This is a genomic window from Bradyrhizobium sp. UFLA05-108, from assembly GCF_059803455.1.
Genome location: NZ_JBANAZ010000030.1, coordinates 1 through 57,671, shown reverse-complemented (window position 1 = coordinate 57,671; position 57,671 = coordinate 1). Strand labels below are relative to the sequence as shown.

Here is a 57,671-nt window from a genome sequence, read left to right as displayed (position 1 = left end):
CGACTGGCGCGATTTGTGTTGGCCCAATGCTGGCGACGACCTGTTGATCCCCGACGGTGACCGTCGCTCCCGTGACGTGACGGCACAGCCAAGTCAATAGACAGCGGCCTACCTGCGGCTCTCGCTCAGTCGAAAAGAAGAGCCGGAGCCGGTTTTTCCGAAGACATGACAGGTTTTGCCGCCCGATTGCCTTGATAGCCAGAGTAAGGCGAGCCGAACTCGTCCGGTTCTCAAGCTCGACGTCATTGATCTTCAGCGGGAGCACGTCAATTGGATAGCAGGTGACAAACGCGCAACTGGTTCCCTCAATCGGACGCGAGCGAATGCTTGTGCCGGCAGGAACGTTCACGCTAACGGCGCTCGCTGATGGCTTCACGGCAAACGCCAGCGTCGTGATGGGCGGAAGGGATTGGAGATATTGTGGCCATACCATCCGCAACAGGTCATGGACGAGTTCTGGGAACTCGTCGTCGAGCTTCTGTCGTAGCCGCGCCACGAGGAAGGCGAAGCCTTCCAAGAGCCGCTCTACGTCCGGATCGGTCGCATTCCGCCCGAGAAAGGGAGCGAGCTCCGGATTGGCCTCCGCGAAGTCGCGGCCAAGCTCGCGCAAATAGGACAGTTCATCTTCGTAATACGGATTGAGGGCCACCGCTTCAGCGCCTCAAAAGGACGCGCCTGTCGTCGTTCAGGATTGTATCGAACGAGACATGCTCGACCTGGTCGTTATAGTGCACCATTCCGGTTACGTGGAACGTCAGCTGTAACGGCTTGTCGGGATCGGCATCAAAGCGGATCGAAACATTCCCCAATCGGGGTTCAAACTTCTCGATCTCCTGCTTGAGCATACGAGCGACCGCGCGAACCGCATCGACGCCCTGCCCGATCGCTTCGTTTAGATCGGGCATGCCGTAGTCGGGCCGCGTCTCACAACAGCCCTGGCGCGAGTTCAAGATCCGGCGCAGGTTTTCCAGGATACTCGCTTGGAGGCGGTCGAACGAAAAATGATTCTGCGGCGGGACCATAGTCACGGCTGCTTCTTCCAAGCGCTCAACAAGACTGCGGTCGAACATCCCCTGCCCACGCCTTTATTGCTTGTCGAGCCTGCCCTTCAGCGTCAAAGCAAAATCCGCGCCCATGTACTTCAAGTGTGGGACGACGGATATGCCGACGCGATACCAGCCCGGTTCACCTTCCACATCTTCAACGGTGATCTCCGCCTTGCGCAACGGACGGCGCGAGCGTACGTCTGCCGACGGATTCTGCTGATCGGAAACATACTGGCGCATCCAGTTGTTGAGCTCGCTCTGCAGCTCTTCCCTGCTCTTCCACGAGCCGATGTTTTCACGCTGCAGCACCTTGATATAGTGTGCAAAGCGATTGATTATGAACATATAGGGCAACTGGGTACCAAGCTTGTAGTTGAGCTCGGCTTCCTTCCCTTCTTGGGAGTTGCCGAAATACTTGGGCTTCTGCACGGAATTGGCCGAGAAGAAAGCAGCGTTGTCCGAGCCCTTGCGCATGGTCAATGCAATGAAGCCCTGTTCAGCGAGCTCGAACTCGCGCCGATCCGAGATGAGGACTTCCGTAGGTACTTTACTTTGCAACTGCCCCATCGACTCATAGGTGTGCAGATTGAGGTCTTCCACCGCCCCACCTGACTGTGGGCCGATGATGTTTGGGCACCAGCGATACTTGGCGAAGCTTTCGGTCAGGCGGGTTGCGAAAGCAAAGGCGCCGTTACCCCACAGATAATTGTCAGTTTCGCCATACGAAGCTTCCTGATAATTGAAACTCTTTACTGGAATCGTCTCGGGTCCATAAGGCAAGCGCAGCAGGAAACGCGGTAGCGTCAAGCCGAAATAGCGAGCGTCCTCGCTTTCGCGGAATGAGTTCCACTTGGCATATTTCGGCCCCTCGAAAATCGATTGCAGGTCCTTAAGATTGGCGATCTCCTCATGTCTTTCGACGCCGAACATCTCAGCCCCTGCTGAGGCGATGACAGGCGAATGCGACATAGCGCCCACCGCGCTCATATACCGCATGAGCTTAACGTCTTGGCTCGAACTGCCAAATTCATAGGCCGATATCATGGCTGCGACGGGCTGGCCGCCAAACTGGCCAAACTCGGCTGAGTAGACGAGCTTATACAGACCGGACTTGACGATCTCCGGGCTGTCTTCGAAATCGGTGAGCAGTTCATCCTTGCTGACGCTGAGAAGTTCTACCTTGATGTTCTGACGGAAATCGGTTCGGTCGACCAAGAACTTGAGGCCGCGCCAAGCTGACTCGAGCCTTTGGAACTCATCGGTATGCAGCACGGCGTCGAGCTGAGCCGAGATCTTGCGATCGATCTCCGCGATCATCTGATCGATGAGCGCGTTGTTGACCATCCCATCGGCCCGCCCCGGTTTGACGAGCTCGGCAAGGAAAGCCGCGACACCCCGGCGGGCGAGGTCGTACCCGTCGTCGCGGGGTGTGATTTTGGTTTCGACGAGAACCTGATCAAGCAGCGAAAGCTCAGTAGTCGTGGTGGCAACTTCGGGTGGTTGCTGTGCGCTTGCATCGGCCATAACACCGCCACTCATACCGCTCACTCCGGCTTACTGGTGAGCTCGCTGACGAGCTGCGGCCGCGCACCGTCGTCTTCGAGCAAGTTCTGGATGGCTTTGCGGAAGTTAGGTAGGTTGCCAAGCGGGCTTTTCAAAGCGATCAGGGCCGCCCGCAATTCGGTCAACGCTCGAACTTCTGAAATTTGCTGCGCGACATGCTCTGGCTCGAAATCCTTCAGGCTCTCAAACTTTAGCGTTACAGACAGCTTGCCGGCCTCAGGCGATTCGTCGAGCTTGTTCTCAGCCAAGATATCAAGGCCCAGTTGCTTACCTTTGACGATCTCGTTAAAGTTTTCCTTGTTGATATCGACGAGTTCTCGGTCCTCAATGGGACAGTTATCGACCCGTCCGGTGAAGTCGCCCAAGACCATTACCTTGAGCGGCAACTCGACATCCTCCTTGAGGTTGCCGGTTGCCGGCTTGAAGCGGATATTAACGCGCTCCTTCGGAGCGACCGAGCTTTCCTGTGCCATACCAGCTCCCGTTAGCCCTTGGCTTCGACGAACTCAGCCGCGACCGAGGCGGCTCGCCCGTGCGATGTCGATCCGTGCTGCTCGAGTTCGGATCTGCTCCAGCGCGAGGCGACGGCGAGGCTCGTCGATCATCTGTTGCGACTCGGAATGGGTCATTGCGCGGAAGCGCAGTTCAGCAGCCTCAAGCGCAAGCGCAGGCTCCCAGCTTTCCAGGTCGCGCTTAGCGACAACCCCTTCGATGTGCTCTAGCAGCGGGACGGCAGTCGTGACGAATCCGGTCTCGATGCAGAAGCGTGCTTGCGCAAGCTGGCCGACGAAACGCGCACGTTCGCCGGTCGCGCCATCCAGCGCTCGCGACAGCCTCTCCAGCGCCGCCTGCGGCTGCCCGCCGTCGATGAGCTTGTATGCGTCAGCGACTGCTTCCTCCGCGAGATCAGGGCTCGTCGTCGCGTCTATCACCGCGGCGGCCCAGGCACGCGTTTCGTCATCTGCAAACGGCCTGCCGTTGTTGAAATGAAACTGCAAGATCCGCGGATAGCGTGTAACCAGCATGGTCACCGCTCCGCGTACCACCGTGGCGGCCGTTTCAAATGACGGCCCCATTTGCTCCAGCGCCTCGGCAGCATGCCGGTGAGCGTCGAGCCAGAACGGTCCCGTCCAGGCGATCTCTTCGGCCAAATTCACGACATCGGCCTGCTGACCGGCCATCACTTTTGCTTTTAACGCGACGATGCTATCGGCGGGCGGAAATACTCCGGTGCGGCCACTCGTATCTGCCGGGAGCTCGTCAAAACGCATCCACGAGCCGACGCGATTGAGCAGATAGGCCCTCGGGTTTGCCGGCGAGGCGAGGCGCATAGCGGCAGCTGCCCGCCGGAGCATATCCGGCAAACGCTCAGCAAAGTCGGCCCAGTCATCAACACCGGCCTGTACCGCCAGATCGTGCGCCGCCTGTTGAGCGCCGCCAGCCGGCGGTGAGACCACCGCTGGCGCGGCCGAAGTCTCTTCGACAGCACAGTCCCCGTCAGCCACACGATCCGCCGCCTCGGCGGCCGCGCGTCTGGCCTTCTCGTACTGCGGCTTCAGCGTCCGGAAAAGCTCGCCCAACGCAACGTGCTCGTTGACCAATTTCTCGCCGAACTGGCGATCGAGATCATCAAGCGCTTCATAGGCGACAAGCATCGCAGGATAATCGGCTTCAGTCGCCGCATTTTCAGCCACCGCCGGCCCAAGGCGACCGACGAGCCAATCGACCGCTCCAACCCGTGCACGTTCTCGCTTGATCGGGGGATAGAGTCCGTTCCAATGTGCGTCCACCATGCCGCGCAAGATTGCTAATCCGACGGCAAGCCCCTGATATCCCTCGATGCGAAACAGACCATAGACAGCCCAACAAGGCAATCAGAATGTCTTTTGACTGGTTCGCCAGGATATGAAGCGACAGCTTACTGACCTTTCGCCAATCAACCGCGGCTGGTCCGTCGGCATCCATACGCCGTACCTCGGCACCGAGCTGCTCAAAGTCGGCCGCATCACGGACGTCAGCACCGGCAGGCACGGCGCCCGGCACAGCCGCGGCGCCGTAGAGCGCGCGCGCATCGGCTACTCCACGAGCCGCTGTGCCCGTGTGTCCGGTCACGTTGAAACACTCGTGCGCGGACAGGCATCGAAGCGCGTAGCGGCGTTAGAGCGGTCGAATTCATATCCGCCGCTTCCAGTGAACTGAGAAGCGTGAATGTTGTATGCCATCACTCCGACTCGTTATGGAGGCGATGCTGGATGACATCCACCCTTCAAGGCTCGTGCCAATTGTGGGTGCTTGATTTGTAAGAATATCTGCTCGTGTCGGCCCAACAGCCTGTCGCAACTTCGACAGTCGGCATCGGAGACGCTTGAGCTCGACCTCGCAGGTGCTTGCTCAGAGGAGTTATTGAGCTCCGTAGAGAAATCCCTAGCTCCAGGTTTGCGCCTGAAACACTGATTCGCTGCAACTATTGTGCAAGTTGAGGTGGCACCGTGATCCGAGTCAACGGCGAGAGCCCCATGCGTTAATTCGACCACTCGAACGGCTCGACCAAGCCGAAGGGTCCTACAATGCGAGGAACCTAAGAGCTTAGCGCCCCGCCCGAGGCTCCAACAAGGAAGACTGTCACGATCGGACATTGAAGCAGCGATGACAGAATCGGCGGGCAAATGGACATCGATCGAACGTATGTTTTTCAATTCTGCCCCAACGATCGCACGCTTCATGATTGTCAGGACGGCACTCGCGACGCCATGCATCAATTCGACCGCGACATAACATTTTTGCGCCTCAGTCAACTACCAACGCTAGCAATTGATCTACATGACAGAAGCGTGTCACCTGTCGTTTGATGAACGTCGGTAGGTCCAACGTGACCTGCAAGGAATTCGGCATGCAACATAAACCACAATATGTATTCGATAGCGGACCACGCCGGTCGGCTGTTTCATCGTCCGTAGAAAGGCTGCGCGCTCTAGTCTGCTCCAATAGCGAGCTTTCGTTCCTCATGGAAGCGCATGACGGACTTTCCGGCGCGATCGCCAAGCGTGCAGGATTCAAAGGTCTCTGGGCGTCGGGCCTGTCCATTGCCACCTCTCTCGGCTACCGCGATGCCAACGAAGTTTCATGGAGTCAGCTCGTCGACGTGGTCGAGCGCATCGTGGACTCGACCGAGCTTCCTGTGCTCGTTGACGGCGATGGCGGCTTTGGGAACTTCAATAATGCACGCCTCTTGGCGCGCAAGCTCCGTCAGCGTGGCGCAGCCGGCGTCGCGCTCGAGGACAGCTGTTTTCCTAAAATGAACTCATTTGTTGGCGAGCGGCATCCCCTCGCCGATGTCAACGAATTCTCCGGCCGTTTGCGGGCCGTGAAGGATACGGTCGCGGACGACCTGGTCCTCGTTGCTCGGATCGAAGCCCTGATCGGCGACCATGGAATGGACGAAGCACTTTTGCGCGCTCACGCTTACGCTAACGCCGGAGCTGATGCGATTCTTATCCACTCACGAAAGAGCAGTGCGGACGAGATCCTTTCGTTTGTGAGTGCCTGGCAGAATCGGCTGCCGGTCGTCATCGTTCCTACGAAATATTTCCGAACCCCGGTCTCAGCATATCGCGACGCCGATATCTCGACAGTGATCTGGGCGAACCACTCCATGCGAGCCGCAACGACAGCAATGCGGCAAGTCTGCGATGACATCATGGCCGAGGAAGGTATCGCCGGCGTTGAGCCACGTATCGCGACACTCGACGAGGTCTTCGCGCTGTTGGGGTACGACGAACTCGCCCGTGCGGAAGCCCGATATCTGCCCGCCCGATGATTTCTTGTGCACAAACAACATACTCGTTAGGGATGCTGCCATGCAACCGACTGCCCGATCGCCATGCTTCACCGTCGTACGACCCGTTTCTTTGCTCTCCCAATATTGGAGATATGACAGCTCTTAGGTGGCCGCTCTGTGCATTTCCCACCCGTTGGCTCGATCTCTGAGAACAACCCACGCGGAGCATAATCTGCTTCGTTTGAGGTCACTTTTCGACAGACCTCCCGGCAGACTCTACGCCACCTCAGCAACCTTAAGCGGTATTTTGGAGCGAAGGAAACGCCATGTTGGCGCAACGGACAGCCATGCTCAAATCATCGGCCACCGCCGCGGCGAGGGCCACTGCCAATGCAGCTGCCACGAAGGGCAAGGAAATTATCGATTTAACTGCCGGAGAGATTTGGGCCGATATAGCACCACGGGTGCGCGAGGGCGCAATCGCCGCGATCAGCCGCAACCTCAACCGCTACACCGACACGATCGGTCTGATGGAGTTGCGCCATGCGCTAGCTTGCAAGGTTTCCGCCGAAACCACTCAATCTTGGTCGGCAGACGAGATCGCGGTGACGAGCGGCGCCAAACAGGCACTCTTCAATGCGGCCATGGCCCTTCTGAATCCCGGGGACGAAGTGCTGATTCCTGCTCCCTACTGGACTACGTTCCCGGCCCAGATCGTCATTGCCGGCGGCAAGCCGGTCTTTATCGAGACGCGACATAATAACTTTGTCCCGAAGCTTACGAACCTCGCAGCGGCCATTACATCAAAGACTAAGGCGATCGTAGTCAACACGCCCAGCAATCCGACCGGCGCGATCTACGACCCCGACATTCTTGCTGGCATTGCGGATCTCGCCATCGACCGGAATCTCTGGATCATTTTCGACGAATGCTACGGAGCTTTCGCCCATGCCCCACATACGCATCATTCGATCGTTTCTGTCGCCCCCCAGGCACGCGGTCGCACTTTGATTGTCAATTCGTTTTCCAAGTCGTTGGCCCTTACCGGCTGGCGGATTGGTTATCTCGCTGGCCCCAAGGCGGTCATCGGTGCGGCTAAGGCGCTACAAAGCCATACAACGTCCAATCCCAATGTCATCGCACAGCATGCGCTACTCCATTTCCTGGAGCGCGGTGATCCCGCATTCCAACTGCAGCTGCAGAACCACGTCGCCAGCGCGCGAGCGCGCGGACTGGCAATTCTTTCAACGCTGACATCGGTGCCATCGCCCGCTGCGCAAGGTGGATTTTACTTCTATCTTGACCTTAGCGAATTGCTGCGACGCGGCAAACGCACCGGTCGCGAATTCAATGCCGATGATGTTGCTAACTCCTTGCTGATGGATGCTGGTGTCGCAACTGTTTCCGGCTCCGCCTTTGGCGACCCCGCCGGCATTCGAGTCTCCTACGGCGTCGATCTCGAATTACTCGACAAAGGTTTGCGACGGCTGACCGCAAACTTGAACATGTGTAGCTGACGTTTTTGTTCCGCAAACCGCTGCTAACTTGGGAGGAACACCGTCGTGCCAACAATTCCAAGCCATGCCATCATCCTCGCGGCGGGCATCGGCTCGCGCCTTCGGCCCCTCACCGAGAGCCGGCCAAAGCCGCTAATCGAAGTTCATGGCACACCTATTTTGCACAACGCACTCAACAACCTTGCAGCTCTTGGCGTTTCAGAAACGACCATTGTCGTCGGATATCGCAAGGATGACATCATGGCGTCGTGCGGCGACAGTGTCGACAGCATGAACATCGCCTACGTCGAGTCTTCGCAGTTCGATTGCACCGGTAGCGCCTATTCGCTTTGGCTCGCGCGCGAATCCCTGATGAGGGGCGACGTATTATTATTGGAAGGTGACGTTTTTTTTGAAAGGACTGCACTTGCTCGACTACTCGAGCATGACGACGATGTCGCAGCGATCGACGTCTTCAATGAAACGATGACGGGATCGGCCGTGATACTCTCTGACGGCGACTACGTGCACGAATTCCGTATGCACCAAAGTTGCACCGATCTATCGACGCAGCCGCTCTACAAAACCCTCAACCTCTTCCGCTTCGGCAGGGACACGCTAAGGGAGCGTCTAATCCCGCGACTAGACGCACTTTTTGCCTCCGGCGGCACCAAGACCTATGTTGAAGAGGTCCTTGCCTGTTTGATCGCGGACGGTGGGCTGAGGATTAAGGGCGCGCTCTGCGATGACCTCAAATGGTTCGAGATCGATAGCGTGGCGGACCTCCGCATAGCCGAACAGATTTTCCGGAGCGAGCTGCCGCGCGTCACTGACACGGCGAGCCGCGCAGCAATCACGTCAAACGGGTCGAGATCATGATCGATCAATTCAAACGCGTTGTGACAATCTCCGATGTCATGGGATCGGCGGCACGAATGATTTACGCCGCGCCGATTGCATCTTCACAATCGCCTTGCCGCAGCTCGTCGGTCGGACCGTTTGATCATCGGATCGCTTGATGTGGGAGCCTCCAATGTTCAGGCAGCTTCTCGATCCGGCCAACGCCGTGACTGCAACGGGACTTATATTCTCGGTTATAGGCATCAACTTTGCAATCGCCGGTTTTCCGGAGATCGGAGTAGCCGCTGCGCTTTGGGCGTTGCTGGCGGATCATCTCGACGGTGTTGTCGCTCAAGGGACGCAGGGGCGCCGACCGGAGACAGGACAGATCGGCAAGAACTTGGATTCGCTTGCCGATCTGGTGAGCGCCGGTATCTTGCCGGCCGTAATATCGATGATCATTGGACATAGCTCGAGGATTTCCGTTGCAGTAGGAACCATTCTCGTCGTGGCTAGTGCCTTACGGCTGAGTTACTTCAACGTATTCGGATCTCCGGGTAACCGGTTCATCGGAGTGCCTACGACTTACGCTGTACCAATCACGGCGATCATATTCTTGCTCCGTCCGGTTATCCCAGACGCGATCTTCCCGAACGTGTTTGCGTTCGCCCTTGTCGTACTTTCGGTCCTACACGTTGCGCCCCTACGAGTGCCGAAGACGGCCGGCTTCATGTACATTGTCGTCACGATATTTTGCGTTGGGGCATCCATCGTACTCGCAACGAGGGCGCTTACATGAACACGCGGCGCGATTTTGTTCAAACAAACGATTTGGCTGACCGCACCCGCGGCTGGATCTATCGACAAATCGGCGTCGAGCCGTTCATCCAATGCGCCGGTGTCCGTACAATCTATGGGGCAAGTAATCCGAGCGACGGGGTTATCGCCGCAATGAGCGCGGCTGCCGAGGCTTTCGTCGATATGGACGAGCTCGCCGAAGCTGCAGGCCAAAGGATGGCTGAACTCACCGGCGCAGCGTGGGGTGTGATCACCGCCGGCACGGCCGCGACGCTAGCGTTAGCCACAGCAGCGTGCATCGCCGGAAACAATCCTGAGCTGATGTTGCGCCTGCCGGACACCTCGGGGCTGCCCAATAAGGTGTTGATCCCGTCCGATCAACGCTTTGCCTATGAGCAGGCAATCCGCCTCGCGGGCGCGAAGATTTCCAGCATTGCCACCATGGAGGAGTTGGCTCAGTCGTTGGACGGAAGCGTCGCGATGATCTGTCTGCTCGGTCGCATGGACACTGCGTCGCCATTGCCGCTAAGCTCCCTCCTGCCCTTGGCGCGTGCGCACGGTGTACCCATCCTCGTCGATGCAGCGGGCCTTTCCCCAGGAAAGCCGGATCGGTGGATCGAGAACGGAGCCGATCTCGTGGTCTACGCAGGTGGCAAATATATCCGCGCGCCACAATCCACCGCAATTGTGCTTGGTAACGAGCGACTCTGCAAGGCAATCTGGTGGAATGGCGCGCCCCACCAGGCCTTTGGTCGATCTATGAAGGTCGGCAAGGAGGAGGTGGTCGGCGCCGTGCACGCGCTCGATCGCTGGATTAATTTTCAGTCTGCGAGAGACGAGCGCGACCAGTGGCTCCCACGATTGAAGCGGATTGAGGCTCACCTCAGTTTGCTACCGGGCGTTACGACCGAAGTGCTATCGTGGGTAGGTTCTGTGACAGCTATTCGGCTGAAGCTCACCTGGGATACGCGCGTTATTCCGTTTGACGCGGAAACCTTAAGGCTGGCGCTCTTACAGCAACGACCGCGGATTCTGATCCACGATTTTTGGTCCACCCCCTCCTCGATCATACTGGATCCAGTCAATCTCTCCGACGACGAGGCGGAGATCGTCGGCCGCGCTTTGGCAACTGCATTTCGTCAACCCCAGTCCATCGCTCAACCTGGCTCAAACGTTCGTGCAGAAATCGATCTCTCCGGGAGTTGGCGCGTCGAAATGCAATTCCTTCATGGATCAGCGATACATCATCTCGATCTTCAGCAGAAAGGGGAGATCATATCTGGCGCCCATCGCACGGGATCATCCTCCGGCACCATCGTTGGTGAAGTTCGAGGCCGCCAAGTCAGTTTCGAGGCTGCGCACGAACGGGTACCGATCTGGCTTTTTTACGGGTTCAAGGGGGAAGTCGCAGAGGATTACTCCATCAGCGGCGCGGTCAGACTTGGGGGCACGGCAAAGGAGCACCTCGGACCTGTCTTTAAGGGCCAATACGGTACTGCGGAATGGAATGCAACACGCGTTTGCACCGAAGGCCGGCGGGCTGTCGCGCCGACCCAGGAGAGTCAGAAATGACCATTCCGAACGTGGGCATTCAGCCTCAGCATTCGATGAGCCTGCATGGCAAGGTGGCACTAGTTGTCGGTGGTTACGGAGCGATCGGCACCGCGATCTCAGAAACGTTGGCCATAGCCGGGGCGATCAGCATTATTGCCGGTCGAAGCGGCGACCAGGCCCGAGTTCTAGCTGGCGAATTGAGCGGTAAAGGGCACATTGCCGAAGGCCTTGAGCTCGACGCATCCAATGCCGGAGCAATCCGAGAGCTTTCGGCCTCCCTGGCACAGCATTATGGCTCGATCGACATCCTAGTGAATTGCGTCGGCTTCAACAAGGAGCAGAAGCTGCTCGAAGTCACCGAAGACGCCTTCGATGAAGTCTACACCAAGACACTGCGTACCGGAATGTTTCTGTCTCAGACAGTAGCTGCGCATCAGGTTGCAGCAACGAGGGGCGGCAGCCAGATCCATCTGCTTTCCGTGCGGTCATTGCTCGGCTTCCGAAACCGCGGCTACAGCGCTTTTTGCGCGGCGAAGGGCGGGCTTGCCATTCTATTGAAGCAATTGGCAACGGAATTGGCGCCGTACGGCATCACCGTAAATGGTGTCGCGCCGGGTACGGTGCGCACTCACAAAAACGCGAAGGCTCTCGACGACGCAGCCGCGTTTCGGCGAGCTACTTCGGACATCCCCCTTGGGCGGCTGGCCACGCCTTGGGATGTCGCGGGGGCCGTGCATTTCTTCGCCTCACCCTTGTCGCGGTTCGTGACCGGTCAGATCCTCTACGTCGATGGCGGGCTCACCGCCAGCGCATAAGAACCCCCTTTAACAAGGAGTAGGCAATGAAAGTTGGAGTGATTGGAGCAGGCATCATTGGCACCTCCATTGCCTATCATCTTGGAAAGGCTGGCGCGAGGGTCACAGTCTTCGATATTGGTAAACCTGGCAATGGTGTCTCTTCCAAATCATTTGCTTGCCTCAATGCGTTCGGCCAACCTTCTGCCGACCTACCATTCCGGCTGAAAGCTATCCGTTATCACAGCGCGATTGCTCGCGAGATCGGAAGCGAGCGACACTTGCATATCAGCGGCGCGCTTCGCACCGCTTCCGTCGATAGCGAGGCCGCAAAGATCACAGCAAACGCAAAGGCGATGCGCGAATGTGGCAGTGATGCGACACATTTAACTGCCTCGACCGCCAATGAGCTAGAACCGCTTTTCCAGGCACATACGATGATTGAGTGCGTCAACGTGCTGGATGAAGGCTGGGTCGATGCAAAAGGCCTGTCTCGATGCCTAGCACGTGTAGCGACGGAGGAGTTCGATGTACAATTTCAACGGCTGCGTGTATTGCGCATTGGGAACGATGGGTTGAAACCCTGGATCAACTATGATCTTGGCACCGATTTTTTTGATTGCGTCGTCCTGGCGGCTGGAAACGACTCCAATTCAATCCTCGAGGCGTCGGAAATTACTCCTCTCCCTATAACAGAAAAGCCCGGGGCACTGCAGGAACTGGCCTATCCAACACACTCAAGACGACTGAGGCACGTAGTCTATGCGGACAACTTTCATGTCAGGCCCGGTGACAGGGGCGGCATCATGGCTGGCATATCTCCACTAGCGGGACATTGGTCATCAAGCGACCGGTTCGAAAAAGAGAATAAGGCTATTTCGGACTCCGGAGCAAAGTGGATTGATCGGTTTGCAGAAATGCGCGGAAAATCAGTGCTCAGTATCAGGTCTCTGCCGGCGGATGAGCTTCCAATTCTCGGCAGGCTCAACGATGCCAGCCAAGTTTACATCGCGGTTATGCATGGCGGAATTACGCTTGGCCCATTAGTCGGGCAAATTGTCGCCAGCGAAATTGTCGAGGAACAAGTCTGCGGCTTGTTAGCGCGGTATCGCCCCTCGCGTTTTTGTAAAACCGCGCCTTGCGCATCGATCGCACAAACACGGTAGATTGGGAACATGAAGTTGAAAACGACGAGAGAATCAGAGGGAGAGAATCGGCAGGTGGCCGGTGAGATTAGCCTCATCCGCAGTACTCCGCCTGCTCCCCTTTGGCTAAGCGATACAGTACGCCAAACGCTTGCCGGTGTGGCAACTGAGGTGGACATTGATCGGCTCTTCAGGACGCATCGCTTTCGGGGAACGGAAGCGGACAGAGAAGCTGGAGCAGGCTGGTTGGCTGAACGCCTCGGAGTTGGACCCTCAATCGACAGAATGATCACCACGAATGGCACGCAGAACGCTCTTTTTCTTGCGACGCTTGCAACCACGCGCGAGAAGAAAATTATCGCGGTCGAAGAAATTGGCTACTATGGCTTTCGAAACATTGCTGCACTATTGGGCATCGAACCGCGCGCCATTGCGATGGACCAGAATGGCATGCTCCCGGACGCACTAAATGAAGCGTGCCATGACGGGAAAGTAGCGGCTGTTTATTTTCAGCCTACTGTGCATAATCCGACGGCTTATGTAATGTCCCTAGAGCGTCGACAAGAGTTGGCTGCGGTGGCGCGACGCAACAATCTTCCGATCCTAGAAGATGACGTCTACGGATTTCTTCCGGAGAGCTCCCCACTTGCAATTTCTACTTTTGCTCCTGAACTGGCGTGGTATGCGACCGGACCCGCAAAGTGCATCGCACCTGGGCTAAGAATTGGCTACTTGGTGGCACCTACCGCGGAAGCCGCATCGGCTGCATTCGGTGCCGTGTCAACGGTCACCACTTGGCATGTATCTCCGCTCGTTGCAGAAATCGCACGGCAGTGGATCGCAAACGGCACCATGCAAGCTGTCCGAAATGCCGTCAGATCGGAGGTGCGAATGCGCCAGGCAATTGCCGCGGAGGTGCTAGAACGTGCGGACTATCTTAGCCATGAGGATTCGATATTCCTTTGGCTAAGGCTACCAAGCGACAAAAGTGAGGAGAGATTCCTGGCCGCTGCTCGATCTTTGGATGTGATCCTTCGACCGGGCTCAATGTTTTGGGTCTCCCCGCCCAACCAAGTCGATCGAATTAGAATTGTCTTAGGTAGTCCCGATTCCGCTCGAGAGGTGAGAATTGCACTTGAGGCCATCGCCTCGCTTCTTTGTTGAACTGATGCGGCAGGTGGCTGCGCTCTTCACGAACTACTTGCAAAGTAGGAGACATCAATGTCAGAGGCCCAGATTGGATTTGCTCTTAGCGCGGGACAATCATTTGTACGCGCCGACGATGAATTCCGCCTGGATGTGTTGAACGGGACCCATATTGACCTGTATCAGGACATCCCTCCCGCATCGACTGACCGGGCCTCAATTATCCAACAGATGCTAAGCCACTTAGACCAGACTCGTGGCATCGATCAAGCATTCCGGTATCACCGATACCAAGGAACCGACGCCGATCGAAAGGCGGCGGCCTCATGGATGGCCACTCGCGTCGGCTCCATGCCCGATCCTAGCAGAGTGGTTGTGACACACGGATCACAGAACGCATTGGTCATGGTGTTGTCGACCATAGTCGGCCAGCGAGGCCTCCTTTTATTGGAAGAACTCACTTATCCGTCCGTAAAAGTGATCTCCGAGCTTCTCGGAATCCAAACGGCGGCAGTCGCGCTGGACGATGAAGGCGTGAGGCCCGATGCATTGCTTGAAATTTGCAAAGCTAATCCTCGCCAAATGGCCCTCTACTGTATGCCAACTGTCCACAATCCAACGACGAGGACAATGTCACTCGAACGACGATTGGCGATCATCGAGGTATGCCGAAGCTATAATGTAAGCCTGATTGAGGATGACGCTTATGGTCTCTTTTCGACCGATGCAATTCCTACCCTCTCCCAACTAGCGCCTGACATCACTTGGTATATGTTTACGGTAGCAAAGGCACTCTCATTGCAGCTTCGGCTATGCTTGCTGATCGCCCCCACAGAGTCCGCGGTAAACAGGGTGTTTAGCTCGACAAGGCGGATGACTTTCTGGATGGCAGCTCCGCTATCGGCCATCTTGCTAACGAGACTTATTGAGAATGGTGATATCCAGCGTCTCGTTGCAGGAGTGAAGGAAGAAACCGCCAAGCGACAAGCGCTGGTAGGGGAGATCCTTGATGGGTTGGACTATAGGTCCCGACCGTTCTCGCCACATTTATGGTTGACGCTTCCGGCGCCATGGGACCGGCGAACATTTGCAAAAACGGCGCGAGAGAACGGCGTTCTTGTTAACACGAGCGACGCCTATCACGTTGGTCCGGCGACGCCCCCGGAGGCAGTTCGCGTCTGCATCGGAGCGCCCAAGCGGGAGGAAGTTCGGACCGCCCTTAATCGAATATCTGACCTGGTTCGAGACAACGTCGGCACCCGAGCGGTTCCCGCAGCATATGGCTGACCTCGCACCCAGACCATAACGATCAACGACGGCACAATGGGATGCGATTGAGGCTCTCCCGCTCGATCGCGCGCTTGAACTCAAATATCACCGAGATAACAGCTGGCGGCTGTATGGCCTCGCAGTTGATCCGAGAGTACGTAAATAGGAGGCCGCTACTGCTCTGCTGAGCAAAATTTCAGATGTGGCTGAGAATTCTGACGTGAGGCAGGCTTGGCACTGTCCTAGGCAGCAAGCCTTGAGTCTCGAGTCGGCTTTCAACGTAGGTGAGGCGGTCGAAATAAAGGGGGACCGGCCTCGCCATTCTAGCTCGCAAAGTGGTGTGCCCTTACTATTTGGAGCGTAACATGGATGAAGAAACCCGGATTCAGCGTGTTGCAGGCGTGGCTGACGGCAGGAGTTCTGGTTCTGCTTTTGGCAATCTCGCGTGGGCGGTGGCCACGTCAGACGATAAAGGCCTGGGTCTAAGAGGACAGACTCTTGCGACCTTCGCAAAAATCGAGCGTACTTTGGCCGCTTTTGGTAGTGATAAGCGACACCTACTGTCGGTCACGGTTATTCTTGCCAATCTCAATGACAAGAAGGTGTTTAGATGTGTATAAGAGACAGTTCTGAGGGTGTCCGATGTAAGGAGGTTTGTGTGAGTTACCTTTTGGAGGAGACTCACATGACGACCGATACGACGATCACCCCTGAACTGCTGGACCAGCCTCTTGCGAACTACAGCAAGCCCGAAGACTCGACCGACGAGAACAGGCTGTTCAAGCAGCTCAAGAGGACTTTATCGAGCGCGCGCTTGAGGCCGAGCTGACCGAGCATTTGGGCTCCCGCCGACCAGGGCTGAGGAACAGCCGGGACGAGCTCGAAGGCAATCCTGAGAGGATGGCGAGATCGGGATTACCATGCCTCGCGATCGGGCCGACGGCTTCGAACCGCAGACGTTCGCCAAGGGACAGACCCAGTTCGATGGATTCAACGACAAGATCCTGCGCCTTTATGCCCGCGGCATTCCCGCCGAGGCGATCACATGCGCACTCTCACTTTGATCGCCGCGCTTCAGTGGGCGAAATCATCTCGGAACGGTGGGCGACATCAAATCGGAATAGTGGGCGAGATCATTCCAGAATGGTGGGCGACATCGAGTGGATTCTGCACGCAAGCTTCGAATTCTGCCGCCGATCGGCAAGCAGAAGAAATCTCCCACACTCCCTCTGACCGTGATCCATGCTCAAGAGCGGGAAGGCCGAAGCGGCGAAAGATGATCGAGTGGAAGCTCCTCACCGACCTCCCGCTCCAATCGCGCAAGGACGCTATCGAAAGGATAGAATGGTGCGCGTTGAGGTGGAAGATCGAAATCTTCCATAAAATCCTAACATCGAGCTGCAAGGCGAAGGAGTCGAAATTGCGAACCGGTGAGCGTCTGGTCAATCTGATCGCAGTTTTCTGCATTGAGAGTTGGCGCGTCTTTTGGATGACGATGCTCAATCGTTCCTCGCCGAATGCCCTACCGCAGACGGCGCTGACAGATCCCGAAATCAGGCTTCTTGATCATTTGATGAAAGACAGAGGTGACGATCGCTCTCAACGAAGTACGTTCTTGACCCAAAATTGCGCGTAATGGAAAGAGCAAAGGACCGCTTACGACGAGGCGGCGCTCAAGCTGTTGTATCTCGCCATCCGGAACGCTGGCAGTCCATCGGCGGCGGCCGGTCGAATGGACTGCTGCGATGGGGCAGTTCGCGATCCACCTCGGGCGCGGTTTCCCGGAACGGCGCGCTGATGATCACAACCGACATCACGGCGCCGATGATGATTGGTGAGACCGAACCTTCGCCGTCCAGCCCCGCGCGTGCGGGTTTCAGAGCTTGACCGCTCGGTCCAGCCAAGCAGAATTGTCCGCCACGCCGTCGACGCCAGCCTTCAATGTCTCGAACACCAACCCACCTTCACAGAAATCGCTTACATAAAACTTCGTACATTCCTGGTGCTCTCACCCTGCAGCTTTTTCAACTGCTCGGTTTCGGAGACGCCATACTCTCCTAGCATTTTTCAAAAGAGGCTAGAGCGAACAGCAAAGAAAAAACCATAAGACGCTCATAAATCGCGACTACTCGCGAGCGCATTGACTTATCTAACCCGCGCTCCTTTTTTCGCCAACAACGATCGAAAGCTGCGCGGGCTAGGGCGATGGTTGTTTTTCAATACTGTCGCCAGCTACCACATTTCGTTCCAGTCAACTACCAGGGTTACCAATTGATCTACATGTGAGGAACATGCGAAGCACTGGTCGACTAGCGCGGTCTCCAATGCGCACGCAACATGATGTACGATTCGTCAGCGGGCGCTGATCGATGCGCTTACTAGCGCTTGCAGTTCTGCGTAAAGCACGACCGCCCTTTCATAACTCGAGCCGGCGCGATTGCCGTGCGGACCGCCTCCTGGGGGTTCACTGAACATGACAACACAATCAGCATCTTCGGCGTCGTGTCGGAGAGCAGCCGTGGATAGATAAGACAAGATGTACGGAGGGACGCATGATCGTAGCAAGTGAAGTGTATCGCGGTGCGGCCGTCTACTATGCACGGTATATGATACCATATTCGGAAGACATCTTCCGGTCATTAGTTCGCGTTTGCGGCCTCGCCAACAACAGTCGCGCGCTCGATCTTGGTGCCGGCACGGGACAGATCGCCATCCCCTTGGCACGCTCGGTTGCTGACGTGCTTGCCGTCGATCCAAGCGACGAAATGGTGCGGGAAGGCAGGCGAATGGCGGATACCTTAGGGGTCAAGAACATAGAGTTTCTACTGTCGAGATCTGAAGATCTAAACGACTCAAGCTCGTCGTTTGACATCGCAACAATTGGGGGCTCCTTTCTTTGGATGGATCGATCGACGGTGTTGGCAAAGCTAGGCCAAATACTTAAACTGAATGGCTGTGTTGCGATCATCAACCGCGAGCGGGATGGCTCGGAACCTGGAGAATGGCGCAATGGGATGTGGAGCGACATCGAGAAATTCTGGGGAGGACGCTTGCCGGCTGGTCCCGGAGCCGTTCGGCCCGAACTGACAGAGTCCGATCGAGAAGTTCTTCTAGCCTCCGATTTCAACGAAATTACAGAGCTTCGTCACTATTACGAGCATCACTGGAACATTGATGACCTACTTTGCTACCTCTCCTCAACGTCAGTAGGTGCGCCAGGTGTTCTCGGAAGTCGTCGTGACGAGTTTACGACGCGTATTCGTCGGTTGTTGCTGTCATATTCGCCATCTGGTCACTTTGTGGAACTAGGTCACGTCACGACGTTACTCGGATATAGACCGTAAGCGGGTGTTCTACCGTTTCGGTTGGACAGCCCCTCAACGGGTGTGGTGACATTGATTAATTACATGTAGTTGCGAGTAGCAGTGACGAGCCAAAGGAACGGCGCCCCGGGGAGCAATTGGCGACGACGACAATCCCGCGACCGAGGTGATCTTCATCTTCCGTAGGAATGCTGTAGAAAAGCCCATGCGCCTGCCAACGCCGAGTGCCGGCACCGGCTCGGCGTTGGAACTCTTCGATATCGATACATTATACATTCCTGATGCTCGCCGAAGGACGTCCTGTGATGACCGGGCGGACGAAATGGGTCTGATTGCAACTGCGCACGGGCATATGTAACAAAGCCTCCTTGCCAGCACCGCTGTGGCCAACAACGAGAACCAAGTGGCCGCACGCAGAGGTCATCGGCTCATACCGCCTCCTTGAGGAGGGTACAGCTCCTCAAGGCGAACTGCGACCGCACGATAAAATCCGCGCGGGAATTCTCCTGAACGAAGAGGGAAAGAGCATCGATGGTATAGTCTTCGAAGAGCAACGGCGCGAAGATCGCATCCAGCTCTTTCCGCACGCGGGGCCGACTTTCGGCCGACACGCGGTCAGTTAGGGTAATGTGGAAGCGGAAGCGATCGAAGACGTAAGGATAGCCCCATCGCACAAGATGTGTGGTCTCTGTCTCATCTAGTGGGCTGCACAAATGCCATTGAAACTCGTCCTGACTTAGGGGTGCACGGAAGCGATCGAAGTCCTCGACGATGTGCGAGGCAAAGCCAAGCAGAGTGGGGATCGAACTCACGGGAATTAGGGCGAAGAATCCGCCGAGCCGATCAATCTTCAGGGGCCCGATTGGGCATGGCCGCCAAGTCGCCACGAACTTACGGAGCGCGCGCTCCAGTTCCTCGACCGAACATCCCTTCCTCAGCCGGAACGGCGCCTTGAGCGCCGCGTGGAAACCATAGCGGCGGGCCGCGCTGGTCAGCGTGTTGCGACCCAGACTCGTAGTAGCAGCAGCGAGTTCAACGTGAGCTCTCGGCGAGCCTCCAGCAAACGCGTCGCGCCCAAGCCAAGCTCTCGCTGCGACCGTCAGCGGGTGTTCCGGTGCCGGCGTGTAGTAGATCGCGTAGCGCGGCCAGGAGGATTCGGACATTATGCGGCTGCCTCCGCGGTTGTGGTACGGCGCCGAGAATTATGAACGGGCGACCGGCCCACCTCGAACAGGCGGTCGGCCAAAACTTCGCGCACCCCCTCATCATGGAAGATGCCGACTATGGCGGCTCCGCGCCTCTTGGCCTCGTTGATCAACTCGACCACAGTCTGGCGGTTGGCGGCATCGAGCGAGGCTGTCGGCTCGTCGAGAAGCAGCACCGGGTAATCCAAGATGAAGCCGCGCGCGATATTGACGCGTTGCTGCTCACCACCCGAGAAGGTGGCTGGCGCCAGAGACCAGAGCCGCTCGGCGATGCGCAGCCGGGAAAGAAGAGTGCGGGCGGAGGCATACGCCGTCTCTGAAGGAACCCCGTTTATGATCGCCGGCTCGGCCACGATGTCTAGTGTCGAAACCCTTGGAATGACACGCAGAAACTGGCTGACATAGCCAATGGTGCGGCGACGGATCTCGATCACCTGCCATGGCTCGACGGCCAGCAGATCGACGACGGTACGCTCGTGTTGGACGAGGATCTTGCCAGCGTCGGGCTTGTAGTTCGCATAAAGCGAGCGCAATAACGTGGATTTGCCGGCGCCAGATGGTCCGTGCAAGCATACGCATTCACCCGAGGCGACCTTGAGCTCGATGCTGCTAAAAACAGGAATCTCCGCACCACCCTGCGTATGAAGGATAAAGTTCTTGGTTAGGTCGTGAGCGTGAAGAGAGATATTACCGGTGTTCATTTTAGCTTACACTCCTTTACGCCTCAGACCTGCAGGACCGACGAGACGAGCAACTGAGTGTAGGGGTGGTGCGGATCATCGAGCACTTGGTCAGTCAGCCCCTCCTCGATCACTCGTCCGCGCTGCATCACCATTAAGCGGTCAGCAAGCAAGCGCACGACGGCTAGATCGTGAGTGACGATCACCGCCGCAATACCGAGTTCGCGGACCAGGCCGCGCAATACATCGAGAAGCCTTGCCTGTACGGAAACGTCCAATCCCCCGGTCGGCTCGTCCATGAACACCAATCGTGGTCGCGTCACGAGGTTGCGAGCGATCTGCACCCGCTGCTGCATTCCACCTGAAAACGTTTTCGGTTTGTCATCGGTGCGAGCAAGGTCGATTTCGACCTTCTTCAGCCAGTCCTCAGCCTCGGCGCGGATGTTGCCGTAGTGACGGGCGCCGATTGCCATCGGCCGTTCGCCGATATTGCCGCCGGCAGTGACATCCATCCTGAGCCCATCGCGCGGATTCTGGTGGACGATGCCCCAATCAGTTCGCGCCAGCCTCCGGCGCTCGGGCTCCGATAACGTCAGGATGTCAACCGGACCGCGCTGTTTCGTGTCATAGACGATCGAGCCTGCATCGGGAACTAGGCGTCCAGCTAGGCACGCCAGCAGCGTCGACTTGCCGGATCCGCTCTCGCCGACGACGCCAAGAACCTCGCCAGGATAAAGTCTAAACGACACATCCACACAGCCCACCTGGTCGTCATAGGATTTGGAGACGCGGGAGACATCCAGAAGTGTTCGCCGGGCCGCAAAGTTGCCGAGTAAGGTCACGACCGGTTCCCCTCGCTCGTTGGGACTGGACCGCTACCCGGCTCGAGTTTTTGTACTGCTCGGCGTGTGCTGCAGTAGTCAGTATCGGAGCACACGAACATGCGTCCGCCGCGGTCGTCGGTAATTACTTCGTCGAGGTAGGAAGTGCCAGACCTACAAAGCGCACAGGCTTGCTTCCACTGCTGGACCTCGAAGGGGTGGTCGTCGAAATCTAGGCTCCGCACGCTCGTGTAGGGCGGCACCGCATAAATGCGCTTCTCCGTGCCGGAGCCAAAAAGCTGAATTGCAGGGTTGTTCTGCAACTTCGGATTATCGAACTTCGGTATCGGAGTCGGCGCCATCAGATACCGGTCATTAACTATCACCGGATACTCCCACGTGCGCGCTATGTGTCCAAAACGAGCAATATCCTCGTACAGGGTCAGCTGCATCGCGCCATACTCCCCGTAAGCATGCATTTTGCGCGCCTCGGTCTCACGAATTGCGATCCGTCGCAGCGGTTCGGGTTGTGGCACTTGGTACACAAGTATTTGCTCTTCCATGAGAGCCGTTTCAGGTACTCGATGCCGAGTCTGGATAATTGTGGCCTCGTCGGTTTTTTCCGTTGTAGTTACCTGAGCGACTGTCTTGAAGAAGCGTCTAATCGATATCGCATTGGTCGTGTCATCTGCACCCTGGTCGATGACCTTCAAACGGTCATCCGGTCCAATGACGCTTGCTGTGACCTGAATCCCACCCGTGCCCCAGCCATAGGGCAGCGGCATCTCGCGGCCGCCGAATGGCACTTGATAACCGGGGATCGACAGAGCTTTGAGCAGCGCACGGCGGATCATGCGTTTCGTCTGCTCGTCTAGGTAGGCGAAGTTGTAGCCTCTACCGGGCCCGCTATTTGGTCTCATAACCTGATTCATTTTCTGCTTTTGGAGCTTCGGCGGCAAGCCGCTCGGCGCGCATTTTGCGGATTAGCTGCAGGTCGGCCTGAAAATCGACGTAGTGCGGCAGCTTATAGTGAGAAATCATTCCTGTAGCCTCGACGCTGTCGCTGTGGGAGAGAACAAACTCCTCGTCCTGCGCCGGATACCGCACATCTTCGTCGAACTCACGTGCTCGAAGCGCTCGATCGACGAGCGCAATGGACATAGCTTTCCGCTCACAATAACCGAAGGTGAGTCCATAGCCCCGCGCGAAATGAGGCAGAGTTCTCTGAGATCCATAAAAATGGCTGATCATTTGACACTCGGTAACCGTGATTTCCGCAACAACGATTGGGAAGCCAAGCTCTTCCGGAACGAGCTCGACCTCTACTTCGCCGAGACGTATTTCGGCTACGTAAGGATGCGTTCCGCCGTAACCTCTGGCAATGGAGTATCCAAGGCCGGCGATGAATCCCTCGTCAGCTCGGACTAAATTTTGGAGGCGCTGGTCGCGTCCAGCAGGTAGTTGCTTGGGTGAGCGGGTAAGATCGAATGGCTCGTTACCGCCGCGCCGTATGGCTGGCTCGACAAGGCCTTCGTCATCAATGAAATCCAGAACCCTAGGGAAGTCGGGATCGATTGAAACGTCGGGACCCGGCACTTCAGGATAGTCCCCATCTACTGTTTCCGCGAGGCGGAAGTCGAGAAGCCGATGAGTGTAGTCGTAGGTTGGTCCTAACAACTGACCGCCGGGAACATCTTTGAACGTTGCAGAGACGCGGCGGCGAACAGTCATTTGCGCTGTTTCGATCGGCTCTGAAGCCGCAATCCTGGGCAAGGTCGTGCGATACGCTCGCAAAAGAAAAATCGCCTCGGCAAGATCTCCTTGGGCCTGCTTCAATGCCAGTGCTGCAAGCCGCCGGTCGTAGATGGATCCCTCGTTCATCACCCGGTCAATCGCGAGCCCGAACTGCTCACTGATCTGCTCGAGCGTGAGTTCAGGCACTGTTGGATCGCCTCGGCGCTCCTCAGCAACCAGCTTGTGCGAGTTAAGGATTGCCTGCTCGCCACCTTTGACCGCAACGTAAGCCATCTAGAACTCCACACGGACAGTGCGCGGCAGTCCCACGATGGAGGACTCGCAGGTGAAAAACACATCTATCCCCTTTGGATAGATTTCACGGGTCATCTCTCGATCCGACCAAAATTGCGTAGGAAGGCCTGCGATCCCGGAGTACAAGCTCTCCCGGATTCCTGGTCCAGACCATTTGGTTGTGGGACCATCCACGAGTGAGGGCACCTGCACGATCAAGGTTGAACCTAAATCGGGAGCCTCGATCTCGCCAGACGGAAATTCCAAGAAGCTGGGCATAGATTGTGCATCGATAACGATCGCAAACCGCCCTTTTCGGTGGCTCTGCGTTAGAGGCACGCCGCAATGAAAACCAAGCCAGTCGACGATGCAGTCCACTGTCCCGCCCCGATCGAGCCAAAGCGATGTCTCGAAATCTAGAAGAGTGAGGCAAAGAGCAGCTGTTGAGACGCAGAACGGTTCAGGAGCGCCGACGTTACGGGCGAGAGTAAACACCCGGCCAGGATAGGCATTGCAGGACAGAAGCGTGCGAAAGACCGCTTGACTGTCGAACACAGGGTCTGTGAATCCCGGATGGATACGGGACATTGTTGTAGCTGTGGTCATCCCCGGTTTTCGCCTCTGATCATCGTGAAGAACTCCACCTTCGTCGAAGCGGCCTTCGCTCGGCGCTCTCTACGATGCCGCGACTGGATCTCACGCAAGGCTTCAACGACTCCCAACAAGAGGAGCTTATTGTTCTCGTCACATTGCAGAGCAGCATCTACTAAGGCGGCAAGCGTTGCATGTTGCCCATCGCCGCCTTGCACGTAGCCATGTCCGATGGTTCCGTCCGCGAGGCGCAATGCGCAGCGAGTGACGGTCACCTCGCCGACATTGAACGCATCGCCCTTGCCGCCAACCCGCCCTCGGACCATGACGAGTCCCGTTTCGGGAGATCTTAGCCAAGTCCAGGAGAGGCCCCGAACGAGGTTAGACGCAAGCCGGCTGAGGTCAGCCGAAGTTGATCGAGCGAGAATTCCTATCCAATCGGCTCGGCCAAGCTCCTCCGGCGGCGATACCGAGCCCTCACAATTTGCCATTTCTTGCATCTTGTCCACTAGAGGTTGTGCTTCACTGGAGTCGATCGCGGGTCATGCACCCAGCTCAACGAGCAAGGGCTGGTGATCCGACCCGTCAGCGGCCTTGTCGACAACCGCCGATTTGATCTTTCCCGTCAGGCTCTCGCTGACGAAGCAATAGTCGACGCGACAATTGTAGGGTGACAGGACCGTCCAACCTGCCTCGCGGGAGGCGTCCGAAAAACCATGGCAAACGGTCCAAGCATCAACGAACCCACCACGTCTGGTGAGATGACCGACTCGTTTTGAGCGCTCGCCCACCACAGCAGTATACGAGTCTGTCGCGTCCTCGAAATTGAAGTCACCCAGCAGGATGGCGCTGGAGGGCATCGAAGGAAGCGCAGGCTCCGAAGTCCAAGTGGCATCTACGGGATGCTCACCCGCGAGGACAGGACCTTCATCTGATGCCTTCTTGTGGTGGTCGAGGAGCCATTCGAGTTGACGATGACGCTGCTCGACCGACGTGCTGCAGAGGTGGGTGGAATAAAACCTCAGTAGCCCAATTGGCGTATCGATTAGGGCCTCCAACGCCCCCTTTTGCAGGTCCATGTAGACGGATGCGCCGTATTTGCTCACAAGATAGTTCCGGATCGATACAATCGGGTAACGCGATAGAATCATGTTACCGAACTGCCGCCTCACGCTGCTCCCGGAGGACTTCCGCACGTCAATTGTCGGCCCCCAAGCCACCTCGTGGTATGGCAACATGTCACGAATCAGAGCGACCTGATCTTGCCCCTGAGATCTATCCCAATTCACGTCGACTTCCTGCAGCGCGATGATATCGGCGTTGGCAACAGCATCGATGGCGCGCTTGAGGTCGAGCCTTTTGTCACGACCGACCCCGTACTGGATGTTGTATGTTGCGACGAGCACTTTCCTTGACACTCCAAACTGGATAAATTCATCGCAGCTGACCTTGTTCTTTCTTTATGATGCTTCCGTGACAATCGGCGCTGTCATCCTTCGACGACAGCTCGGGTTGTATAGAGGAATGGGATACGGCCCATGGGCCCGAGCTAGCTGAGAAACTCGATGGCACCACCACGTCAAGCTGCGCTTCGGTCGAATTCTGATGACGGCACACCTTCGTCACCGCGCTGGAAACAGATTCAGGCGGAGCTTGAAGAATGGCTTTCCGAGGGAAGATTTACTCCTGGCAGTAGGCTTCCAACAGAGGAAGAACTTGCCGAACAATTTGCTGTGCATCGACACACAGTTCGTCGCGCTGTGGAGCAACTCAAGCAAAATGAGCTTGTTCGCGTCGAGCAAGGAAAAGGAATATTTGTTCGAGAGCCCAGCCTGTCATACCGAGTTGGCCGAACAACGAAGCTATCTGCTGCGGCGAAAACAGTCGGGCGATCGCTGCAGTATCGCTTGATCTCAGTGGATCCGGTTCGGGCAGTAAAGTATGGAATTCCGCTGGGGCTTCCGGAGGGCCATCCGCTCATCCGTATCCGAATGGTCCGAGTGCTTGATGGACGGGCAATCGCTCTTTCTTGGTGCTATTATCCGCTTCCGAGATTCGAGGGCATAGCCCAATGGATCGCTAGCACCGGATCTATCACCGCCGCAATGAAGCGCTACGGTGTCGAAGAGATAAATCGAAAAAGTATGAGGGTTCGCGCAGTCGCACCGAGCGCCCAGGACGCAAAGCTTCTCGGAATTGAGCGCTCCACGCCGATGCTCGAAATTATCCATCTTGCACTTGACGAGAGGCACATCCCCATCGAGTTCTCGGTCACCAGATATGATGGGAAGTATTTCGACGTCCTCATCGATTTTTGACTTCAACTGCGTAAGGGTACGCGAAGCTGCGTTATCCCTTGATGCCTCCCTTAGCTATCCCTTCAATGAACCATTGCTGAGCTGCGAGAAAGGCCACGATCAGAGGCAGGACTACGAGAGTCGACGCGGCCATAAGTGGGCCATACTCCACTCCGGTGTCCTCGTTCTTGAAAGCCATAATACCCAGCGGCGGAGGCATGAGCTGTGGGTTATTGACGGCAATAAGGGGCCAAAACAGGTCGTTCCAGTGGGAAACAATAGAAAAGATCGAAAACGCGATAACCGCCGGCATGGCCATCGGCACCATAATCCTCCAGACAATCGCCAACTCAGAAAGGCCGTCAAGACGAGCCGCGTGGACGATGTCATCAGGGATCGACCTGAAGAATTGCCGGAATAGGAATATCCCAAACGGTGATACGACGAAGGGGAAAACCAGCGCGGCATAGGTATTGAGGATGCCGACGCTGTAGCCGAATATAAAAAGCGGCAGGGCCAATACCTGTTGGGGGAGGAGGAGACCGACCAGGACGAGCGCAAACAGCGTGCTGCGGCCTCTGAACTCCAGCTTTGCAAGCGCATAGGCGCAAGGCACGCAAACCAGAATCTGAAGGATGAGAATGGCCGCACAAACTCCGACGCCGTTAAGCATGTAGCGCAGCAGTGGGGCTGTGGTAATTACCTTTGTGTAGTTCTCGACAGCATACCATCGCTCGGGCAACAGAGAGTAGGAGGCGCGAAAGATCTCGGTCGGCGGCTTAAGGGAGAGCGACACCATCCATACAAAGGGTACCATGATCAGCGCGGCCGTCAGAAGGAGGATGGCATGGCGGGCGACCGCAGCGGGACGTAGGAAGTGATGTGCAGTGCTCATTGATAGTGCACCCTTCTGTCCATGATACGGGCCTGGACGAATGTGAGAGCTACCACGATCACCAGAAAGACGATTGTAACGGAGGCGCCGTAACCTGTTCTCAAATATTGGAAGCTTTCGCGATAGATGGTGTAGAGCAGCACCTCGGAGGAGTGACCCGGCCCCCCTTGGGTCAGGATCTGTACTGTATCGAAGGCCTCGAACGCGTGTAGCGCCACCACGATCACAACGAACATGGAAACTGGCCCTAGCATCGGCAGCGTGACGGTGCGCAGCCGATCGAGCCACTGGTCGGCGCCGTCGATAGCGGCGGCATCGTAGAGGTCTTCCGGAATTGACTTCAGCCCGGCGAGGAACAGCACCATGGCAAAGCCGAGGTTCTGCCAGATACCGATCACTGCCAGTACCGGCAGAACTGTCGCTTCATCGCGCAACCAGTTTGCTCCCGGTAATCCAAAAGTGGAAAGTGCCTGATTTACGAGGCCAATGGTGGGATGCAGCAGCGCCTCCCAAGCGATCGCCATGGCGGCAAGCGTGGCCATGTAGGGCAGGAAATGAATAGCGCGGTAGAAAGCGCGAAACGATTGCCCGCTTTCGATCAGTAAGGCGACCGAAAGCCCGAGGACAACGGTGCCCGGTACAACGATCAGCACATATACGACGGTGTTGAATACCGAGGTACGGAAGCCATCATCGGCGAACACTTCACGGAAATTGGCCAACCCCACGAATTCGAGTGACGGCCCGCCGAATTGCCAGTCCGTGAGCGCGATGGCGAACACCGCGATCACCGGGAGAAAGAACAGCACAATGAGCAGGAAGAAGGCAGGACCGGCCAGCGTCCATGCTGCCAATGCATACGCTAACCTTTGCCCACGCCCGCTCCGCGACGCAAGGGATGCAGCCACGCGAGGACGTCTCCCGCGCAACGAACCTGCGTAGTTTGCTGTTGGGGCGTTCCGGGGTCCAGCGATCGGACCCCGCCCAGATTCCAGCGGCTCGGTTCCCGCCTTCATCGCACATACTCGCGGAGCGGCATCACACTTGCCATAGCTGGGCAACGCGGCCGGATTCGTGAACCTTCGCGAGTGAATAGCAGCACCCGGTCGGGGTGCACACCAATATTGAGTGTCTGTCCAGCCGCGATGAGAGGGGCGCGCTCCGCCAGCAGCCTCGCTACCACGGGTTCAGTGACGCCCGGCATATCGAGATGAACGTAAAGATCCGAGCCCATGTGCTCAACCAACCTCACGGAACCTGTCAGAGTGCCTAGCCCCCTACGCTCGACGACATGAAAAGCCTCAGGGCGGATGCCTAGCGTCAATGCTGCGCCTGGGGCGCATTCGACATCGACAGCCAGTGTAGAGCCGGCCACATCGACCAGCCCCTGCTCGCGCACTGCGGCCTCCAACATGTTGATCTTCGGAGAGCCAATGAATTCAGCCACGCGGCGGTCGGCTGGATCGGCGTAGATCTGTTGCGGCGCCGCTACCTGCAGCAACTGCCCGTCGAGCATCACTGCCACCCTGTCCGACAACGTCATGGCCTCGGCCTGATCGTGTGTGACATAGATGAAGGTCACCCCGAGCCGCCTATGCAGCTCCTTGATTTCGGCTCGCAGCTGCACCCTGAGCTTGGCGTCGAGGTTCGACAATGGTTCGTCCATCAAGAATACCGCGGGATGGCGCACCATCGCCCGCCCGACCGCGACACGCTGGCGCTGACCGCCTGACAGCTCGCCCGGCTTCCGGTTCAGCAAGTGCCGAACTCCTAGAGCATCCGCAGTCTGCGTTACCTCTGCGGCTATCTCAGAACTGATCCGCTTCGTCCCGGGGAGCAGGGTCCCCAGTACAGGCAGGCGCTGCCACGCACTCAACCTACGCATCCTGAGCGGAAGCGTCATGTTATGTGAAACCGTCATGTGCGGATAGAGTGCGTAGGACTGGAAGACCATGGCGACGTCGCGACGCTTCGGACGGAGGCCGTCGACCACGCGCCCGCCAATCGATACCGACCCGCTGTCCTGAACTTCCAGCCCCGCCAAAATTCGAAGTAAAGTGGATTTCCCGCAGCCGCTCGGCCCAAGTAACGTGAGGAACTCGCCATCGGCGATTTGCAGCGCAATGTTCTGGAGAACTGCTGTCTGACCAAATGCCTTCTCTAGTCCAACAATCAGTACATCTGCCATGGCACCTCTCTGTAGTCCTTCGCCAAGCGGCGAGGACGGTCAGAATCAACTGACCGTAACGCACACGCAACGCGGTCAGTGCACTCTCAGGCCTGACCGCCAGACAGTCCGCAGGACGGGCAGACCGTCACGATATCGAACGCGGATCAGATCCGCCTTGGCTCCGATTGAAATCCTGCCGCGATCTTCCAGGCCACAGGCGCTTGCCGGATTTGATGTGACCGTGGCGATCGCTTGCGGCAGTTCATATCCGACAGGATCGGAAGTGAGCATGAAGGCTGCCTGGAGCAGACTGACCGGCATATAGTCCGAAGCTAAGATGTCGAGAACTCCATTCTCAGCACATTCCTGCGCAGATACATTACCGACATGAGACTTGCCGCGGACTAGATTCGGACCGCCCATGATTGTCTTCATACCAAGCGAGTGTGCTAGCCGCGCAGCTTGGATCGTGGTGGGAAATTCCGAAGCCGAACTGCCGAGCGCTAGCGCCTCATTAATCTCTTCTTCGCTTGAATCATCGTGACCGGCCAACGCAATTTTTCGTTCTCGTGCGATAGCGGCAATCGCCATCCTGTTAGGCCCAGCGTATCGGCGTTGCGCCTCGACCTCAGCAGAATACATGCAATCAAGCTCACTGTCGCTTAAACCCCGGCCCTTCTTCCGGTAGCTTCGCCAGGTCTCCACATCGCGGAACACCCTTTGGCCAGGTGTGTGGTCCATAAGGCTGAACATTTTAATCGGAAGATCTTCACCGAGCTGACGAACACGATCCGCGATTTGCGCATCGCTAAGCTCGCACCGAATATGAAAAAGGTGCTCAGCTCTAAGAGCGTTTGCCTTCTGACAGCTGCGGATACCATGAATGATTTCATGGGCGAGCTTCGTTCGGCTTCCATCCCCCCCACCAAGAGAGATTGGGTCACTCAACGAAATGGCGTCCAGGATCGTCGTAATACCAACCCCAATCACATTCGCATCATGAGCAATCGTAGCATACGTGCTTGGCCAAGTGACGTTGGGGCGTGGGGATATTTGCTTTTCTATGTTGTCGCTGTGGACGTCAACCAGCCCTGGAAGCAGGTAGTCCCCCCCAATATCCACCCCGGTCTGAGTGTTTAGAGTTCCAGTGGCGATATCCGAGATCACCCCGTCAGCGACCGTAATGCTGCCAAAAATGACCTCTCGTTCGAGAACAATGCGAGCGTTCTTAATTACTTCCTGCATATCTGTCTGCTTTCAGTGTCTGCATGTGTTGTTGGAAGTGCGCGACTCGGCTCAACAAAATACCGGGACGCCCACGAGTTACTTCGAAAGAAGTGCCTTCACATCGCTCACCAGCCTAGGCATCACCTCAGCCGGCGCTTGTTTCTGCGTTACTACGTCGCGAAGGAGGTCTCGCATTCTTGCGGAGATGCGCTGCGCGTTCGGCCCAGGAAAGGTGAAGGGTCCTGTCACGTGGGCCAGCTGATCCACCGCAGTCTTGTAGCAAGGATCAGCATAAAGCGTGCTTCGGAATTCCGGGTTTTCGATAGTCTTCCTATTGCTCGGCATATAACCGGTATATTTGGCCACCATAAGCTGACCAATTTCGCCAGTCGCGAATTTGATATACTCCCAGGCGGCTTTTTTCTTGGCCGGATCTTTCGCCATGATCATACCAGCGTTGCCCCCTGCAGGGTATCGGCCGTCACTCGACGAAAGTGGAAATGCAGCGCAGCCTAGTTGCCAGCCAGCGGCGTCGGCGGCGTTTTTAAACGTGCTCATGTCGCCCGATGTGGAGGCATAGATAGCCATTTTGCCAGCCTTGAAGGATTGCTGCGCTTGATCTCGTGTGGTGTCGATCATGCCCGAAGCTCCGAGCTTGTGCAGTGTTTCAAGCGCGGACATTCCCTCAGGACCATCGAACGTGATCTGAGTAAGATCGTCCGACATCATCTTGCCGCCCCGCGTCTCGATTAGCGCATCAAACGTGAGGTTCGCAGCGATGTAGTAGTAGTCGATATAGATGCCAGTTCCAGGACCAGTGACGTCGCCTATGCGCTTCGATAAACGAGCAATCTTGTCCCAAGATTCGGGCAATGCGCCAGCGGCTCCTTCAACCTTTCGGATCTGATCCCTATTGTAATAGATGAAGGAGATCGAGGTGTTAAACGGAATCCCGTAGACCTTCCCGTCAACCTGAGCCATCGTTGTGATCTTTGGGAGATAGCCTAGATCAGCCCAATTGGGTTCGTCCGCAATGAAGTCATCCAGCGGTGTCAGCAAGCCGCGCTCAACTAGCGGCCTCACAAAACCGTAGTACTGAAAACTCACGTCGGCGACTGAGCCCGTGATTGCGCCACGAATTGTGCGTTGGAAGACTTCGTCGTAGTTGGAGGCGGGAGCGCTGAAGCTTATTTTGATTTCGGGGTGCGCCTCCATGAATTTCGCTGCGATTGCTTTGTGCATTTCGAAATAAGCACCGAAGGCCGTATCAACGGTGATCTCGATAGGAGTCGCCTGCGACTCGTCTGAGGCTGTAATCAAAGTGAGCAGAGTCAATCCTGTAAGTACTGACCGTTTCATTCCGAGCATCTTTTCCATTTCTAAGATCCGTCGGGAACATCCCTGAGAGGGCTTCTGCTCAGACTGGCCGTCGACACATCCGACTGGATGCCGCCAAGAACGACAGCTCTTTGCCTCTTCGTGGCTCATCCTTGCCGACGCCATGCAAACATTATGTGACAGGAAGATGCGTCCGCCCTGGACAATGCCGGCAGTTGTACAGCGTAGGGCCGAGCTCAAGTGAGGGCGATAGAAGCCCTCTCCTGCCCTGGGGCAAACCGGTTGAGAGAGGACTGACCAATGAATAGCGCCGAGTAATGCCACTTGGCCTCGCCTCGGTACCTTTGCCGCAGCTTGCTGGTGCTCATTGGGGCTTGCGCGCGAAGGGTTCGATGGGTGAATCGCTTTCATTCCGCACGAGCATCGCCGCAAGAGGCAGTAATGGTTGGCTCGACCAGAGGCCCGCGAAATTGGCGTAACTTGCCGGAGCAACGATTGTCTGATCTCCGCATCGTTAAGCTGACGCTATTTCGCAAATGCCACCGGCCGAGACGCAGGATGCCACGCGCCAGGATAAGTGTTGAAGTTGCTTAGGCCGTAACTTGCGTGGATGGAAATAGCGAGCGCCGGAGAGCCGGTGCATCGCCGGTCAAATATCGATGAGGAAGGTATATTGCGCGGGCTCTGATCGTCGCCCAACGAACAGAGCACCCCTCGGGGCCGTTGACTGAACAGCCCAGCTTTCGCCACTAGTCAAATTGCTGTGGCCAGATCAATTAGATTTCGGATCAAAGGCCCTCCAATTCTTCTATACAAGTTGAGCCGCTGTCCTCTTTTTCCGATCGTTTCGACAACGAATTGTAACGCCTCGATGATCGACGTCGGCACTTATTGATCTTGCGAGATCGACTGGCGCGCGATCGCATCACTTCGAGGTATCCAAGAATGTCAGCTACAAAGAAGATTCTCGCGGAAGCAGGCTTGGTTTTGGCATGGAGCTCAGGTTTTATAGGTGCGAGAATGATTGGGCCCAACGAATCGATTTATTTAGTCCTATTTTGGCGGTTTGCTCTCGTCGCAATGATCTTGTCGCCATGGCTGGGCATGTCATTAGTTCTGGGGCTGCCGCTCCGTGAGGTTGCGAAGCAAGTCTGTATTGGCTTCTTAGCAATGTTTTGTTTCATCACCTTGGCAGTGAAAGCCGTCGCAACAGGTGTGCCTCCTGCGACGACCGCATTGATCGCCGCGTTGCAGCCGCTGGCAACCAGCGTTTTTGCGGGGCCGGTATTGGGCGAGAAGATTTCTATCAAACAGTGGTTGGGATCAATGATTGCTCTTGTAGGTGTAGCGTTGGCTACGGGAGGGACAGTGGACCATGCCCCACCTTGGGCCTATGGATTGGCCGTAGCCGCCACTCTATGCTTTGTATCGGCGACCCTTCTTTCAAAGCTGACTGCCACCTCGATGTCCATTTTTGCCTCTCTGGCGGTCCAAAGCGCGATCTCTGCGATTTGTACGCTTCCCTTGGCCATTCAAGACGGAGGGATCACACCTCACATGACAGCCCAATTTGTCGGCGTCGTTCTATGGTTCGTGTTTCTCACAACCGCAATGGGCTACGGTCTTTATTGGTTCTGCTTACGAGAAAGCGCCGCTAGCCACGTTGCAACCCTGATATACCTTACTCCGTCAGTTACCGCTGTCTGGGCATATATTATGTTCGATGAGCCGGTAACGATCAGAGCCGCTGTCGGATTTGTCGTATGCATCGTAGCGGTCTATAGCATTACGAATTAACCCCACCCGTCAATGAGACTTCCCTGTTCTTGCATCACGCCCCACACGCCTTTGGCGTAACTTGCAGCTGACGGAATCGATGCGATTCGGGCGGAGCTTGTAAAAAAAAACTCGGCGATTTAACGCCGAGTTGTTTCCGTATAGCGAACTGATAGAAGATCAGAACCTGCGCAAAACGCGCAAATCGAAGACGTAAGCGTCAGCCTTACGGAACTTGGCGTTGCCGGCGGCAACCGTATCAGCCGAGACATCGATGTGGCGATATTCGAAGTCCGGGATGATGAGCAATTCGGGACCGACCGGCGTCCACTTGATCTGGGCATTACTTTCGAAGCCCGTGAAGGCCAGGGCACCGGCGGTGTTCCGGTTGCTGAATGAATAGTAGGCTGACGACACGTCAAATTCTACCGTCGGCGCAATCTGTGCCTCAAGCACCGTACCAGCGGTCCACTCGCGGGCCTGCTGCAGAGCGCCGTTGGCGATCGCGGCATCAGCACCAAGATCGGCACTGGAGATGCCGGCGGTGCCACCTTGGTAACCCCAGCTGTAGGCGAGGTTGGTGGCGCCGATAGAGTACGCGCCCTGAAATGACACCCTGGAGCCTGCACCTAATGCCGGAACGTTGAAGCTGACGCCGGCCTGCCCCCCGTAGCCGTTCGCGGTATAGGGAGTGGCTACTGAACCATAGTCCTGATGGTAGCCGACGGAGAGCTGAGCCGCTCCCCACGATTGCGAGACCCTCACGTTGCCGATGAGATCCGGAAGATCCATAGAGCCGTAGACAAACGAGGCACCACTTCTGCGACCTATGGCACCTGAGGGGAGCATGTTCGACCTGTTGGTGCCCCCGGTGGTGGGATCTTCCGCGGCGATCGTAGCTGTGAGGCCGTTACCGAAATTGGCAGTATACGCTGCTTGGTTAACCTTGTAGTCGACGAAAGGCTCGAACACCCAGAAGATGTTGCTATAAAAGAAGGGCTTGCCATAAATGAGAGAATTGTAATTGAAGAAACTATAGTTGGTTTCGTCGCGACCGACCTTGAAGCCAGCCATCTCAACGAAGCCTCGATCAACGGCTATTGACGGAACACCGGACGTGGTCGCTGTTTGGCTGGCAGCCGTTGCATAATCAAACCGATAGTTGACAAATGAGTGCAGCAGCCCCCAATCAGTGGCTGTCCTGGCATCAAAGTTTATGGACGCCTCAAAGTTTTCAGAGTCTTTACGTGTCCCGCGATTACTCGTGCCGGGGAGAACTCCGTTCCGATAGGCGCCGATGTCCGAACCAGCAGTCGTGTTGCCGGTGCCTATGTCGTTACGAAGGTAGCCGCCGATGCTTAGGCAGGTGCGCGCCCCTGGAATGTAGAAGTAGCCGGGTCCGTACACATCGCAAATATTGACGTGGTCTACTGGGAGCTTTGGAATGGGCGCGTCACTGCTTCCAGCAGGGCGTCGCGCTCCCTCAGCGCGCGCTCTAGCCTCGGCTTCGTTTTGCGTTAGCTTGGGCGTGTTGGATGCAGCACGATCTTTGCCGGCTCCCGTTTGCTGGACAGCCTCAAGTGAGTGTACGCGAGCTTGCAGACGCTTCAGCTCTTGCTTTAGATCGTCCAGAGACTCGGCATGGAGCAGTGACGGTGACCACGAACATGCACAACCAACCAAGGCGCTGGTCGTAAGCCAGCGCGATGCGATCGACTTTCTCGATGGCCTACCTCGCGCAGAACTTGATTTATCACGGGCAGAAACTTGCTCGAATGATTTCTTCAGCACTGACGTCCCCAACAAAGCACGCAACAAGGCCCCCTATGTCTTTCATGTAGGAAAATAGATATCCGTAGATGTTTGTTTTAGTTCGCCACGCGTCGCACCCGGTTAGCCACCGAGGGACGCATTTCCATCAACCCAGCTACGCGTAACCCACTCGACGGCTGTCTTTGCAACCATTAACTCTCGCTCGGCGAACGACCGCGGATCTGAACTGATGCCGAAATCGGCGCCCGCTCATCAACGCCTGACGCGCCTGTGAACATCGACGAGCTTCTAGGCGCACATGACAAATTGTTTCGCTCATGAGCGATTGCCTTTCGAGTGATTGTGAACTCTTGGGCGCTCGGCCCGTCGTCGACGAAGCTTTTTGCAGTGGCCTGCAAACATTCCGTGACAGAACGACCGAGCTCATTCGACAACGCGAGGAGTTGTATAACCCTTAGCTCAGCGTGAATCGGCAAGGTTTCGGCAGCGGCGGCATGCCGCGAGATGATAACGGGCATGTAGCGCACGGTCTTGACCGTCTCTGCACATTGCGCTCGATACGGTCGAACTTATCGTGCATGGCGTAAAAGTGCTGCTGTGCCAGATCTTCAGCTGAAGAAGGCTTCAGAAAACCCTCTCGAGCGGCCTCCACGATGATGCTCTTGTCGCGCTGGACCGTCGGCTGCAGCAACCTCGGCCGCTCGCAAAGTGCTTGGTTGAGTCGATCGGTTACCTTCCGCGTCAGCGAAGTGTGGCCCTTGCGAGGCACTGAGAGATAGCGGGCGAGGCGGCTACTCTGCAGAAGAGTTCGCCGTGGAGCTGCATGTTTCCTCTTCTCCCATCCCAGGGTACGCCAATTGATGCCGCAGCGAACGAATTCGATGAGGTGATCGCGCATGACCAGAAAGATCAGCGAGAGCACCTCAACTGATTGATGATGGCGATCGCAGTCTGGCGTAGCGAAAGAACGAAATGGCGCGTCGATCAAGTGGCGCCGGCTTTGTCTTGTGACGGATCAAGGCTTCCAGCTTCATACGATTCGAGACTGACTTCCTTAAGAACGTTCGACCCGCTGGAGAGCCGCCGTCCGAGCGCTTCGACAAAGCGATCGTAGCGTTCAGAGCCCTTGGCACGCGCTGCAGGGCTCGACTGCTCCGGCAATGCCGGAGTTGCCGTTAACCAGAAGCGGATGAACAGGGCAATCGTTTCCAGCGTAACACCGTCATTGCGCTCAAGTCGCTCGAGCACACGGACGATCCGGTCGAGCCGCTTGGCTGTCGCTGCTTCCCGCCGCTCGGATTCATCGGGAGACAGAAAGGAGGCAATGGCAGCCTCCGCAACCAGCGACTTGGGTTTGTCCTGACGCTTTGCGAAGGTCTCGAGACTGCGAAGGATCTCTCGATCGAGGTAGATGCTGAGCTGGGCCTTCTTCATCTCGGCCCCCTCATAGGCCCATCTTATCGTCTGGGTCGAGGCTAACCGAACGTGCAAGCCCCTCCATCGAGCGATTCAGGACCGTCGTTTGCGCGGCATCAGCATCGCCGTCATCGAGCACGGCATCAAATTCATTGTCGGCGTGCGGCGCCGTGATCACGACCTCCCCCTGCTGCGGCAGTTCGGGCTCGCGGCGAATGCCGCCATTTCCATCGCGGACGTTACGCTTTAACGCAGCAAGCAGATCGATCGAGGGCGGAATCGACGTGCGCCCCGACCAATCGTCGGGCTGGGCGACCAAGCCGATTGGAACGTTGCGCGACGCGCCTAATATCCGGCTTTGGAACTGCGGATCTTCGTAGTAGCGGACCTTGCGTGCGCGCACCGGGTGCACGCCGGAAACCATCACAATGGCCTCGCCGGGCGAGAGCTGCATGACTTCCCCGGGTGTGAGCAGAGGACGCGATGTCTCCTGCCGGCTGACCATGAGGTGCCCGAGCCATGGCGAGAGCCGATGCCCGGCATAGTTCTTCATCGCGCGCATTTCGGTTGCGGTTCCGAGCGCGTCCGAAACGCGCTTGGCCGTGCGCTCGTCGTTGGTCGAGAAGGCAACGCGGATATGGCAATTATCGAGGATCGCGTGGTTCGCCCCATAGGCGCGCTCGAGCTGGTTCAGGCTTTGGGTGATGAGAAAGCTGCGGATGCCATAGCCTGCCATGAAAGCGAGCTGGCTCTCGAAGAAATCGAGCCGGCCGAGTGCTGCGAACTCATCAAGCATCAGGAGCAGCTTCTGCCGCTGTCGGTCGGTTTCGAGGCTCTCGGTCAACCGCCGACCGATCTGGTTGAGCACGAGCCGCATCAGGGGCTTTGTCCGGGCGATGTCGGACGGTGGCACCACAAGGTAAAGCGAGATCGGTCGGGGTCCGTCGACAAGATCGCGAATGCGCCAGTCGCTCCGCCCCGTGACCTTAGCAACCACGGGGTCGCGGTAGAGCCCCAGAAAGCTCATCGTGGTCGACAAAACGCCGGAACGTTCATTTTCACTCTTGTTGAGGAGCTCCCGTGCCGCCGAAGCCACGACCGGATGAACACGCTCTCCCAGATGGGGCGTCGCCAACATTGCGTTCAGCGTCGTCTCGATCGGGCGCAAGGGGTCCGACAGGAAGTTGGCAACGCCGGCAAGCGTCTTGTCTGGTTCCGCATAGAGGACGTGGAGAATTGCCCCGACCAGCAGAGAGTGGCTGGTCTTCTCCCAGTGATTGCGACGCTCGAGCGCGCCTTCGGGATCGACGAGAATATCGGCGATGTTCTGGGCGTCGCGGACCTCGCAGTCGCCTCGGCGAATCTCGAGGAGAGGATTGTAAGCTGCGCTCGCGGGATTGGTTGGATCAAATAGCAGCACAGGCCCAAAGCGAGCACGCCATCCGGAGGTCAGCTGGAAGTTTTCGCCCTTGATATCGTGGACAATCGTGGAGTTCGGCCAGGTCAGCAGTGTCGGAATGACAAGGCCGACGCCTTTGCCGGAACGTGTAGGAGCAAAGCACAAGACGTGCTCGGGTCCATCGTGCCGGAGGTAGCGGCCATCAAAGCGGCCGAGCACGACGCCATCTAGCCCCAGCAGCCCCGCACGGCGAACCTCCCGCGCATCCGCCCAACGGGATGACCCATATGTCGTCACATGCTGAGCTTCCTTTGCCCGCCACACTGAAAGGAAGATGGCGACGCCGACCGATGCGATCCCGCCGCTTGCGGCGATGCACGCTCCCTTGACGAAGATGACAGGCGCGTAGGCGTCGAACTCGAACCACCAAATGAAGAAGGCAGCCGGTTGGTAGATAGGCCAGCCCGCGATCGTGAACCAGGCAGGCCCGAGCTGCGGCTGGAAGGCCAGACGCCAGGCCGTCCATTCGGTGGCCGCCCAGAGGAAAGCGAGCACGACTATTGAGACAAAGAGCAGTTGACCCCAAAGAATCTTCGTCGCGGGCATGGCCAGAATTGATGCGCACCGCGAGGGCACCATTCAACGTTAGTCCATTCGAGGTCGCGGTATCGCGCAGCATGGCGAAGAGATCGGCGGATTCAGAGCGAAAGGTCGCGCTTGCGCCCAAAACTCCAGTCGACCCCTCCGGGACCGGCGATACCGCTGACCTGTTTGCCGAGCTCACGCTCCAGCGACGGTGTCCAGGGCACGAGCTGGAAGCCTAACCCGTTGTCGATCATGGCGAAGCGACCAGAGGCGAGCGATATCCTTTGGCGGTAAACCCCGGAAATGGTCTCTCCCGCCTCAGCGGGCAAATGCGCCAGCCCAGTTTCGGAGGCCAAGCGCCGGCCCAAATTATCGACCTCACGGTTGCGTAGAGTGCCAATCAGATTGCGGCCCAATGTGACTTTGTCGTCATCTCGGCGAGCAAGCCCCTGCTCTACCAGCGCATCGATCCGGCGATCGAGCGCGGACCGAACCTCGGCGCCGAATCCGCCACGCGCGAGATCGACGGGCTCACGAGCGACCAGGCGCCGATCGAGCCAGGTCGCCCCTTCCGAAGCCACCTGCTGGTCGAGATTAAGATCTGAGCGGACGGCAAGCGCGACCCGCTGCCGGCCCCTCGTGTCCTCGAAGCGACGCAATTCGACAATACCGCCAACCGGCCCGTCACCGGCCGCATCGATGTCGGAGAGCCTGAGGTGATGCACACGCCCGTCAATCCCATCGACAACGGCGAATGCCGATCCCTTAAGCTCATCATCGAGCCCGCGGGCGATAAGGCGTCCGATGACGGGTTCGCCATGACGTTCCCCCTCAAGCGCCCAGGAGGATGGCGCACGAGAGGCGCCATCCTTTGCGAGTGTCTTGTGTAACCGCTTGATGATATCGCCGCGTTCCCCAAGCGCACGCAAGCGCAGCTCCGTATCAGGGGCGAGAACCCAGCGCGCCGGACCGGCGGGCTCGGCGAGCCCGAGCCGCTCGAGCGTCCGCATCCGGCCAATCCGGATCTCGCGCAACGGGTCGGACCCGCCGCCGCTCTCCGGCCGCAGATCAATCACCCCGTCCGTACGTCCCGCTTCCCGGGCAAGCGCGCGGTCGAGCCGGGTCCAGCGCTCGGCCCCAACCTCTGCCTCAAGGCCGCGCCGAACCTCAAGCTCGGATCGGAGACCAAGCTCGCGGGTGACGAGATCACCCGCGCGGGCCCGCAGGCCTTTGCTGATATAATCGCGGCTGATCACAAGGTCGGAACCGTCGTCGGCCTGGCCCCGCACCAGGATGTGAATGTGGGGGTGCTCAGTGTTCCAATGGTCGATGGCGACCCAGTCAAGCCGTGTACCGAGATCGCGTGCGGCCTGGTCCATCAACTCGCGCGTAAAGCTCCGTAAACTTGCGAGTTCGCCGGCGTCATCTGGCGAGACGATGAAGCGGAAATGATGCCGATCGTTCTCACAGCGCTCAGCAAAAGCTCGGCCATCTGCGCCATCTCCGGCAGCATCGAATAGCTCGCCACGCGATCCGTCACGGGTGACGCCGTCACGCCGCAAGTAACCGATATGAGCCCGCAGGCTGCCTGGCGAGCGCATCCGCCGCACGACACGCGCCTTGACCATGGCACTGCGGCCGCGATCTTGCAGGAGCCGGTTGGCCCTAAGGGTCGCAGCGCGCCCACGCCCGAACCTGCCGCCACGACTGCCGGCACGACGTGAAAGACCCCCAGCCTTCTGCGCGGCTTGCAAGGCTTGCGCCAGGAAGGGCTTTGCTCGCGGCCAGCGTGTCGAACCGATTCGGCCTGGGCGAATGCGGAAATCATCGTTGCGCGTCATCTTGGCCCCCCAATGTGTGGAAAGCCGAGCCAAAACAGCGTCGTGGCGAAAATGACAAGTTGTGCCGGATCTTCGCAAGGTTTGGAGCATATCTGAATTCACTAGCAATTCTCCCCCAACCGACCGGCCGCACCTTGCGGCTTTTATCCTGCCATCCGCGGTCGAACATTCCCTGCTCCTTCCCCAGCACTCTCCAACGCGCGACAAACTTCGACAACACGCGACGAAATGCGATTGCGATCATCGGGACACCGCTTCGGTTGATCGCGGCACAAAGAGCCCGGTCGCACCAGGTACGAAGACAGGCCTTCGTATGTACGCCGGGTCGTTCGGAGTGCTCATCGAATGCGGAGCTGATGTCGATCCGGCATTAGCCGACGAGCTGTCCGAGCGGTCATAGAATAATGCTGCCTGCTGCCACGGAAGAATGCGTCGGATGGCCAAAGCCGCATGCTCGTTCTGCCCAATGCCGATCAATCCTACGAGCCTGGCGACGTAAACCTGGGTTTCCTGGGGTAGTGGTCGCCCTGTCGCCAGATGCGCCTCATAACGCTTTGGGCCCGCATTGTAAGCTGCGAGAAATCCTTGCCGTCCAAACCGGTCGAGCATCTCGCGAAGGTAGGCCGTCCCTCCGAGAATGTTGCCGCGGGGGTCAAAGGGGTCGACACCGAGGTTGTAGCGAATACTTAGGCCGACCCAAGTCTGGGGCATGATTTGCATCAGGCCCAATGCTCCCCGGGACGATACGGCGTCTACGTTTCCGCTACTCTCGACCTGCACGACGGCACGGATCCAGTGCTCCGGGATCGCAAATCGGTGGGAGGCTTCGGCCATGAAGGCTGTATATGAATTGACATGCAGGGAGCTGAGCGAATGCAAACTAAGCGGCGGGATTGCGGTCTCAGCCCAGCCTTCCGACGGGAATTCGAGGACCAGCAGAGCTCCCAAAACCCAAACCGCCATTACGGAGATTGAAACGCAGGCGCTTGCGCTCGCGAAACTGATGGGTAGCGAGTTGGGCCGCTGGGTGCGAGGCCATCGCCGACGAGCATAGCGCACGATCTTCTTAAAAGGTCGGGCCGAGAAGGAGCAAGGGCGCGGCGATCCATCAACCAACGAGACTGCATATCCACGGTGCGGGCCGAACAAGATCAGTCTCCCTTTGTCCATACCGGCAGAGCTTGTCCGATGACGACGGATGCCGGAATCGGGCCGAAATAGCGTCCATCGAACGATTCCGCCGACTGCCAGTTCATGAGAAAGATCTCATCTGACGCTAAGAGGCGGCATCCGAACCAAACCGGCAGCGGCCGGCCACGTACATCGCGATCCCGCGCCAGTCCCATCTCGATGCCGTCGACGGAAACGACGAGGCCATTTCTGCAGACGGTTTGCCCCGGCAACGCAATGACGCGCTTGAGCATGGGAACGCCGATCGGCAGATAGCCGTTCAAGTCCATGAAGGTGGCAAGCGGCTCGGGCGGGCGAACCGCCACGAGCTCAGTCACAGTCAATCGTCGCGATGGCTGCAGACGATAAAGGCCGATCGGAACACTTTCTGAAGCATTCCAGATGTACGATGGAGCTGCATCTCTGTCCGAGCACAACGCGAGAGCTGCCGATCCGCAGATCGCAAATATAATCGTCAGCCGCCCCATCAGAGTCCCCGTCTTCGACGGCGCAGCCAAGCCTGGTGGCGCGCTCGGGTGTAGGTTCGCGGCGCTTCGTTGACAGAGAGGCGGTTGTGAACGTGATGCCAATAGTCTGGCGCAGCATCTGCAGGATTGATCTCAAGTGCCTCAACCGCATCGATCAATTGCAGTGCTTGCTCGACTTTTGTCCATCCTGACAATCGGAGCAGACTTTCTCCGCCGGGGTATACCCAAGGGACAGTTGAATATCGCTGCCGTGGCGCCGCGGCGCGCAGAATGTCGATACGCGACAGAACGGTTCCAAAATCGTTGGACGTCCAGCGCACGAACGCGAAAATGCTACCGACCGCGAATGAAAGAACCCGGCGGTGTTGGTCAATGATCTTTTCCGATACGGGCCGGCCGAACCGAATTCGGTTCTCGATCCGCCTTTTGACCCACAAGAGTTCGACAGTTGTGACATCGCTCATTTGACGGCTCCTTTGTTCGGAGACGTCTCTGGTTCGCGCCAACAGACGCGTATCCGCTGGCCCGCGGCTGCAATAACATTGGCTGCCGCCAAGTGGTTATAGCGAAGCGCAACTAGGCGCGGTCGCGAAACCCTCGCGGCGGCCACCTTGCTGGTTGCAGACGAAAGCGTCTGATGTGGTAGGAGGAATCGGAAGGATTCAGGATTAGCAGAGCTAGTGGAGCGGGCAGCCACCACGCAGCGGAGCGTTACCGGCACTTTCCATCTCCGATAGCGGCAAGGCCCGGTCCCCGAAGGCACCAGAGTTCTTGTCCCTGATAACGCGATGCAGCTCTCAGGCCTTGCCTCTGCTCCGAGATGCGCCTGCCTTCGCAGCTGTTTTGCAATGGGACGGACCTGAAGTGGCGCGAAGTTCGATCGGTTCACAGCGTCAGTGTCGTCCGTAATGACAAGCCGATATTGGGGTAGGGTTTGACGACGGACGATCTGGCGCGGGTCGTAAGCAAGGTGATCGGGGGGGAATAGGCTATTCGGCTTGGCGTGGAGATGAACGAAATCAACGCGCCAGCCGCCCGTTTGACCGCCATCATGTTTGCGTTTGAGGCGATAGAGGCATCGTTCAAATCCGCCAGTCAGATCGAACGGGGAACGGGCGATGATCAATACGGGGGCCTCATTGCGAACACCCGTGGAGAACCGATCCCGCCCGATCAGATCGATTCCGCAGGCATGACCGTGCATATCTACCGTCTCCTTCCATTCGTTGATCCCAGAGAAGCGATGGCGTCGGCGCTCGGTTGGCTGGCGCATCGACGTCACGAGGGTTGTTGATTGCAGCCGGTCGTGTGCAGCCTTGCGGCGTTCGTAGACGCGCACGCCGGTAGCCCAACCTATGAAGGTTGGGATCTCGTATGGGGTAGCGGCCAACAGCGGGGGCGTTGTCGCGCCGGCATCCCGAGTGTTGCCAAGCTGCGAACCGGCCCAGATCAAAACATCCGCACTCCAAATCGGAGCCATGCCACGTTCCGACATAGCCTCCGCACGAAACGTGATTGTTCCAGCGCGGAAGTTGATCGGTAAAACCCGTATCGACGTTGACGGCAAAAAGAACGGATATGCCGTCAAGTCTTGCGCATCGCATGGTGAGAGGTCGCCAGGCAATGAGCGCAACAGATCGAGTTGACCGCGCTCGGAGTGACGCCCATGGGCAGCGGATATGCAGTCTGACATGGGTCAGCGCCGCTCCTTGCCTGCATACGGAATCGGCGTTTGCCGTTTTGCAGGCAAGACCGTGCCTATGCCGGGATCGCTGGTTGATTTCTTGGCTCCACGGTCCGCCCAGGCTTTGAGGTCCTCCAGCGCATAAACAACGCGGCCGCCAAGCTTGCGATAGGTCGGCCCTGTGCCATAGGTGCGATGCTTTTCCAGAGTTCGGCCGGACAGGCCGAGAAAGCGTGCCGCTTCAGGGGTGCGCAATAATCGCGGCGGCAAGCCGGCGGTCGGATCGGGCATTTGAGCAGCTCCCGTGCTCGTCTGGAGGATGCGCGCGTTTGATCGCGCGCCGACGAGCATCATGGGGGAGTAGAAGTGCTTAAGGGGATGCCGAAGATGCAGTCATGATTTTCGGCACCCCGGCTCCGTTCCTGACAGCCGACAGGCAGAGCACTGTCCGTCAGCCACGCACATCAGTTGACAAACGTTGCGCAAAGCGATGGTCCGCCGCTGCATCGTTGGCGCGTCTAGAGGCGCGCTCCCGGACCGTCCGAGGCCGACTAACATTTGGACGGATGAAAATGAAATGGAGGTTCTGAGACGACCCTCACTTGCGTGCCGCAGAAGCCGCACCGAGAGGCAGTTTGCTTGAATAAGGGGCACCGAATCGGCAGCCTTGTCTCTTTCAGACAGAGAGGCTGAGCCGAGTGGATCTATCTATCGCCTGAATGGTTCGATCAAAACCATTGATTTTGCCAATCTACGAATGGCCGATAATAAAGGTCAGTCGGAGAACTCAGATATCGGAATCATCTTCGCCCCAGCTCTGAGACGAATTCTAAGGTCTGCGACGCGTATCGGCTGAGGCGAACCCATGACGACCGTCATCTTCGGCGGACGCGTGAGCGGCATCGTGCCTGCTCGAAGCGAAGGACTTCCTCTGGGTCGCTAAGCGCATATTTCTATAAACCACAGTATGCTTTTCCGAGGCTCCCCACGTTGATATGGATAAACACCGCGCGACTGAACGAAACTTGCGCAGCTGCAGCTTCGCAAGGATTGGTCGCCACCGATTGGGTCCGGGCTGCAGTCTGGTCAAATGGATCGATTTCATGGCAGCCAGATTGCCAAATATGAATAGTCCAGTCATCGAGATCCGATGCGAATGGGATCCATACATGATGCAAATCTGCCCGCCCCCTTAAATCACCGGCATTTTATGTACGCCCCAATCGGATCTGCCGCGCTTGGGTCGTCCGCCGCCTAACCGTGAACGGGCATGCAGCGCAAAAGCCAAGCGCGACTATAATTTCGTCGGACTTTGTCGCGGCAAGTCGAGATCCTTACGGACACGTCATGTGAGGATCGCAATGGTTGAAGCCTACCTGAAGCTGCATTGCTGGTGATGTTTCTCATCGGCCGGAAAAAGGGTTCAGGACGGACGGTGGGTCTGTCCAAGTATAGGATGTTGAATGATGAACCAGGATGTAAACCATTCGCCTGCGGTGTGCTTTCTTCTAGGTCTTCCCCGCTCGGGGACGACGCTGCTGGCGCATCTGCTTCAGCGCCACCCAGATATTTTGGCTCCGCCTGAGCCGTGGCTCATGTTGGCACTTGAGGCCTTCGGTAAAGTTGACCATCGTCACCCAGCCGGCGCATCCCTGGTTCAGATCGCAACCTCGGAGTTCTTGGGACGAATAGATCGAACGATCGTCACTCGCGCGTTCGCCGATGCAGCCTATGGCCGGTATTTGGCAGTTGCGGGCAAGCGCACCCTCATAGACAAGACTCCGCGCTATTGGACGGTGCTCGATTTTTTGGATTCCCTCTATCCGGAAGCGCCGCGACTGGTGCTCATGCGTAACCCCTACGCCATTGCCGCATCACTGAAAACGACGTGGGGCGTTCCCCTCCTGTCGGCAAGTTATCCGCCTGCGATCGCTTCCTGTGTTGCCGATATCGTCTTGGGCCAACCGACGCCTGCGATCGCATCTTCTCTCGCCGATCTCGTTCTGGGTTTACCTGCGCTTGCAGCGTACCGCAGTCGGCCTCAAACGCAGGTGGTGCAATACGAGGTCCTTGTGGCGCGCCCCGATGAGGAAATCCGGCGCGTGCTTGCTGGCCTGGGTTACACCCCAACGGACGTGGCATCGGCACCGATGGAGCAAATGGACTATCTCCGGTCCAGCACTTTCGGGGATCGCAAGATCCTGGAGAAAAAGGCTATCGATGACCGTTCAGTGCAGGCTTGGCAAACCGACCTGAGCATCGAAGAGATGCAGGTCGTGACCGATCTCGTTGGGACGGAGCTTTTGATAGAGCTCGGTTATGAGCAGGACCTTCGGTTCGCCGAACGGGCCGGCGTCGTTGATAAGGGTCCGGAAGTAACCCAAGGCTATCGCCAGTTATTTCGAGCCTGCTGGGATTTTCTCGAGGGCAAGACAGAAGGATCATTTGACATCCCCGCTGACGGCGCCGTATGCGGTAACGGTTCGCAAGAAGAGAACTCGACGTTGGCTTTCGGTCCCTCGATATTTCGGCAAGCGCAACGTCTGGCCGCCTCCAAGAAAGAGGAGACCTTACAGGTCGCAAATTCAATCGCGGCCCAGTTGAACGAAGCGCTCACGGCTTCGAGGGCCGATTGAGATGCGCCGCCAGAAGGCCGTTCGTGATGGCGTGCCGGCATGATGATGTTGCGCGCCGAGATCGTAAGGCTTGGGCAGACCTCATCATTTCAGAGGCCAATCGCAGCACGGCCTCAGCTGTCATGCGCAAGCAGCGCGAAAGTGGAGAACTATAAATTGCGGCATTTGAGGCGCGGATGGCCAAAATATCCGCCACAGGTCCGAACGATTGCTCGCTTGCTTTCTTCAAAATGTCCCGATCCCGTGGCGCACACGCCAAATACACGCCGCTCTTCTACAATTGAGCTCGCTGAATTCAGGGAGCGACAGTGCCATCGTGTGTCCGAAGGCTTGACCTCGGCCGCCCGACCCAATCCAGATCGGCCGTGTGGCATCAGAGTAGACGTTCGCTTACCCCAAGCTAGATGAACCCCTTCGAGACGTCGCGACAGGTAGCCGACGTCCCTGCAGCTCTCTCGAGACTTAAACTCGCAATCCACGAAGGCGCTCAGAGCGTACGTTCTAAGGTTGGGAATCGACTTTCAGTATCGGTTTTATTCCTTGCGAGAGGGTGGACGAAGGAATGCGCGATAGCCGCCGCGCATCAGCGCCAAGCCGGCCTGAACCAAGCGGATAACTCGGCTGCGCAGGTCGTGGGTTTTCCAGGTGCGCTCGGAGACCCGTCTTGCACCAAACAACACCTCGGCAACGGCACGGTATGTGGCGCCGTCCATGCGCCCATCGAATGCGCGCAGCGCCAGCGTTAAGCGCTTACGTCGTTGGGCTGATAGGTGATGAAACGGAGGTCCTGGCGGGCGACCGTTGATCGCAAGCAAGAACCGATATGCGGCGTGGGCACGGATGTTAAACTCGGCGTCAGGCGGCAGTTCGAATGCATAAGAGGCACCGAACTGCGGGGCCTGTTTCAGCCATAGATGATGTTTGGTTCCGTGAATGCGCAATACAACATGCCAACCGTCCGCTGCCCGTCTGATGCGACGCGATGCAGGATCGGCAAGTGCAAGGCCAGCGGCAAGGATATTCGAGCCGGAAGCGCTCCGAACGATCGGCAGCACCGCCGGCAAGGCCTCCGGCGCCCAGAAGATGGTCTGCTCGTGAAAGGACCCCTGGGGGTCATGAGCGAAAGCAGAGGCCCCATCTCCTCCGAAATTCGGGAGTCACCCGCCCGTGTTTCGAAAACATGTCCCGATAGTCAGCTTGATACTTGGGATTGCGGCGGAGGATTTCCCAAGCGAAATCCGACATCTCGCCGTCTTTGACACTCTGATACGATTCCGGTGAGCGCCAGTCGAATTTAGACACTGCTGTGATCTCCCGCCAAAGCAAAATTGCGGCGCAGTGTCTATAAATCCCAGGGTTGTCATGGAAGTCTCTATTTGTGCATCACGTGATGCAGATAGTCGATCACGCCATCAGCGAGAGAAATTCCTTCTCCGCAGCGCGATCCCAGCGACTTTTTTTTGCTATTTGGGAGCGCCGGCGCGAAGCAAATCGCGGTAGCCGCGGTCAGCCATCCATTTCGCGCGCGCCAAATGGCTGTCGAATGCATTGCGAGCGCGCCCTGGCTCGCGATCCGGATCAATGTGCAACACGATCCGGGCGACTTCGCTCCAATCGGCGCCATCGGCCTCGGCATCGAGCAGCCGCCAATATGTCACCAGATGCTGCTCGTCATAGGATGTCAGCGCCGCATCTGTGGGCGCCAAGTCCGCGACATCGGGGTTAAGCGGCGTTTGCATGAGAATCCCGCAAAGTATGAGAACAAACGTGTCGGTGGCGACTCGACGCGCGGGGCTTGTTCGCTGTAGGTCGCACTTTAGCTCTATTCCCTGGCTCGGTCCCAACCTGAGAATACATACTATAGGAGTTAAACCTCCTAGTATGTAAAGACGCAACTTGCGCAGATGGACATGCGCAAGTTGGTGGGCCGAAATTTCTTAAAGGAGCGGAAGCGGAAAGGCTTCACGCAGGAGAAATTCGCCGAGGCCTCCGGCTTCACTCAACAATACATCAGCAAGTTGGAGCGTGGTCAGCGCAATCCGACTGTGGTGACGCTGTTCGAGCTCGCAAGCACGCTAGGCGTCAGCCACGTCGATCTTGTCTTGCCTGACGAGGAGTTTAGCAAACCGCGTGCCAAGTCAGCAAAGCGAAATCCATGATGCGATCGACGTCGATCGATCCGGTCCCGTTGGCGGCTTTTTTCTCGGCGTCAAAAAGCGCCCCGCCCGACTGGATCGGGCGGGGCGTACTCGGCGCGAGGATTACTCGCCGGTCTTGCGCGGCCGCGACCAGAGGAGGGTGTAGCCTTCGCTGGCTTCGTCCTCGAACAGGTTCGCGTAGATCGGTGCGTTGAACGAGGGGTCATCGAGCTTGAGCGAGAGGTAGTCGCGACCTTCCTCGGAGCGCTTGGACCAGGCCGCCCCGATCTCCGCCCGGCCCACATAGACACGGTGGCTGGGAGCGTTGTCGTTTGAGCGGTTGGTCTCGGCGACGATGCGGACGCCCCTCGCCTGCAAGCTCAGCGTGACGATCTCGCCCTGGAAATCCGAGCCGACCTTCTTGAAAGAACCGATGCTAGCCATGTGACTTCTCCTTGAGTTATTTCGAGCCCCGCGACCACCGCGGCCTCGATGGCGATCTGACGGCCGAAGACGATCGTCGACGCACCCGCTTTTCTGCGGGCCGGAGCGTTAAGCGGAGGACCCCGGCGGGGAGACTTTCTTGTCTCGCGAGGAATGGGCGTAGCCCAGGGGAAGAAAGTCTCAACCGACGGCGTTGCGGCTCAGACGATCGAGGCGCAGCCGGTCTTCGGCCAGATCAAGCCAACGAGGCGAGGTGCGTCCGAGCGCCGAACACAGACTTAAACGGGAAAGACGTGGCAGAGCTCGCTTCGCCGCACAAGAAGGCGACCGGTTTCGAAGTAGAGAAGGAAAGAGCCTGCGGGAAAAGGCGACATTGCCGTTGGGCAACAACCACAGCCGACAGCTATCGTCGAACGCTCATGAATGGCCGAACGACGCCGGCCCGGTATGACCTAGCGCTGCAAGGCTGCCGCATTTTCGAAGAGCAGACTCGATGAAGCGCTTTTCCGCCCTTGAGAAACAGAGTAGGCACCCGTGAGCGATGAGCAAAGAACTATTGCTCGCGTATCAAGGCCATCAGAACCGGTCGATGCAGATTTGCCCGCCTCGCTCGTTCACTCAAATTGCGGCGGGCCGTACCTCGTTCGGCGTGAGGACGCGACCGACCGGCTGATCGTCATTCAATCGCGATCGGTCTTGCCGATCTGGTGCCGCGCTCGCGGGTTAGCGTCGAAGCGGGAAGGGTAAGGTCGCGATTTCTCATTGGGATGTCCACGCTCAATAAGGACAGTTATGCGAAAAGGCATGTCGCGGAGTATCTCGGGCCGCGGAGCGTGGTGGAGCGAAGCTTACCTCGGTCTTATGCGACCGTGAAGCTCTACACCACCGGCACGTCCTGCGGCGTTCGATCAGGTGTATCGATGGTTAGAAAGCCGCTCGCCGCGCGCGACACGCAGGTGCAGATTTTGCTGTTCATCGCTCGCTCTTCACTGCTGAAAAACACGTCGCGATGATCGACCTCAGCCGACGCCTCCAGGATCGGCAGCACGCAAAGACCGCATTCTCCGCGCCGGCAACCGAAGATCATGCCGACGCCGGCATCTTCAAGCGCCTCCAGCATGGAGCGATGGGCAGGGACGTCAATTTCCAGGCCCAATCGGGGAACCCTGATCTTGAACGGGGCGTCCGCGAAGCCGCCGGTATTGCCGAACGTCTCGTAGCGGAGGTGCGCCGCGGGCCTGCCCGATTGGCTCCAAAGCTGTTTGGCCGCCTCCAACATGCCGAACGGGCCACACACATAGAGCTCACCACGCGCGTCTAGTTGGGCGATCTCGCCGCCGATGTCGATCCGCTGTCCCTCTTCACTGACGAAGAGCTGAAGGCGTTCCCCGATGTAAGTGGCAATCTCGTCCGCAAACGCGAGGTCTCGACGGCTCCGTGCGGCATAGAGCAGGCGGAAGTTCGCTCCGGCTTGCTTCAGCGCCAGCGCCATCGTGTAGATCGGCGTGATGCCGATCCCACCGGCCAGCAGCAGGTAGTGCGGCCGGCCGTAGCTCAGTTCGAAGCTGTTTCGCGGCTCGAAAATCGTGAGCCGTTCGCCCGCCTGGAGGCGCCACATGCCGACCGACCCGCCCCGGCCGGAAGCGACCCGCTTGACGGCGATGCGATAGAGCCCGTCCCCGCCAGGTCCCACCAACGAATAGCTACGAAGCTGGGGCCGCCCGTCGATCGACACGAGAACGTCGATGTGACTGCCAGGCGTTACTTTAGCTGACGGGTAGTCCGGCTCGATCTCGAAGAGACGGACGTCAGGAGTAAGATCACGCGTGGCGCGAAGACGCGCACCAATCGGTTCCATCGGCTTGGCCATGACTTTTCGCTCACTCGGCCGCAAGGTTTGCGACCACGCGGTCCTGCTCGTCGGCCACCATCTGGTCGATCAGCCGCCGTGCCCAGAGTGCACCCGCATCGATGTTGAGATCGTAGAAGGGCGAACGCGGGTTCTTGTCGATGGCCGCCTGTTGCGCTTCCAAGATCCTGTGATCCTGATCGTAAACGCCTGCCCCGCCGTTGACATGGGCGAGCTGGAGCTCTCTCGTCAGTTGCGGATTATCTTTTCGATAATTTCGGACGAAGTTCCAGAAATAGTGGCAGGTCGTCTCAGTTTCGGGCGTGATCGCCGCCAAGAACGCTCCGCTGACGCCCTGCGAGCGATCGCCTTGGGGCGCGCCCGTATTTGTCAGCGCCACACCGACGTCGCCAACGACGACCGACGGAGCCTGGAACGTCACGATCTGCCAGCGATCGACGCGGCCTGGCCGTGCAAGCTGACGGCCCCAGAACGGGGGCGGCTCGATGTCGATCATCCAGCGCGTCATCGTCGCCGTGTTGTCCGTGTGGGTCACATCGAAGGGCGCAGCCGTGATCGCCTCGTCCCCGATGCTGCCGGCGTGCACATAGGTCTCGTGCGTGAGGTCCATGAGGTTGTCGACCACCAGGCGATAGTCGCATTTCAGCTGATAGAACGTGCCGCCGTCGCCGACCCATTCTGTGCCGTCGTTCCAATGAAAATCTGGAATTTTGGCGGGGTCCGCCAGCGCTGGATCGCCGGGCCACAGCCAGACGAGGCGATGCCGCTCAGCGACCGGAAAGGCACGCACGCAAGCCGACGGATTGATCGTCTTCTGTGCAGGCATGTAGGAGCAGCGGCCGGCCGAATTGAAGACCAGCCCGTGATAGCCGCACATAACGTCATCGCCCTTGAGATGTCCCAGCGACAACGGCAGCAGCCGGTGCCAACACGCATCCTCCAGCGCCGCGATGGCGCCGTCCGTACGGCGATAGAGCACGATGTTCTTGCCGCAGATGGTGCGGGCGGAAAGCTCGCGGGCGATCTCGTGGGACCATGCAGCCGCGTACCAGGCATTGAGCGGAAAGGGTTTTGGTGCGTTCACGGTGCAGCTATCTCCATGATTTAGTCGATGGTCGCGGGCTTGCCGTCTTAACTCCCATTTCGAGCAGATTGCGTTGGCAATAGCTATCGGACAATCGGACAGAGTTGATATCCCTTATCTACTCTTTCGATATCGCGGCTTGGGCCACGTGAGGAGGATGTTTAAGGAGATGGCAAAGGATTGGGATCCACTCGCGATTGATTTTGCCGCGATCCGTACTTCGCGACTGGTGTCGGAACTGGGCTCATTTTCGAAGGCCGCCGAAGTGCTCGGTACGAACCAATCGATGATTAGCTATACGATGGACCGGCTGCGCGGCGTTCCACGACAAGCTGTTCGTGCGCCAGCGCGGCGGTATCGCGCCAACGCCCCGCTGCGTCGAGATCGTCGAGTGTGCCAGCCGCCTGCTTGAGGGCTTTGAGGCCTCATGCAGCCGACGGATTCCGATCCCGCAAGCGCGTCCGGGCAGATCACGATTGCCTGCAACTATTACGAACGCTCGATCATTCTGCCGCGCACCATCGCCGACATCAGACGCCGGGCGCCGCACCTGCTGCCGGAAATCAAGACGGCGCGCGCGAAGGGGATCGCGTATCTCAAACGCGGCGAAGCCGATCTTCTCCTCGGCCCCTATGAGGTGCAGGACGAGAGCTTCTATCATCGCCATCTGCTGGATGACCACTATGTGCGTTATGCACCGCGGCCATCCGCTCGCGGCAGGAGGCTGCGCGTCGACGACTATGTCAAGGCGAGCCATGCCGTCGTCACCTATGGAGGCACCTGGCGCTCAGGCTACCTCAGAGAGCTCGATGAACGCGGTCTGTCGCTGAACCAGGTGGTCACGGTGCCGAGCATCTCCGATCTAACCCACATTCTCCCCGGCACGGACCTGATCTCGATGGTGCCAAGCCGCATCGCTTCGAACATCGCCAAATCGATCGTAGCGACGTCATGTCCTTTCCCCGAACCGTTTCAAGTCGGCATGACCTGGACGTCCCGGACGCATCATTCCGCCGCCCACCGGTGGCTGCGGCAACTCATGGCCCGAATTGCCGGCACTCTGCCGTACAAGAGCGCTCTCGCCACGCCGTCTGGGCGCAGCCGCGGCAGTGCCAATGCCAGAGTTTGAATCTCCGGGCCGTCGGCATGCGAGTGTCTCCTTTCCGGCTGGATTTCGCACCAAGCCGCGCAAAACGCCCTCGCCAGGGCCAAAGGCGCCGAACCTGCACGAGCCTGGAAAGGAGTGGCAGGGACGGGAGAACCTGCCTCGCCGTCATCATTCAATTGACCACGAGCGAGAAAGTCGTCCTCGCTGCTATTCTAAATTCTCGCCATCAATGTGGAATTCGGCTAGAAGGCCGACGTGTAGCTGTACTCCGGCTCGGAATCGCGTGTCGATAATCGGAACGGCCCAGATAGTTCGCCACTGTCATCGAGTAGAACGCTGGGTCAATGCCTATTTCTTCTCAAGATGCTCAACCGAGCGACGGCGAAGGTTTCTGTCACCGTAGTGTGTAGTGCCGTGCGGCGCCGGTGACTCCATGAAGTACGGCATGCATCTCCGAAGCCGAGGCGCCTTTCGTGGTTGCGGCGCCGCAGTCATACTCTTATCGACGCGGCTGGCGCTCGCTGCCGGCGCAGTGGAAGCCATCGTGCAAGCGGTACGACAGAGACCTCTTATCGTGCTTCGATAACGCTGCTGCATCGCTAAAGACGGCGGGCGTTTCTAGTGAGCCGAAACAGCGAATACCAAGAAAATCGTTACGAACTTCGGTCCGATCGATTTCAAGATAATCGATCCGCATGCACCGCAAACCGCTGCCAGCCCCTTCCGAAGATCATGCCGTTCAACGCCTGCATACCCACGCCCGGCATCCAGCACGAGCACCAACTTCGGAGTGAGCGATGAAATTGTGATTGACCGGGCAGCAACCCAAGGCTGCGGCACGCTACTCAAGGAGGATGGCTGAGCATGAGACGAAGGTAACTTCCTATGTGAGCGTCCGATATCTAATGTTTAAAAGAAATATACGAAGGTTTGTAATGCGACTTTTTCGACCGTGCTTATTTAAGGGGCGGACGTAGAAAGCGCTCAGGAGCGCCTGTCCGGCTCGAATAAATTGCTGTATTTTTTGTCTGATCACTAATCTCTCCGCCAGAAGGGCCGGACGGCTACAAGCATGTTTAACCAGCTCACCACGTTGGAACGTTCAGGCACGCAGTTTATCGTCGGTAGCATTACGCTAGGGGCGGTGACGCTAGCTTCCTTGTATATTCACAGCCCTTTCGCAGCCACGGCGTTCGCCTATCTGGTGGTGATCTTGCTGTTTTCGCTGAGGGGCAGCTTCATCGCATCATTGGTCCTTTCCATCGTCTCCGTCGCTAGTTTAGCCTACGTTTTTACGCCGCCCACGTTGAGTTTTCGGATCGATAATCCCCAGGACCTTTTGGTGGTTGTGGCTTTTCTCACTGCGTCAATTGTCGGAACGCACCTGATAGGAAAAGTTCGTCGCAAAAGGGAAGTTGCGCGTGAGGCCGCAGCCAAGCTACCGCACAGTGCGGCCGATCTGCATAACCGCGAGAAACTGTGGCGCGCAATCTTTGAGCATAACCCGGCCATGTACTTCATGGTCGATGAAGCGGGGACGGTCCTGAACGTCAATACTTTCGGCGCGACTCAACTCGGCTATACGCCTGCCGAACTAGTCGGCCTATCCGTGCTGAAGGTCTTTCCGGAAGACGATCGTGAGGTCGTTCGCAAATGCATCGGGAGTTGTCTTGCAGATATCGGCCAATCGCGCACCTGGGACATCCGGAAAGTCAGAAAGGACGGCTCGGTGCTGTGGGTACGTGAAAACGCCAAAGCCATGCTGTGGGCCGAAGACAAGCTCATCGTCCTCATTGCCTGCGAAGATATCACTGAGCAAAAGCGGACAGAACTTGCGCTGCAGCGAAGCGAAGCCCATTTGGCACAGGCGCAGGAATTAAGTCACACCGGCAGCTTCGGCTGGAACGCCGCCGGCGAGGTCTTTTGGTCGAAGGAGACTTTCCGGCTTTTCGAATACGATCCAGACGTCAAACCGACACCGCAACACGTCCTTGACCGCACCCACCCAGAGGATAAGGCTTCCGTCCAGGAGACGTTGGATCGAGCATCGCGAGGCGAGGACTTCGAGCACCAATACCGACTGCTGATGCCCGACGGATCAATAAAGCACATTCACGCACTAGCACGGGCCACGAGGACAGCATCTGGCGATGTCGAGTTTGTCGGGGCGGCGATCGACATCACAGCAGCGAAGCAGACGGAAGGGCGACTGCGCCGTAGCGAGGCCTATCTCGCCGACGCGCAGCAGCTCAGTCGCACAGGCACTTGGTCCTGGGACTGCCACCGACGCTGTTTTGCTTATCGCTCCGTCGAAGTCAGTCGTTTGTTTGGCTTTGATCCGGAAGAGCCCGTGACGCTTGAGGCCATCCGTTCCCGTATTCATCCAGATGATTTGCCGCTGCAGCAGGAAGTGCAACATCGGGCTCTTGAACAGAAATCAGGGAACTTCGAATATGATTTTCGGATCTGTCTTCCCGATGGCGCGATACGGCACATACATGCTATTGCGCACGCCGTGTTGGGAAGCGATGGCTCGACCGTCGAGCTCATCGGAACGCATATGGATATCACTGAGCAACACGCAGCCAGGGAAAGGTTAGAAAACACCCTTGCTGCGCTACGTGAGAGCGAGCAACGTTTCCGTGACTACGCGGAAACTGCTTCCGATTGGCTATGGGAGACCGGGCCAGACCACCGGCTCACCTTATCGGAGCACACCAGCGCTACGGGCCTCTTGGCCACAGGGGCCATTGGCCTGCCTCGCTGGGAAATTGCCTGCGACGTTGAAGAAGAACCGGAGAAGTGGCGGCAGCATCAGGCGACACTCAGCGCACATCTCCCATTTCGCGATCTGATCTATCGCACCATCAGCGCGACTGGGACGGCAATTTACTTCCAGACCAGCGGCAAGCCTTTTTTTGATGAAAGTGGCAACTTTCGCGGCTACCGTGGCGTCGCCACCGACATCACGACAAAAATTCGCGCAGATCAGGCAGAACAAGAGCTGCGGAAGGCACAGGCAGATCTTGCGCATGTTACGCGCGTGACCACGCTGGGGGAACTAACAGCCTCAATCGCCCACGAGGTAAACCAGCCGCTTGCGGCCATTATCAGCAACGCCGATGCGTGCCTCGGCTGGATAGGCCGCGAAACTCCGGATGTTGCCGGCGCGCGCCGATCAGTAGAGTGGATCATCGACGATGCGATGCGGGCAAGTGAGGTCATCCGCAGGGTCCGCACGCTTGCGAAGAAAGGTGATATCGAGAGGGTAGCGCTCGACATCAATGAGGTCGTGAACGAGGTCATCGCGCTGGTGACACGTGAGCTGGTTAATCACCAAGTGACCCTGCGAACTGAGCTGGCGCCAACACTTCCCACGATCCTCGGTGACCGGGTTCAGCTGCAACAGGTGATCATCAATCTGGTGATGAACGGAATCGAGGCGATGCAAGCAGTTGACGACCGTACGCGCGAACTGGTGGTTCAATCATCAAAGGACAATAACGGCCGCGTGCAGCTCTCTGTGAGTGATTGCGGGGTCGGAATCGCTGAGGATGATAGGGTCCGCATCTTAGATCCGTTTTTCACCACCAAATCAACTGGTCTTGGAATGGGTCTGTCGATCTGTCGTTCGATCATAGAAGCTCATGGAGGCCGCCTATCGATCGTCCGCAAGCAAGAGCCGGGCGCGACCTTTCGATTTGCCTTGCCGGTCGCGCCCTGATTGGGAGCTTTGAGTATCGGCGCGATCGCAAAAAGCTGATGGCCCGACAGGTTTATATCTTTATGCTTCAAGCGAACGCATCGATGCATCGAAGCGAATCTTTTGCAGTGGAAGGTTCAGATGCCGTCCAATTCGGATCGGCCCATAATGCCGCTCAGAGACCGGATAGGCACGCACGCAGGCTGACGGGTTGATCGTCTTCTGCGCGGGCATGTAGGAGCAGCGGCCGGCCGAATTGAAGACCAGCCCGTGATAGCCGCCCATGACGTCATCGCCCTTGAGATGTCCGAGCGACAACGGCAGCAGCCGGTGCCAACACGCATCCTCCAGCGCCGCGATGGCGCCGTCCGTGCGGCGATAGAGCACGATGTTCTTGCCGCAGATGGTGCGGGCGGACAGCTCGCGGGCGATCTCGTGGGACCATGCAGCCGCGTGCCAGGCATTGAGCGGAAAGGGTTTTGGTGCGTTCACGGTGCAGCTATCTCCATGATTTAGTCGATGGTCGCGGGCTTGCCGTCTTAACTCCCATTT

Annotated in this window: 54 protein-coding genes and 3 pseudogenes (1 of these 57 running past the window's edge); 21 read left to right on the top strand and 36 right to left on the bottom strand. The window is 57.7% G+C overall.

Features of this window, described 5'->3' with window-relative positions; all coding sequences use genetic code 11:
- The 6 genes and pseudogenes from tssF to SO140_RS22300 all read right to left on the bottom strand — a co-directional run.
- Nucleotides 1–649, bottom strand: partial view of a type VI secretion system baseplate subunit TssF gene (tssF, locus tag SO140_RS22325; protein WP_498543131.1) — the start only. Its footprint begins 1,106 nt before the window's first position; 649 of the gene's 1,755 nt are visible here — the first part of the coding sequence; its start codon is at nt 647–649; its stop codon lies beyond the left edge, outside the window.
- Nucleotides 650–653: 4 nt separating this feature from the next.
- On the bottom strand, nt 654–1,070 hold the full coding sequence (gene tssE, locus SO140_RS22320; RefSeq protein ID WP_498543130.1) for a type VI secretion system baseplate subunit TssE: 417 nt from the start codon (nt 1,068–1,070) through the stop codon (nt 654–656).
- Between the two features lie 15 nt (nt 1,071–1,085).
- Entirely contained in the window at nt 1,086–2,585 is a 1,500-nt protein-coding gene (tssC, locus tag SO140_RS22315) for a type VI secretion system contractile sheath large subunit (protein WP_498543129.1), read from the bottom strand.
- 5 nt (nt 2,586–2,590) lie between these two features.
- Entirely contained in the window at nt 2,591–3,082 is a 492-nt protein-coding gene (gene tssB, locus SO140_RS22310) for a type VI secretion system contractile sheath small subunit (protein ID WP_498543128.1), read from the bottom strand.
- A 33-nt stretch (nt 3,083–3,115) separates the two neighbouring features.
- Complete coding sequence (locus SO140_RS22305; protein ID WP_498543127.1) at nt 3,116–4,483, bottom strand: type VI secretion system domain-containing protein; 1,368 nt, start codon at nt 4,481–4,483, stop codon at nt 3,116–3,118.
- A gap of 10 nt (nt 4,484–4,493) precedes the next feature.
- Nucleotides 4,494–4,652, bottom strand: a pseudogene (locus SO140_RS22300) (type VI secretion system ImpA family N-terminal domain-containing protein); the annotation flags it as partial.
- 919 nt (nt 4,653–5,571) lie between these two features.
- On the opposite strand from SO140_RS22300, the gene aepX reads away from it, so the two are divergent.
- From aepX to SO140_RS22230, 14 genes are all read left to right on the top strand, one after another.
- Nucleotides 5,572–6,426: a phosphoenolpyruvate mutase gene (aepX, locus tag SO140_RS22295; protein ID WP_498543164.1), complete on the top strand. Its 855-nt coding sequence runs from the start codon at nt 5,572–5,574 to the stop codon at nt 6,424–6,426.
- 287 nt (nt 6,427–6,713) lie between these two features.
- A complete protein-coding gene (locus SO140_RS22290; protein WP_498543126.1) occupies nt 6,714–7,904 on the top strand; it encodes an aminotransferase class I/II-fold pyridoxal phosphate-dependent enzyme in 1,191 nt (396 codons plus the stop codon).
- A 45-nt stretch (nt 7,905–7,949) separates the two neighbouring features.
- Nucleotides 7,950–8,762, top strand: coding sequence for a phosphocholine cytidylyltransferase family protein (locus tag SO140_RS22285; RefSeq protein WP_498543125.1), 813 nt, complete (start codon nt 7,950–7,952; stop codon nt 8,760–8,762).
- Nucleotides 8,763–8,916: 154 nt separating this feature from the next.
- Nucleotides 8,917–9,522 (top strand): CDP-alcohol phosphatidyltransferase family protein, encoded by a 606-nt coding sequence (locus tag SO140_RS22280; protein WP_498543124.1) that lies wholly within the window; start codon nt 8,917–8,919, stop codon nt 9,520–9,522.
- Complete coding sequence (locus SO140_RS22275; RefSeq protein ID WP_498543123.1) at nt 9,519–11,093, top strand: hypothetical protein; 1,575 nt, start codon at nt 9,519–9,521, stop codon at nt 11,091–11,093. The genes SO140_RS22280 and SO140_RS22275 overlap by 4 nt, the downstream gene beginning before the upstream one ends.
- The gene (locus SO140_RS22270; protein ID WP_498543122.1) at nt 11,090–11,890 is read left to right on the top strand and encodes an SDR family NAD(P)-dependent oxidoreductase; all 801 of its coding nucleotides are present in this window, start codon (nt 11,090–11,092) and stop codon (nt 11,888–11,890) included. Before SO140_RS22275 ends, SO140_RS22270 begins: the two co-directional genes overlap by 4 nt.
- Nucleotides 11,891–11,916: 26 nt before the next feature.
- Nucleotides 11,917–13,035: an NAD(P)/FAD-dependent oxidoreductase gene (locus SO140_RS22265; protein ID WP_498543121.1), complete on the top strand. Its 1,119-nt coding sequence runs from the start codon at nt 11,917–11,919 to the stop codon at nt 13,033–13,035.
- A 9-nt stretch (nt 13,036–13,044) separates the two neighbouring features.
- Nucleotides 13,045–14,178: an aminotransferase-like domain-containing protein gene (locus SO140_RS22260; protein WP_498543120.1), complete on the top strand. Its 1,134-nt coding sequence runs from the start codon at nt 13,045–13,047 to the stop codon at nt 14,176–14,178.
- A gap of 57 nt (nt 14,179–14,235) precedes the next feature.
- On the top strand, nt 14,236–15,447 hold the full coding sequence (locus SO140_RS22255; RefSeq protein ID WP_498543119.1) for an aminotransferase-like domain-containing protein: 1,212 nt from the start codon (nt 14,236–14,238) through the stop codon (nt 15,445–15,447).
- A 347-nt stretch (nt 15,448–15,794) separates the two neighbouring features.
- The gene (locus tag SO140_RS22250; RefSeq protein ID WP_498543118.1) at nt 15,795–16,049 is read left to right on the top strand and encodes a RidA family protein; all 255 of its coding nucleotides are present in this window, start codon (nt 15,795–15,797) and stop codon (nt 16,047–16,049) included.
- Nucleotides 16,050–16,114: 65 nt separating this feature from the next.
- Nucleotides 16,115–16,258 (top strand): hypothetical protein, encoded by a 144-nt coding sequence (locus tag SO140_RS22245; protein WP_498543117.1) that lies wholly within the window; start codon nt 16,115–16,117, stop codon nt 16,256–16,258.
- Nucleotides 16,259–16,337: 79 nt separating this feature from the next.
- On the top strand, nt 16,338–16,493 hold the full coding sequence (locus SO140_RS22240; RefSeq protein ID WP_498543163.1) for a transposase: 156 nt from the start codon (nt 16,338–16,340) through the stop codon (nt 16,491–16,493).
- On the top strand, nt 16,475–17,065 hold the full coding sequence (locus SO140_RS22235) for a hypothetical protein (RefSeq protein WP_498543116.1): 591 nt from the start codon (nt 16,475–16,477) through the stop codon (nt 17,063–17,065). The genes SO140_RS22240 and SO140_RS22235 overlap by 19 nt, the downstream gene beginning before the upstream one ends.
- 916 nt (nt 17,066–17,981) lie before the next feature.
- A complete protein-coding gene (locus SO140_RS22230) occupies nt 17,982–18,773 on the top strand; it encodes a class I SAM-dependent methyltransferase (protein WP_498543115.1) in 792 nt (263 codons plus the stop codon).
- 407 nt (nt 18,774–19,180) lie between these two features.
- Here the strand turns inward: SO140_RS22230 and SO140_RS22225 are convergent, their stop codons facing one another.
- Genes SO140_RS22225 through SO140_RS22190 form a run of 8 tightly spaced genes read right to left on the bottom strand, consistent with a single transcriptional unit; the run spans nt 19,181 to nt 25,483 of the window.
- Nucleotides 19,181–19,915, bottom strand: a complete 735-nt coding sequence (locus tag SO140_RS22225; protein WP_498543114.1) for a DUF1045 domain-containing protein — start codon at nt 19,913–19,915, stop codon at nt 19,181–19,183.
- Complete coding sequence (gene phnL / locus SO140_RS22220) at nt 19,915–20,658, bottom strand: phosphonate C-P lyase system protein PhnL (protein ID WP_498543113.1); 744 nt, start codon at nt 20,656–20,658, stop codon at nt 19,915–19,917. The genes SO140_RS22225 and phnL overlap by 1 nt, the downstream gene beginning before the upstream one ends.
- A gap of 23 nt (nt 20,659–20,681) precedes the next feature.
- On the bottom strand, nt 20,682–21,479 hold the full coding sequence (gene phnK, locus SO140_RS22215) for a phosphonate C-P lyase system protein PhnK (protein WP_498543112.1): 798 nt from the start codon (nt 21,477–21,479) through the stop codon (nt 20,682–20,684).
- On the bottom strand, nt 21,476–22,378 hold the full coding sequence (locus SO140_RS22210; RefSeq protein ID WP_498543162.1) for an alpha-D-ribose 1-methylphosphonate 5-phosphate C-P-lyase PhnJ: 903 nt from the start codon (nt 22,376–22,378) through the stop codon (nt 21,476–21,478). The genes phnK and SO140_RS22210 overlap by 4 nt, the downstream gene beginning before the upstream one ends.
- The gene (locus SO140_RS22205; protein ID WP_498543111.1) at nt 22,365–23,486 is read right to left on the bottom strand and encodes a carbon-phosphorus lyase complex subunit; all 1,122 of its coding nucleotides are present in this window, start codon (nt 23,484–23,486) and stop codon (nt 22,365–22,367) included. Before SO140_RS22205 ends, SO140_RS22210 begins: the two co-directional genes overlap by 14 nt.
- Nucleotides 23,487–24,092 (bottom strand): phosphonate C-P lyase system protein PhnH, encoded by a 606-nt coding sequence (gene phnH, locus SO140_RS22200; RefSeq protein ID WP_498543110.1) that lies wholly within the window; start codon nt 24,090–24,092, stop codon nt 23,487–23,489.
- A complete protein-coding gene (phnG, locus tag SO140_RS22195; protein ID WP_498543161.1) occupies nt 24,089–24,568 on the bottom strand; it encodes a phosphonate C-P lyase system protein PhnG in 480 nt (159 codons plus the stop codon). The genes phnH and phnG overlap by 4 nt, the downstream gene beginning before the upstream one ends.
- A 51-nt stretch (nt 24,569–24,619) precedes the next feature.
- On the bottom strand, nt 24,620–25,483 hold the full coding sequence (locus tag SO140_RS22190; protein WP_498543109.1) for an endonuclease/exonuclease/phosphatase family protein: 864 nt from the start codon (nt 25,481–25,483) through the stop codon (nt 24,620–24,622).
- 159 nt (nt 25,484–25,642) lie between these two features.
- Here SO140_RS22190 and phnF point away from each other — a divergent pair, with 159 nt between their 5' ends.
- Nucleotides 25,643–26,395 carry a phosphonate metabolism transcriptional regulator PhnF gene (gene phnF, locus SO140_RS22185; protein WP_498543108.1) on the top strand — a complete coding sequence of 251 codons (753 nt, stop codon included), beginning with the start codon at nt 25,643–25,645 and terminating at the stop codon, nt 26,393–26,395.
- A gap of 31 nt (nt 26,396–26,426) precedes the next feature.
- Here phnF and SO140_RS22180 read toward each other — a convergent pair whose 3' ends face one another.
- The 5 genes from SO140_RS22180 to SO140_RS22160 form a co-directional block, all read right to left on the bottom strand.
- Nucleotides 26,427–27,269 (bottom strand): carbohydrate ABC transporter permease, encoded by an 843-nt coding sequence (locus SO140_RS22180; protein WP_498543107.1) that lies wholly within the window; start codon nt 27,267–27,269, stop codon nt 26,427–26,429.
- Complete coding sequence (locus SO140_RS22175; RefSeq protein ID WP_498543106.1) at nt 27,266–28,177, bottom strand: carbohydrate ABC transporter permease; 912 nt, start codon at nt 28,175–28,177, stop codon at nt 27,266–27,268. Before SO140_RS22175 ends, SO140_RS22180 begins: the two co-directional genes overlap by 4 nt.
- Before the next feature lie 104 nt (nt 28,178–28,281).
- A complete protein-coding gene (locus SO140_RS22170) occupies nt 28,282–29,457 on the bottom strand; it encodes an ABC transporter ATP-binding protein (RefSeq protein WP_498543105.1) in 1,176 nt (391 codons plus the stop codon).
- A gap of 75 nt (nt 29,458–29,532) precedes the next feature.
- Nucleotides 29,533–30,684, bottom strand: coding sequence for an alpha-D-ribose 1-methylphosphonate 5-triphosphate diphosphatase (locus tag SO140_RS22165; RefSeq protein WP_498543104.1), 1,152 nt, complete (start codon nt 30,682–30,684; stop codon nt 29,533–29,535).
- Nucleotides 30,685–30,762: 78 nt separating this feature from the next.
- Nucleotides 30,763–32,043, bottom strand: a complete 1,281-nt coding sequence (locus tag SO140_RS22160; protein WP_498543103.1) for an extracellular solute-binding protein — start codon at nt 32,041–32,043, stop codon at nt 30,763–30,765.
- Between the two features lie 906 nt (nt 32,044–32,949).
- On the opposite strand from SO140_RS22160, the gene SO140_RS22155 reads away from it, so the two are divergent.
- A complete protein-coding gene (locus SO140_RS22155; protein WP_498543102.1) occupies nt 32,950–33,801 on the top strand; it encodes a DMT family transporter in 852 nt (283 codons plus the stop codon).
- 159 nt (nt 33,802–33,960) lie between these two features.
- Here SO140_RS22155 and SO140_RS22150 read toward each other — a convergent pair whose 3' ends face one another.
- From SO140_RS22150 to SO140_RS22105, 10 genes and pseudogenes are all read right to left on the bottom strand, one after another.
- Nucleotides 33,961–35,571, bottom strand: coding sequence for a porin (locus tag SO140_RS22150; RefSeq protein ID WP_498543101.1), 1,611 nt, complete (start codon nt 35,569–35,571; stop codon nt 33,961–33,963).
- Nucleotides 35,572–36,007: 436 nt separating this feature from the next.
- Entirely contained in the window at nt 36,008–36,541 is a 534-nt protein-coding gene (locus SO140_RS22145; protein ID WP_498543100.1) for a hypothetical protein, read from the bottom strand.
- Nucleotides 36,538–36,987: a CopG family transcriptional regulator gene (locus SO140_RS22140; RefSeq protein WP_498543099.1), complete on the bottom strand. Its 450-nt coding sequence runs from the start codon at nt 36,985–36,987 to the stop codon at nt 36,538–36,540. The genes SO140_RS22145 and SO140_RS22140 overlap by 4 nt, the downstream gene beginning before the upstream one ends.
- Nucleotides 36,988–36,997: 10 nt before the next feature.
- Nucleotides 36,998–38,974, bottom strand: coding sequence for a conjugal transfer protein TraG (locus tag SO140_RS22135; protein ID WP_498543098.1), 1,977 nt, complete (start codon nt 38,972–38,974; stop codon nt 36,998–37,000).
- Nucleotides 38,975–39,066: 92 nt separating this feature from the next.
- Complete coding sequence (locus SO140_RS22130; RefSeq protein WP_498543097.1) at nt 39,067–40,794, bottom strand: relaxase/mobilization nuclease domain-containing protein; 1,728 nt, start codon at nt 40,792–40,794, stop codon at nt 39,067–39,069.
- Between the two features lie 240 nt (nt 40,795–41,034).
- Nucleotides 41,035–41,628: a lytic transglycosylase domain-containing protein gene (locus SO140_RS22125; protein ID WP_498543096.1), complete on the bottom strand. Its 594-nt coding sequence runs from the start codon at nt 41,626–41,628 to the stop codon at nt 41,035–41,037.
- Nucleotides 41,629–41,945: 317 nt separating this feature from the next.
- On the bottom strand, nt 41,946–42,452 hold the full coding sequence (locus tag SO140_RS22120) for a S26 family signal peptidase (RefSeq protein ID WP_498543095.1): 507 nt from the start codon (nt 42,450–42,452) through the stop codon (nt 41,946–41,948).
- Nucleotides 42,452–42,916, bottom strand: coding sequence for a DUF2840 domain-containing protein (locus tag SO140_RS22115; RefSeq protein WP_498543094.1), 465 nt, complete (start codon nt 42,914–42,916; stop codon nt 42,452–42,454). Before SO140_RS22115 ends, SO140_RS22120 begins: the two co-directional genes overlap by 1 nt.
- Nucleotides 42,917–43,278: 362 nt before the next feature.
- Nucleotides 43,279–44,145, bottom strand: a pseudogene (locus SO140_RS22110) (replication initiator protein A); the annotation flags it as partial.
- Between the two features lie 3 nt (nt 44,146–44,148).
- Nucleotides 44,149–44,427 (bottom strand): helix-turn-helix transcriptional regulator, encoded by a 279-nt coding sequence (locus SO140_RS22105; RefSeq protein WP_449380348.1) that lies wholly within the window; start codon nt 44,425–44,427, stop codon nt 44,149–44,151.
- A 1,172-nt stretch (nt 44,428–45,599) separates the two neighbouring features.
- Here SO140_RS22105 and noeE point away from each other — a divergent pair.
- Complete coding sequence (gene noeE, locus SO140_RS22100; protein ID WP_498543093.1) at nt 45,600–46,772, top strand: nodulation protein NoeE; 1,173 nt, start codon at nt 45,600–45,602, stop codon at nt 46,770–46,772.
- Between the two features lie 533 nt (nt 46,773–47,305).
- On the opposite strand, the gene SO140_RS22095 is transcribed toward noeE, so the two are convergent.
- From SO140_RS22095 to SO140_RS22085, 3 genes are all read right to left on the bottom strand, one after another.
- Nucleotides 47,306–47,827, bottom strand: a complete 522-nt coding sequence (locus tag SO140_RS22095) for a DUF2285 domain-containing protein (RefSeq protein ID WP_498543160.1) — start codon at nt 47,825–47,827, stop codon at nt 47,306–47,308.
- A 58-nt stretch (nt 47,828–47,885) separates the two neighbouring features.
- Nucleotides 47,886–48,017, bottom strand: a complete 132-nt coding sequence (locus SO140_RS22090; protein ID WP_449380410.1) for a transcriptional regulator domain-containing protein — start codon at nt 48,015–48,017, stop codon at nt 47,886–47,888.
- A 218-nt stretch (nt 48,018–48,235) separates the two neighbouring features.
- Complete coding sequence (locus tag SO140_RS22085; RefSeq protein ID WP_498543092.1) at nt 48,236–48,511, bottom strand: DNA -binding domain-containing protein; 276 nt, start codon at nt 48,509–48,511, stop codon at nt 48,236–48,238.
- A 165-nt stretch (nt 48,512–48,676) separates the two neighbouring features.
- On the opposite strand from SO140_RS22085, the gene SO140_RS22080 reads away from it, so the two are divergent.
- A complete protein-coding gene (locus SO140_RS22080; protein ID WP_498543091.1) occupies nt 48,677–48,931 on the top strand; it encodes a helix-turn-helix domain-containing protein in 255 nt (84 codons plus the stop codon).
- A 102-nt stretch (nt 48,932–49,033) separates the two neighbouring features.
- Here the strand turns inward: SO140_RS22080 and SO140_RS22075 are convergent, their stop codons facing one another.
- The 3 genes from SO140_RS22075 to SO140_RS22065 form a co-directional block, all read right to left on the bottom strand.
- On the bottom strand, nt 49,034–49,354 hold the full coding sequence (locus SO140_RS22075) for a DUF736 domain-containing protein (RefSeq protein WP_498543090.1): 321 nt from the start codon (nt 49,352–49,354) through the stop codon (nt 49,034–49,036).
- 877 nt (nt 49,355–50,231) lie between these two features.
- Nucleotides 50,232–51,224 (bottom strand): PDR/VanB family oxidoreductase, encoded by a 993-nt coding sequence (locus tag SO140_RS22070; protein ID WP_498543089.1) that lies wholly within the window; start codon nt 51,222–51,224, stop codon nt 50,232–50,234.
- 10 nt (nt 51,225–51,234) lie between these two features.
- The gene (locus tag SO140_RS22065) at nt 51,235–52,308 is read right to left on the bottom strand and encodes an aromatic ring-hydroxylating dioxygenase subunit alpha (protein WP_498543088.1); all 1,074 of its coding nucleotides are present in this window, start codon (nt 52,306–52,308) and stop codon (nt 51,235–51,237) included.
- A 157-nt stretch (nt 52,309–52,465) separates the two neighbouring features.
- Here SO140_RS22065 and SO140_RS22060 point away from each other — a divergent pair, with 157 nt between their 5' ends.
- From SO140_RS22060 to SO140_RS22050, 3 genes are all read left to right on the top strand, one after another.
- On the top strand, nt 52,466–52,720 hold the full coding sequence (locus SO140_RS22060; RefSeq protein ID WP_498543087.1) for a helix-turn-helix domain-containing protein: 255 nt from the start codon (nt 52,466–52,468) through the stop codon (nt 52,718–52,720).
- Between the two features lie 15 nt (nt 52,721–52,735).
- Complete coding sequence (locus SO140_RS22055; protein ID WP_498543086.1) at nt 52,736–53,437, top strand: LysR substrate-binding domain-containing protein; 702 nt, start codon at nt 52,736–52,738, stop codon at nt 53,435–53,437.
- A gap of 1,051 nt (nt 53,438–54,488) precedes the next feature.
- Complete coding sequence (locus tag SO140_RS22050; RefSeq protein ID WP_498543085.1) at nt 54,489–57,140, top strand: PAS domain S-box protein; 2,652 nt, start codon at nt 54,489–54,491, stop codon at nt 57,138–57,140.
- A 147-nt stretch (nt 57,141–57,287) separates the two neighbouring features.
- Here the strand turns inward: SO140_RS22050 and SO140_RS22045 are convergent.
- Nucleotides 57,288–57,611: pseudogene (locus SO140_RS22045) on the bottom strand (Rieske 2Fe-2S domain-containing protein); the annotation flags it as partial.
- Between the last annotated feature and the right edge of the window lie 60 nt (nt 57,612–57,671).

Excerpts from the sequence above, each read along its gene's own strand:
- noeE (WP_498543093.1), top strand. The coding sequence starts at position 45,600 with ATGATGAACCAGGATGTAAACCATTCGCCTGCGGTGTGCTTTCTTCTA.
- SO140_RS22260 (WP_498543120.1), top strand. The coding sequence starts at position 13,045 with ATGAAGTTGAAAACGACGAGAGAATCAGAGGGAGAGAATCGGCAGGTG.
- SO140_RS22055 (WP_498543086.1), top strand. The coding sequence starts at position 52,736 with ATGCAGCCGACGGATTCCGATCCCGCAAGCGCGTCCGGGCAGATCACG.
- SO140_RS22115 (WP_498543094.1), bottom strand. The coding sequence starts at position 42,916 with ATGAGCGATGTCACAACTGTCGAACTCTTGTGGGTCAAAAGGCGGATC.
- phnF (WP_498543108.1), top strand. The coding sequence starts at position 25,643 with ATGGCACCACCACGTCAAGCTGCGCTTCGGTCGAATTCTGATGACGGC.
- SO140_RS22280 (WP_498543124.1), top strand. The coding sequence starts at position 8,917 with ATGTTCAGGCAGCTTCTCGATCCGGCCAACGCCGTGACTGCAACGGGA.
- SO140_RS22235 (WP_498543116.1), top strand. The coding sequence starts at position 16,475 with ATGCGCACTCTCACTTTGATCGCCGCGCTTCAGTGGGCGAAATCATCT.
- SO140_RS22180 (WP_498543107.1), bottom strand. The coding sequence starts at position 27,269 with ATGAGCACTGCACATCACTTCCTACGTCCCGCTGCGGTCGCCCGCCAT.
- SO140_RS22170 (WP_498543105.1), bottom strand. The coding sequence starts at position 29,457 with ATGGCAGATGTACTGATTGTTGGACTAGAGAAGGCATTTGGTCAGACA.
- SO140_RS22125 (WP_498543096.1), bottom strand. The coding sequence starts at position 41,628 with ATGGCCGAAGCCTCCCACCGATTTGCGATCCCGGAGCACTGGATCCGT.
- SO140_RS22275 (WP_498543123.1), top strand. The coding sequence starts at position 9,519 with ATGAACACGCGGCGCGATTTTGTTCAAACAAACGATTTGGCTGACCGC.
- SO140_RS22085 (WP_498543092.1), bottom strand. The coding sequence starts at position 48,511 with ATGCAAACGCCGCTTAACCCCGATGTCGCGGACTTGGCGCCCACAGAT.
- SO140_RS22230 (WP_498543115.1), top strand. The coding sequence starts at position 17,982 with ATGATCGTAGCAAGTGAAGTGTATCGCGGTGCGGCCGTCTACTATGCA.
- SO140_RS22135 (WP_498543098.1), bottom strand. The coding sequence starts at position 38,974 with ATGCCCGCGACGAAGATTCTTTGGGGTCAACTGCTCTTTGTCTCAATA.
- SO140_RS22080 (WP_498543091.1), top strand. The coding sequence starts at position 48,677 with ATGGACATGCGCAAGTTGGTGGGCCGAAATTTCTTAAAGGAGCGGAAG.
- SO140_RS22090 (WP_449380410.1), bottom strand. The coding sequence starts at position 48,017 with ATGTCGGATTTCGCTTGGGAAATCCTCCGCCGCAATCCCAAGTATCAA.
- SO140_RS22165 (WP_498543104.1), bottom strand. The coding sequence starts at position 30,684 with ATGCAGGAAGTAATTAAGAACGCTCGCATTGTTCTCGAACGAGAGGTC.
- SO140_RS22265 (WP_498543121.1), top strand. The coding sequence starts at position 11,917 with ATGAAAGTTGGAGTGATTGGAGCAGGCATCATTGGCACCTCCATTGCC.
- SO140_RS22225 (WP_498543114.1), bottom strand. The coding sequence starts at position 19,915 with ATGTCCGAATCCTCCTGGCCGCGCTACGCGATCTACTACACGCCGGCA.
- phnH (WP_498543110.1), bottom strand. The coding sequence starts at position 24,092 with ATGACCACAGCTACAACAATGTCCCGTATCCATCCGGGATTCACAGAC.
- SO140_RS22250 (WP_498543118.1), top strand. The coding sequence starts at position 15,795 with ATGGATGAAGAAACCCGGATTCAGCGTGTTGCAGGCGTGGCTGACGGC.
- SO140_RS22130 (WP_498543097.1), bottom strand. The coding sequence starts at position 40,794 with ATGACGCGCAACGATGATTTCCGCATTCGCCCAGGCCGAATCGGTTCG.
- tssC (WP_498543129.1), bottom strand. The coding sequence starts at position 2,585 with ATGAGTGGCGGTGTTATGGCCGATGCAAGCGCACAGCAACCACCCGAA.
- SO140_RS22160 (WP_498543103.1), bottom strand. The coding sequence starts at position 32,043 with ATGGAAAAGATGCTCGGAATGAAACGGTCAGTACTTACAGGATTGACT.
- SO140_RS22120 (WP_498543095.1), bottom strand. The coding sequence starts at position 42,452 with ATGGGGCGGCTGACGATTATATTTGCGATCTGCGGATCGGCAGCTCTC.
- SO140_RS22155 (WP_498543102.1), top strand. The coding sequence starts at position 32,950 with ATGTCAGCTACAAAGAAGATTCTCGCGGAAGCAGGCTTGGTTTTGGCA.
- tssB (WP_498543128.1), bottom strand. The coding sequence starts at position 3,082 with ATGGCACAGGAAAGCTCGGTCGCTCCGAAGGAGCGCGTTAATATCCGC.
- SO140_RS22105 (WP_449380348.1), bottom strand. The coding sequence starts at position 44,427 with ATGCCCGATCCGACCGCCGGCTTGCCGCCGCGATTATTGCGCACCCCT.
- SO140_RS22070 (WP_498543089.1), bottom strand. The coding sequence starts at position 51,224 with ATGGCCAAGCCGATGGAACCGATTGGTGCGCGTCTTCGCGCCACGCGT.
- SO140_RS22270 (WP_498543122.1), top strand. The coding sequence starts at position 11,090 with ATGACCATTCCGAACGTGGGCATTCAGCCTCAGCATTCGATGAGCCTG.
- tssE (WP_498543130.1), bottom strand. The coding sequence starts at position 1,070 with ATGTTCGACCGCAGTCTTGTTGAGCGCTTGGAAGAAGCAGCCGTGACT.
- SO140_RS22140 (WP_498543099.1), bottom strand. The coding sequence starts at position 36,987 with ATGAAGAAGGCCCAGCTCAGCATCTACCTCGATCGAGAGATCCTTCGC.
- SO140_RS22060 (WP_498543087.1), top strand. The coding sequence starts at position 52,466 with ATGTTTAAGGAGATGGCAAAGGATTGGGATCCACTCGCGATTGATTTT.
- SO140_RS22290 (WP_498543126.1), top strand. The coding sequence starts at position 6,714 with ATGTTGGCGCAACGGACAGCCATGCTCAAATCATCGGCCACCGCCGCG.
- SO140_RS22210 (WP_498543162.1), bottom strand. The coding sequence starts at position 22,378 with ATGAGACCAAATAGCGGGCCCGGTAGAGGCTACAACTTCGCCTACCTA.
- SO140_RS22255 (WP_498543119.1), top strand. The coding sequence starts at position 14,236 with ATGTCAGAGGCCCAGATTGGATTTGCTCTTAGCGCGGGACAATCATTT.
- phnG (WP_498543161.1), bottom strand. The coding sequence starts at position 24,568 with ATGGCAAATTGTGAGGGCTCGGTATCGCCGCCGGAGGAGCTTGGCCGA.
- SO140_RS22050 (WP_498543085.1), top strand. The coding sequence starts at position 54,489 with ATGTTTAACCAGCTCACCACGTTGGAACGTTCAGGCACGCAGTTTATC.
- SO140_RS22075 (WP_498543090.1), bottom strand. The coding sequence starts at position 49,354 with ATGGCTAGCATCGGTTCTTTCAAGAAGGTCGGCTCGGATTTCCAGGGC.
- SO140_RS22245 (WP_498543117.1), top strand. The coding sequence starts at position 16,115 with ATGACGACCGATACGACGATCACCCCTGAACTGCTGGACCAGCCTCTT.
- SO140_RS22205 (WP_498543111.1), bottom strand. The coding sequence starts at position 23,486 with ATGGCTTACGTTGCGGTCAAAGGTGGCGAGCAGGCAATCCTTAACTCG.
- phnL (WP_498543113.1), bottom strand. The coding sequence starts at position 20,658 with ATGAACACCGGTAATATCTCTCTTCACGCTCACGACCTAACCAAGAAC.